This is a genomic window from Veillonella tobetsuensis (genome assembly GCF_001078375.1).
Lineage (GTDB): Bacteria > Bacillota > Negativicutes > Veillonellales > Veillonellaceae > Veillonella > Veillonella tobetsuensis.
Genome location: NZ_BBXI01000014.1, coordinates 1 through 57,671 on the forward strand (window position 1 = coordinate 1; position 57,671 = coordinate 57,671).

Below are 57,671 nucleotides of genomic sequence, written 5' to 3' on the forward strand. Positions count from 1 at the left end.
CTACTTTTGAGCAAAAAGAATGGCACCAACCATACATATGATTGGTGCCAAAGAAGGCTCGTAGGGTGAACACCCCAACATTTGACAGAGAGCCGACAATTGTATGACAAATTACATGATTACCATTTTTAGCATCTGCTATAATCTCATCAATTTGAGCTTCGTCTTCAATATATGGAATGCGAACAATTTCAATTTGTTCCTTATCGTACTGACTTGCTGTCGCTCTTGCAACAGCCTCTGCCGTTTCACCTAAAGAATCTGAAATCGCATAAATTATTTTTTCAGCCATTATTTATACCTCTTGAGTACTACATTCTAAAAAAGCTTTAGTTACGGTCGTCTTAGATACACGTCCAACCACCTTTAACCGTCGCTTTGGATTATCTTGCGATTCATCATCTTCTCTAACAACAACAGGAAGACAATCGACTTCGTAGTCAATCATCTTTTGCGCTGCTACAGCCAAGGAATCACTAGGTTCTACAACAATTAATTTACTAACGGGTGTCATAATCATAGATATAGGCATCGTATGTGGATCTGTTTGCCCCATAGAGGCACGCAACAAATCTTTGCGAGATACAACCCCTTGTAAATATGAATCTTCACAAACTAAAATTGTTCCCACATCCTCTGTGAACATGGTTACAATCGTATTATATAAATTAGTCTCAGGCGACACGATAACGGCTTGTGACAGTGCATCATGTACGCTATAAGATCTTAAAATCTCAGCAGTTTGATTCTTCGGCGACAATCCTACATAATAATAACCCACATTAGGTCGAGCCTCTAACACACCAATCATAGTGAGCACCGCTAAATCTGAACGCAATGCTGACCGTGTTACATCTAAATGCTCTGCTATAGCACTACCTGTAACTGGTCCATTTTCTCGTACAATATGAGCTATTGCTTCTTGTCGTTTTGAAAGTTTCACACCCGTCCCCCCTTTCACATATAAGTATTATATCCTATGTATCAATTTAGAAAAAGAGGAGGCTTATGCGCCTCCTCTTTTTGTTATTAAATAAAGTATGTCTTTATTACCATTCAAGGTCTTCTACTTCTTGGCGACCACGACCTGTAAGTGCATCGAGCATCATACGTTGTTCAATTTGAGCTACCATTTTCTTGGTATTCTTAACAGCATCTGGATTTACAGAAATGGAATCGATACCACTCTTAACTAAGAATTCACAAAGTTCAGGATATACACTAGGTGCTTGACCACAGATAGAAACAGTTTTACCGTCTTTATGAGCTACTTCAATTAAATGACGAATAGCACGACGTACTGCTAAATTACGTTCATCATAAATATGTTGAACCGTTTCATTATCACGATCACAACCAAGAACTAGCATAGTTAAATCGTTAGAACCAATGGAATAACCATCTACAAATTTATTGAATTGGTCAGCCAAAATAATATTGGATGGAATTTCAGCCATTAACCAAATTTTGAACTCTTTACTGCGTTCAAGACCCTCTTGTGCCATCAAATCAGTAACTAATTCAGCCTCTTCCACAGTGCGGCAGAACGGAATCATTACTTGTAAATTTTTGAAACCATATTCATTACGTACCTTTTTAATAGCTTCTAATTCTAATTTGAAAGCTGGTAAATATTTAGGATCGTAGTAACGAGACGCCCCACGCCAGCCAAGTAATGCACTGGATTCATGTGGTTCGTATTTGTCACCACCTTTAAGGTCACGGTATTCGCTGGATTTAAAGTCACTTAAGCGAACTACAACTTGACGAGGTGCCAATGCTTGACACACTTTACGCATGCCTTCAGCCAATGTATTTACAGCAAAATCACTACGACCTGTTTCAATGAGGTGTAATGGATGTTCATGAATGAATGTAGTCCAAATGAACTCTTCACGCATAAGGCCAATACCATCACAAGGTAATACACCATATTTTTCTGCCAAATCAGGATCACCTAAGTTCATGTAAACCTTAGTGCCTGTTACAGGAATATATTCGCTAGCAACAACAGCTTGTTCTTGAGGAGCTGCAGTTTTAACTACATCTTCAAGGACGCCATCATAAACAATGCCATTTGTAGCATCAACTGTAATCATTTGACCATCTTTAATAGAAGTAGTAGCTTCATGGCTACGACTCTTAGTACCAACGATACAAGGAATACCAAGTTCACGGCTAACGATAGACGCATGACAAGTCATGCCACCTGCATCTGTAACGATAGCTTTCGCTTTTTTCATAGCTGGAACCCAGTCAGGTGCTGTCATAGCTGTAACAAGGATTTCGCCTTCTTTAAATTCATCAATATCTTCAGGATTGATGATGACATGTGCCTTACCAGCAGCTTTACCAGGGGATGCTGGTAAACCTTTAACTACAATTTCACGATCTGTAGTAGTGGTAACCGCTGTATCCTCTACTTTTTCAGACTTATCCTTTCTAGACCATACTGTTTCTGGACGGGCTTGAAGAATCCAAATCTTATCATTTCTTTCATCTACGCCCCATTCCATATCCATGTAGCAACCATAATGTTTTTCAATAGCTTTAGCATATTCTGCTAATTCCAACACTTGTTCATCGGAAAGAACTTGTTGTTTCGCTTCATCAGCAGGAACGATTTCTTCTATGCAATCGCCATCAGCTTTACGTACAAGGCGAACGTTTTTATCGTTAATCATACGGTCAGTAATAACCATTTTTTGTTTATCTACACGGAAGTTATCTGGTGTTACAGTACCTTGTACTACATATTCACCAAGGCCCCAAGAACCTTCAATCAAAATATTGTTGTCATTACCTGTTACAAGGTCAACCGTAAACATAACACCAGCAGATTTAGAGAATACCATCATTTGAACAGCTGCACTTAATGCTACTGTCATGTGGTCGAAGCCTTGTTTTACACGGTAATATGTTGCACGATCAGTAAATGTGGATGCATAACATTCTTTTACTTTTTCAATGATTGTATCTGCACCACGCACGTTCAAATAGGTATCTTGTTGACCTGCGAAACTAGCATCTGGTAAATCTTCTGCAGTGGCACTAGAACGAACAGCAACGAAAGGATCTTTTTCGCCTACTTTTTCACCCAATTCTTCATAGGATTTGCGAATTGCTTCAGCCAATGCTACAGGCATTTCTTCTTGACAAATCATACGGCGGATTTTTGTACAAACTTCGCGAAGTAATGCAGAGTTTTCTACATCATCTAAACTATCTAACTCTTGACGAATACGATCTTCAAGACCAGTTTCTTTCATAAATTCACGATACCCATATGCAGTTGTTGCAAAACCATAAGGTACGGGTACATTTGTAGAGGAAGTTAATTCACCTAAGGATGAGGATTTACCACCTACTAAATTTACATCTTCACGTTTTAATTCATCAAACCATAATACATAAGCTGTTTCGCGATTCATGTGAGAACCTCCTATTTGCAATTAGTGCAACACATTAAACCTTTTATATCTAAATAGTATACCTTAATCGAAAATATGTCAATTTTTATAGGCATTAATATGCAAAATAAACTGAGAAAAACCAAAAAAGATGATTGTCTTATAGTAAACAACCATCTTTTCAATACATAGGTATTATTTAATTATTGTTTCTTCCAGGCTCTAATAAGAAAATATACATGCCTAGAAGCAGAAATTGGAAGATATCTTCATCAACAAGCCTACTTAAACTAGTAACAACAATAAATAGAGGATAGATCCAAAACGGCAATCCTATATCATAGGATCGTCTCATACCGGTCATAAAAAAGAAAGTAAAACCATATATACAAAAGGAATACCCGAGAATGATATACATAATACCCTCGGTAATGGTTTTAGAGTCCATTGCTGCTGGTCCATATTTTACTGAAAAAAATCCAATACCGAGTGCAAATGTATTCCCCACAAAGAACAATAAACGTCCTAATGGAACCTCAGGATCTAAATATTTAATATGTTTTATCTTCCCATAAATTAATAGAAATATAGATATAATAATACCTATAGGAATTGTATTAAACCCAAACCATTTTATTATTTCCATTTATTATACCCCAAATACCATTTTCATAATTATAATACACGCTAGAAAAAATATATCTATTATAAATTGTATATCTTTGCTTAAGTCAAAATATATCATAAAAAAGTGACCACCACAAATAATAATTGAACTTACAATCGCTAATATGATTTCATATTTTTTTAAATGCTTATTTTCTTTATAACGTTTGTATAGTACATAATTAACATAGATAATCCAGAAATAAGGAAAAAATTCAGGTTTCATATATTTACTCCGATGCTTTTAAATAATACTCTCTATCTTTTTCTCTATCTTCATCAGTTTTTTTATCAATGGTTTTTAATGGCTCAACAAGATAGTTATACACATTACTAGTAATATAATCACTTTTATTTCCCAGACCTGCATTAGCACTACTAGGAATAAAATCTTGTTTTTTTTCATCTCTCCGCATATTTTCACGATAATATGTATAAATATCAGGAATTCCCTTCATAACAACCATCTTATTAGAGTGATATGCATCAAAATCATCATAGATTACGATATTGTCATTAAATTTATTAATCATTTTATTAAAATACAACGCAACGTCAGCTGGTTTATAAACAAAATTCACAGTTTCTTTCACAGCCAAACCATATTGATTCGAAACAAACTCTTTAAATCCAGGGATTACATCAAGATTATTACGACTGAAGAAATTATTCATCCACTCTTTGCTTTGAGATTCTACATTATTTAACATATTCTCTTTATTTCTAGAGGTTAAATCATTATTAGAAAAGTATTTATATTTCTCAGGTGGCCCTGCATAAACACGTTTAATTCGCCCATCATCATCTTTTACTTCATAATATACTTCCTTCTTTGAATCATCATAGCCATCTAAATTTTTACCAGCATCTCTAAGATCTTCAGGATTATTTTTATTAAACTTTCTAAACTTAGGCAAATTTTCAATAGCCTTATTAAAACTATCATCTAAAGTTAAACTTGCGTTAGTACGATTCTCATAGGAGCTACTCGACATACTCAATGTTGCAAAAGGTTTATATTGTTCCCCTTCATTTTTAATAACACTACTAATCTTACTATCCAATAGCGTTTTAGGGCGTTCTTGATCAACTGGATATCCAATATAATCCACATAACCTTCTTTATCTGTCGGTTGATAATTAGGATTGTAAGGGAGCAAGTGATTAGGATTATTTAACTCATAATAAAATCTAAAATAGGTATGCCCGTTAGATATCCCTGTTGGTTTATAACCATTTGTTTCAAGCCAAAATCCATGATTATTACTACGTTCATTAGAAGGAATCCCATCTAGGGCTTGCACTTTAGGCCCCATATATGTTGTACCATTTACTATATAATATGTAGTACCATCTTCTGTAACTCCTGTAGGTTGTACACCTTGATTAGCTAATGTAAATCCATAATTATCACTGGTAGGTGAGGTGTCTACATTTCCATCTCTATTATAGGCATACTCCGCAGCTTCTTTATAATCTCCTGTATCATAATTACCAGATTTTTCTGCTGATACAAGAGCCTCTCCCATTTCTTCTGGAGATGATTCTCTTGGTTCTGGATTTAATGTTTTATTTATTTCCTCTTGCTCACCCGCTATACGAGCTTGTACCCAAGAATCAACCCCTTCAGATACTTTTTCTTTAATTTCTTCTAAACTTGGTAAGAAACCAAAGTTATGTTTAGCACCCATATGAGAAACATATGCTCCACTTTGTCCACTTTTTCCTGATATTTCATTAGTGGCATAGCCAAAAACAAAAGCGATTTGCTGTAAATGTTCTGGATCTACATACTCTTTTCCATCTGGACCTATGATTTTCCCAGCCCATTTTTTGAATTGTGGCATCATAGCTTCAGATAATCCTGCAGCATATACACCATCGCCAAACTGTCCACCGCCAAGTTTTGCAGTAGTACCACCAACCAAACTATGTAATGCTACTTTTCGAGGATCCCCATCATCCCAGCCTTTATGCATAGCAATTTGATGGATTGCTTCGTTAGCGTTAATACTAAAGAGATGCGCTAATTGTTGCTTTTCTTCAATAGATTTTTTATCAAATATAGATTGCAATTCATTAAGGGAATGTTCTATATCAGTATTGATAGTTTTCATATCTATCATTTGACCATTTTCTATAATTTTTCCATCACTAATTGCACTTTTAGTTATGGAGGCGGATTTTTTATGGGCGCCAACACCGCCTGTTGGAGTTAAACCAATATGCTTATAGATTTTATCAAACTCTTTTTTACTTTTTGTTTTACTACTACCAAAATTATTATATTGTACTCCATTATCTCTTACGGTGTACTCAGCTTCATTTTGGATATCATTTATATCTAAATGTCTTGTGGTCAATGAATTCTTATCTTTATTGGCTTTACTTGATATAATAGCACCTTTCAATGAAGTTGTATTACCAGTACTTATATTATATCCATTATCACCAGCAAAAATACCAGCTTGGTCAGTAACCGTTTTAAGTTTACTATCTATTCGACCTACACTTCCCCCTACACTTCCAACAGTTCCTTTAAATTTAGGTGATGTCGAAACTGAAAAACCTGCAGATTTACTATGTTCCTTAAAATTATCTATACTTTGTAAACTCTCAATATTAAGATTATTACCAGTATTTACGGTTACACCTCTTCCGCTAATTTTAGATCCTATAATCTCAGTATCACGTTTTGCTTTAATTTGTGCTAACTCTACAGCACGAATTGATGTTGGTTTATAAGTTACTTGATCAGTTACTCCATTCTGTTTAGCAAGGCTTCCACTTGCATCAAATCCTAACAAACTACCTGAAGTAAGGCTTAAACTAGCCCCTACACTCCAACCACTATATTTATAATTATCTTTAGCTTGAAGAGTATTTTTGCCTGCACTCAAGTTTATATCACTAGCAGAATTTATGTTTACTTCTTTTGCTAATATATCTTGACCAACTAAATTAACCCCTGATTTAGTTGCATTATTAGCTTCAATATTTACACTTCCATCACTAATAATTGTACCACCATTATATTCATGTACATCTATTGATTGATTTTGATGTTGAGAGGTACTACCAATTGATATTGATAAATTAACAGCATTATCAATATTTTTAGCACCACGTTTATCTTTTCCATCGACTTTTTCTACTTTACCAGTCTCGGAATTCCTAATTTTTTCGCCTTTTAGAGCTCCATCAACAGCATAGTAACCATCTTGGAATTGTTTACGTGCCTCATTTAGCTCGAATGCAGCCAACCGTTTATCATTACGAGAGCCAGCTTGTTTTATAGTGCGTGTTCCATTTGTAACTGCATTAATAGCCGCACCGCCAAGTGAAACCGTAAGGCCAGATTTTTTATAGCTTTCATTATGTGACGTTGATGTATTATCAATATTTCCATCTAAAATGACATTAGAGCCAGATAAGTTTACACTATTCTTACTCACAATATTACTACTAGTTAATTGTAAAGTATCATTAGATTGTATATTTATATTACCATTTGTACTTGCAATAGTACTACGAGCAGTAACTTCTTCGTGTCTACTATCATCAGAATTAATTCGCTCTTTGCCTATAGAGAATCCTATCCCTGCACCACCAAGTAATCCGGACTTTTTATGATGATAGCTACTATTGCTATCAAGTATATGTTTATCTGCTCCAATATTGACTTCTCCACCTGATTGTAGTTCAACATTATTTTCACCAAGGATAGTTACAGACTTACCATCTATAGAATTGGTTGCTTTAATATTAACTGTTTTGCCACCTATATTAGAGCCAGATACTGTTTCTATATGTGAATTATCTATTGCATCTATACTTTCACGTTTAGCAATACTTTTCTTTCGTTCTTGTAAGCTATGTTGTTCTGTTGCAACATCTTTAGCTGATTCAAACTTAACATTATCAGCATTAATATTTACATCATCTTTCGCCAGTATATCAGACCCTTTTGCCTTAACATCCTGGTTCGCATTAACTTTAACTGACTTACCTTCTATACTACTACCTACTGAATTAGTAAAATTACCTTCAACATGAGTTTCTGTAGTAATAGAGTGCCCACCACCAGATTTTCCCTTATGATAGTGATCCTCTTTTATATTCAAAGAAGCATCTTGTGTAGATAGTTCAATATTTCGGCCGGCATCAACATCAATATTTTCCTTACCTTGAACTATCCCTGCATTCATAACTACATCTCTATTAGATTTTATATTAATATTTCCTTGACCCTCAATAATACCTTGATCAATTGTTGTTACAACCTCTTTTCTTTTATTTCTATCATCCCAAACAATTTCATTATCACTTGAAATATATTTTTTACCATTATTAATAACATCTCTATCTGCAGAGATTGATAATTGGCCTGATGCACTATTTTGTTTAATGTGCCCACCTTCATTTATAAAATCTTGATTAGCATGAATTAAAACATTAGATTCACCAACAATAGTTCCTGTTGTATTAATTACATCAGTTGTAGCATCTATAATTGTATTATTACCCGAAATTAAACCACCATTATTATGAATATTATTACCGATAATATTGGTATTATTATCAGCTATAATACTACCACTATTATTTAGCTTATCAACATTTAAATTAATAGACTACCCTTGTACATTAGCTCCATCGGCCCTTTTTGTTTTAGGCGCCAAATATAATGTAGGCACTAAAACTGTTTCAGTTTTTCCATTTGGTAATACTACTGAATTACTAACTAATAATACAACATCCTCTTTAAGGTTATTTTGTTCAGCTACTGTTAATTCACGGCCTAATGCTATAGATTGTGATTTCGTAAGATTAATTCCTGCATCCATTAATTTACGATATTGTTCTTCAGCAGTTAAACCAGACTGCAATCTATTTTTTCCAGTTTGACGAAGAATTTCTTGCATTACTAATTGCTGTTCATAATAACCATCCCCTAAACGTTTTTGTACATTCATAGGATCTAATTTCAGTCTATTTAATACATAATCTGAGGATAAAAAGTTTCGTCTATTTGTGAAGTTAGGATCTGTTTCCATAATATAAGAAGTATTAGGATTTTGAGAAATCTTACTTATAGAATTTAATAAAGAACTATCCTGTCCTATATTTGTTTTGCTATTTAAATCATTTGATTTAAATACTGATAGGGGTAATTTAGTATTTAATTCTGTGACCTTATGATATGGTGCAGTATCAATGTTTGTAGAGTCCGCTCCATGATGATGATGTCTGCTATAAGATACCGCAGTTCCGTCTTCTATTATGTATTCTTTAGAAGATGGATTTGTCTGTTCAAATTTTTCTATTTTACCTGTTATTTCCCCTGCTGAACTAATTTGACTACTATCATTTTTGACATGATCTGCAGTAATTACTAGGTCACCACCAGAAATAATTCGGGCTGGTTTAGATGTATCAACTACATCCTTATGTTTTGTTCTAGTATAATTATAACGAACCCAATCATCTTTGTGATCTTTTTTTGCATAAAATTGTAAATTTTCGGCCTCAACAACCACTTGATCAATATCATCTGTTAATTCATTAAGATGATATATTTTAGGATCCTTAATCCTAAATTTTTCGCCAGGATAATCATTAACAGTAACTTCATCCTTAATGGTCTCGACTTCACCGACTTGAACTCGCTTTAAAGTAACTCCCCCATTTATATTATTAATTTCTTTTGCAATTATTTTTCCACCAGTTCCCGCCTCAATGGTCGCTCCAATATTTGTAATGTTATCTATTTTGCCTGATATAACACCATCATAAGATATATTACGACCTATTAGTAATTTGCCATCAGTTTTTATTACACTACCATTAGTATTAGAAATAGCTTGTCCTGCGATAGATAAACTATTCTGAGCTAGGATAATTGGGTTTTTATTTGTTGCTTGGTTACCGTTTTGAGATAAGGAATCTACCACAAAAGTTGCATTATCAGCATAAAATTTAGCTTCACCCGTTTGGTCAAAACTCTTAGATTTAATATATGCATCAGATGAGGTAATTGTTCCTGTATTTTCAACTCGACCGTTAGCATCTAGAGATAAAGTATCACTCGCTGAAACTATACCTTTATTATTAACACCTAAACCATCATTAGTTCCCACTAAATAAATGCTATTTGCATACATTCCTCCGATTTTAGCAACATCTAAACCTATTTTATTAGAGTCATTATTTTTAGTAACATTTATTACCTTACCATCACTATTTACATTTACGGTGTTTTGCCCAGAAACCATCTGAAGATTCTTGGCCCATAATTCACCATTTACTTTAACTGCTTCTGCTAAAATATCAGTTCTAGCAGTTTTAGATGTATTAAGACCTTGAGAATCAATTTGTATAGTACCTTGATTTATTTTATAGGCAGATATATTACCATTATCTATAATTGGTTTACCTGTAGTTAGGGTAGCAGCATTAGTATTAATAAATGTACCATTATTAATAGAAATTCCATTAGGGTTTGCAATTATAACATGAGCTTTATTTCCTGCAACTTCAAGAGCACCATTCATAGCTGTGGAGTTAGTTCCAGTTACTTCATTCAATATTGTTTTAGCAGTGGGACCAACTAAATTTGGATTTCCCATAATATAACCAGCTAACTCAGTAGATACTGGACGATTAGCATTATTTAAGATTAAGCCATTATTAATACTAAAAGAATCATATTGGTTATGAGATAAACCTTTATCATTAGGTGTATTAATATTAACTATAGATATACCATTACTAGCTACATCCATTTGAGGACCTAAACGGCTTGAATTTGGAACGACTGGATTTGCCATCGCTAATGGAATCCAAGGACTTGTATTTGTTATTAATAATGCTACTAATAATGATGATGCTGCATATTGTTTTGTATTCATCAATCTCTCCTACACTTATTATTCTTATATATGACTCTCAACTTATATACATTTTTATTTATAACTTTAATTTAGTCATATTTAATTAATAGAAATTTCTAAAACTGATATCCTACTCTAAAAGCCCAAACACGTGTATCGGTCGTAAAACCTGCTGGTTTTTTTAACGGTGTTCCTAATGAAATATCATAATTAAATCTATTCTTAACATTACCACGTAAGCCCAATACACCACCTATTAAGGTATTACCGATTTGAGTTTCTGTAGAAGGCCCCCATACATGACCGATATCTATGCCAATATATGGTACTATAGTCTGATTTTTAAACGGTAATGACCATTCATTTTGTATATAGTATCCAGAATCCCCACGTAATGTTTCTTCGCCACTAAATCCACGAACAGAATATCTACCTCCAATACTAAATTGATCAGTCCCAAATAAACGTTTATCTGTAAACTGACTTCTGAATCGCATAGTATATGAACCTTGTTTGTGACCTATATTGATTCTGCTTTGTATTTGCCCCTCAATACCTGCCATTTTATAAAGAGTTGTGGGATTACTAGCTACGCCTTCCCAGTTGTGAACTTTAGCCCCTATCCCCTTTATCCCTTGTCGATAGAATAAATAAATATCCGATACAGTATTTCCACTATATTGACGGTGAGATAGGCCTAATTCTACAGATGACGTATGTTGCTCTTGAACACCAATTTCTACATCTTCTAAATAACTATGACGAGATTTATGAGTAATTTTAGCTACTGCAGATGTTTTACTTCGACTGGTTCGATTCAACAAATGCTCCATAGATAGTTCAGTTCCTCTTGTTGTCCCAGATGATGTAAAGGCATTTGGCATAAAAACTAACTGCTCATATTTATATTTATACGTTGATAATCGATATGTTTGATTGCCATTTGGAATAGTATAACTAAACGCATATTGTTTAGAATCTTGTCCATTATTATTATCTAAGTTTTTTGTAAAGCTAGTTGTTAAGGTATCATTTAATCCTATAAGTTGACTAAATGATAAGTAGGTTGTACCTTGATATTTTCCAGTTAATTTATAACCTGAATTATCCAACATTAATGAACCATGTACAAAATCTTTTTGCTTAATTGTTAATTTAACAATAGAGTGTAAAGGTTTGTTCCCTGGTTCAATGTCCATCTTAATATCCTGGCCAGGTACACTTCGAATTTGATCGATTCCCTGTTCTAAATCCTGTCTACGAAGAATATTACCAGGACGAATTGGAAATGCACTTCTCCAATTAGATTTTGTTTTTGAATTAGTTAATACTATATCCTCAACATAGCCTGGTAAAATTTCAAGAATTAATGTACCAGACTGCAAATCTTGGTTTGGTATAATAACTTGACTCGTTATATATCCATCAGATAATATCTGCTCTTGTAAATGTCTTTGTAAAAAAGAAAGTCCTTCCTTTCCTACTTTTTGATGTTCATATGCAGATAACCTATTTTTATACTTCTTAAATCTTGGTTCTGATGAATTAACAATAATCTTATCAATTTTAAACGAAACAGCTTCTTTAGGTAACATTGTTATTGTAGAGTCATTCAATTTATCATATTCTGATTTTTGACGCGACAAAGCGGCTCCAGCCATTGGTGCTTCTGCGCGTTGACGCAATAAAGCATCGGCTCGAGCCGCTTCCTGTTGTTCATATGGTGACGAAATATTCGTAGCATAAATAGAGCTACTTAAAGAGCTAATAATTAAAGTACTAGCTAAAATCTGGTACACTTGCTTCATAATCCCTCTCCTTTCAAATATATAGAGAGATTATAAACCAAAAAAATATATTTTGTAAACGAATATTTAAAATTTTCACGAATTCTTTATCTTTCAAACTTACTTTTATTAGGTGCTTTATTTATAATTTTTGAACAAAAAACTGTGATGAGATTTCTATACCTCATCACAGCCTTATATTAGTTAAATTTAATTTTGATAAATTTACGTTTACCTACTTGAACAATCATACCATCTTCAAGAACTAGGTTTTCTTCGCCATATTTTTCGCCATTCACTTTGAATGCACCAGCTTTAATGGAGCGGCGAGCTTCACCATTAGAAGCAGTCAAACCAGCATCCGTACAGAATTGTGGTACGAAAATAGCTTCGCTAGGTTTATCAATAGCATATTCAGGAATATCTGTTGGCAATGCATGTTGTTGGAATACGCGTTTAAATTCATCTTCCGCTTCTTGCGCTGCTTGTTCACCATGATATAAACGAACGATAGTTTTTGCCAATTGCATTTTTGCATCACGTGGGTGCAATGTGCCATTTTCTAAACGTTCTTCCATGTCGTCTTGATCTTCGATAGTCATATCCGTAACGAGCATGAAGTAACGCATCATCAATTCATCAGGAATAGACATGGCCTTGCCATACATATCCTTAGGTGCTTCATCAATACCAATGTAGTTCCCCAATGATTTACTCATTTTTTGAACGCCATCAAGGCCTTCTAATAAAGGCATTGTGATAACAACTTGTGGTTCTTGTTCATTTAATTCTTGTAGATGACGACCCATGAGAAGATTGAAAGTTTGATCTGTACCACCGAATTCAACATCTGCATGTAATGCAACGGAATCATAGCCTTGCATTAATGGGTACATAAATTCATGAACGCCTATAGGACGACCTTCTTTATAGCGTTTATCAAAGTCATCGCGCTCCATCATACGTGCTACTGTATAAGAACTTGCCAAGCGAAGTACATCAGCGAAGTTCATGGATTCAAGCCATTCACTATTATCGCGTACAATTGTTTTTTCAGGGTCTAATACCTTAAAGATTTGTGTCTTATAGGTTTCCGCATTTTTTAATACTTCTTCCTTAGTAAGTGGTGGGCGTGTTACGCTTTTACCAGTAGGGTCACCAATACGCGCCGTAAAACCGCCGATTACAATAACCACTTGATGGCCAAACTCTTGGAACAAGCGAAGCTTACGAAGTGGTACGGTATGACCTAAATGAATGTCAGGAGCCGTAGGATCGAGGCCCAATTTTACGATCAATGGTTTATTCTCTTTAATGGAACGTTCTATTTTTTTGACTAAGTCTTCTTCATTAATTATTCCAGATACGCCATGTTTAATTTGGCGAACTTGTTCTTGTGCTGTAATCATGGAAATCCTCCTACATAAAATCTGTTCTCTATAGTATACCATTATAAGTAGGCTTTCACAATTATATATAGTGTTTGTTTTATGTCGTTTATGGTATAATGTTTATAACTGCGTAATATATTTTACGTTATATTTACTTTAAAAAAGAGGTGACTCTATGAGTAATAATAACTCAAATACGAGAACTCGTCGTAAAACTACTCCTGATTCGAGCAATCCAAAGACATCTACCAAGAAAACAATTTGGATGATAGTTTTATTATTAGTTCTTATTGTGACTGGTGGTGGCTGCGGATTTATTAGTGCTACCATGTCTAATCTTCCAGATGTATCTAATGTAAGGCCATCTGCATCTTCTCAGATTTATGATGTACACGGTAATTTAATTACCACTGTTCATTCTACCGAGAACCGTTTACCTGTTCCAATTAACGAGGTACCAAAGGAATTACAAGATGCTTTTGTGGCTACTGAAGACTCTCGTTTCTACAGCCATCATGGTATCGACCCTATCGGTATCTTACGGGCTATCTGGGTTAACATTGTGCATAGTGGCGTATCTGAGGGTGGTTCCACAATCACGCAACAATTAGCACGTAATGCATTCCTATCCCAAGATAGAACTTTTAAACGTAAAATCTCTGAAGCTATGTTAGCAATTAAAATTGAGCAACATTATACAAAACAAGAAATTCTTGAAATGTATATGAACCAAATTTATTTCGGCCAAGGTGCTTACGGGGTTCAATCTGCTGCTCATATTTACTTTGGCAAAGATGTGCGCGATTTAACATTAGCACAATGTGCTATGCTAGCAGGCTTACCGCAAAGCCCTAATTACTATTCCCCATTCAACAATCTAGAGGCTGGTAAAAAACGCCAAGCTGTTGTATTGGGACAAATGGTAAAGTATGGGTACCTTTCACAAGAAAAGGCTGATGAAGCTCGCGAAGCTGATTTAGGCTTGATTGCAAAACAAGAACAAACTCATGAAAACAACAATGCGTCCTATTTCATCAACTATGTAATTGCTCAAGTTTCTGAGAAATATGGTGATGATGCTATTTATAAAGATGGTTTAAAAATCTATACCACTTTAGATATGGATGCTCAAAATGCTGCTGTAGCAGCAATGCAAAACTTGCCTAACTACTACACAGATAAAAATGGTCTACATCAACCGCAAGGTGCTATTATTGCAATGAATCCACATAATGGTTACATCGTTGCTATGGTTGGTGGACGTGGCGATGACTCCTTTAACCGAGCCACACAAGCGGAACGTCAACCTGGCTCTGCAATGAAACCTTTTGTTTACTTAGCTGCTATTCAATCTGGTAAAACGCCTGGTTCCATCATTGATGACAGCCCTGTTGACTTTAATGGTTGGCGACCTCAAAACTATGAAAGAAACTTTGAAGGAAATATTACTTACCGCTATGCGTTGCAACATTCCCGTAACGTACCAGCTGTAAAAATTGCGGACGAAGTTGGCATGAGCCGAATTATCGACTTAGCTAAGAAAATGGGGATCACCACCCTTACAGATGACGACAACAACTTGTCTACTGCACTAGGTGGTTTAACTCATGGTGTATCACCGTTAGAAATGGCACAAGCTTATGGTGTACTTGCTAATGGTGGTATTAAGGTACAACCAACAGCTATCGTTAAAATCGTAGATCGTAATGGTCAAGTTGTTGAAGAAAACTCCATCCAAGAAAAACGTGTTGTAGAAGAAAAAGATGCAGCTATCATTACCAATATGCTAGAGTCTGTTATTAACGGCGGTACTGGCGGTAATGCTGCTATCGGTCGTCCTGCAGCTGGTAAAACAGGTACAACAGATGATTCCAAAGACGCTTGGTTTGTTGGTTATACTCCTGACCTAGTTGCTGCAGTTTGGATTGGCGATGACTACGGTTCTGAAACATTGCACGGTATTACTGGTGGTAGTACACCTGCTGTAATGTGGGGACAATTCATGTCTGCTGCATTAGCTAATACACCGGCTACAGACTTTAATGTACCTGCTAGTGCACAAGCTGCAGTTAGCGAGGGCTATTTCAATCCTGTCAAACAAGTACAGAAAAAAGATGACAAGGATAAAAAAGATGACAAAGATAAAAAGGATGACAAGGATAAAAAAGAAGAAATCTCTAAAGATGATGATTCCTCATCCAATGTAGAATCTACTGATTCTAAACCTAGTCAGTCTAAATCTAAAAAAGAGAAAAAGAAAGATCGCTAGTCTTAGTAGGTTAACATACAAAGAGGCAAAACCAAATGGTTTTGCCTCTTTTCTCATACAAAAAAGTAGCAGATTCCAAGAATCTGCTACTTTAGTATCTCTACTCAAGATGTGGATATACTATTTAAGAACTACATTGGTAGCACCGGCACCACCTTCATCGTAGCCGGCCGTTTCAAAGTGAGCCACCTGAGGCAAGGTACGAAGATACTGATGCACACCTTCACGTAAGGCACCGGTTCCCTTACCATGAATGATACGCACTTGATTTATACCACCCAATATGGCTTGATCGATAAATCGACCAACAGAAACTACTGCTTCATCCACGGTTTGACCTAAAATATTTATTTCTGTACGCACCTCTTTTTGACGTTGAACAGCAGAACCACCTGCACGTTTACGAGTTTTAAGCTGCGGTTTGAGATTATCTCGTTGAATCTTATTAGATTCTTCCCTCGTAGTAGATTGTAATTCACTTACTTTCACAGTTGCAGATAGACCATTAATATCTACAGTAACGCGATTTCCCTTAATGGATAAAACGGTACCTAGGGAACGCAAGGATGTTACGTATACAACTTGTCCAGTAGCAACAGCATCGATGGTCAATGTATTACGTTCATCATCTACAGGTGCATCTGGTACGTGAACATTAGAAATACCTTTGCGAGCCTCATTAATAGCAGATTGACGCTTATCCTTATTCGTTTCAGAGAACTGTGATTTCAACTGTTTAATGATGGATTCCCCTTCTACACGGAGACTGCGTTTCATCGACTCCGCATCAGCTTGTGCCTTCGCTAGAATCTGTTTACGTTTTTCATTAAATTGTTTCTTTTCTTTCTCTAATTGACCGCGCATGCGACGTGTTTCATCTAATTCTTTTTTAAGTGCTCGTTCCCGTTCCGATGATTTACGAAGTTGTTCATTCAAATCAGATAAAACGGTTTCCATTTCACTACTACCAAACTTAGACTTATAATCCCGTGCACGATTCACAATATCCTTCGGCAACCCTAATCGAGCTGCAATACTTAATGCATGACTACTACCTGCTACGCCAATATGTAATCGATAGGTCGGCTTTAATGTACGCTCATCAAATTCAACATGACCATTCTCGATACAGTCTGTATGGTACGCATAGTTCTTTAATTCATTATAGTGAGTGCTGACCATCATGAGCGTCCCTTTTTGACGGAAGAATTCTAGAATGGATACCGCCAAAGCACTCCCCTCTTCTGGATCAGTACCAGAACCAAGTTCATCAAGTAGTACCAGGTCATTAGGACCACAATGTTTAATAATAGAAATTACTTGCGTCATGTGTGCAGAGAATGTACTTAAACTCGCTTCAATACTTTGTTCATCCCCTATATCGGCAAAGATGTTGTGGAAAATCGGCAATATCGAACCGTGGTCTGCAGGAATAAATAAACCACTTTGATTCATAATAGATAATAGACCTAATGTTTTTAAAGAAACTGTCTTACCACCCGTATTAGAACCAGTAATCAATAAGATACGATAATCCGTACCTAATCGAATATCCGTAGGGACAACCGTATTAGCAGGAATTAATGGATGACGAGCACGCATCAAAAGCACATCACGACCTTCACTCAATGTGGCTTGTACTGCCTTTTGAGCTATAGCGAGTTTTGCTTTACCATAGACAAATTCAATATGGGATACCTTTTCACAAGCATCCATCAAATCATTACTATGTTGTTTGATAAGGACTGAAAGTTCCTTATAAATGCGTAGGACCTCTTGTTCCTCCCCAATCAAAGCCTCTTGTAAATCATTGTTGAGTTCCACTAATCGCATTGGCTCAATATACAGTGTTTGGCCTGTTGCAGAACGATCGTGAATCAAACCATTAAAATATTGACGATATTCCTGTTTAACAGGAATTACATACCGATTGTTACGTTGTGTAATAATGGTTTCTTGGAAATATTTTTGATTGTCCTTATCATGTAATATAGATTGAATATCGTGTTTAATACGATCTCGCGTCTTACTAATCGTATTCCGTAGGCTCGCCAATTTAGGTGATGCTGTATCAAGCAATTCCCCTTTATCATCGAATACGCGTTTCAAACGTTGTTCAACGCGATCCATATTTGGCATATCTTGCATCCACAAAGATAACAATGGATATTCCATATATTTTGTTCTAAAGAACTTAGTCATACGCTTATAGGCACCTATAGTAATATATACATCCCATATAGCCTCTCTTGTAAGAACAAAATCCTTGCGGCTCTTTTTACAAGATTCACGTATATCCCTTGTACCTCCTAGAGGCTGTTCAATTTCAGTCTGCCATGAACGCAACGCCTCTGAAGTTTCATCTAAAGCCTCTTGAATCTGCTTTCGATCCGTCATCGGTGCTAATGCTAATGCCATTTCTTTAGCAATAGTAGAACCACAATGATGGGCTAATTCTTCTTTTATTTTTATAAAATCTAATACATCTTCATTAAACAATGTACTACCTCGTTCTATAAAATACCTCTAAAATAATGTCCTCGCGTAATAGATTCGCCTTGTGAATCAACCTTCTTAGGCGGTGCATCCATAGTACCATTAGCTATAGCTACGTATTGAGATACAATATCTTGCACGTAATTTGGTTTCATATGACGTCCATCAATGCGTAATATGGATATGCCTTTTTGTAAAAGCATAGGCACATAGGCACGCATATCCATTTCATGACTATTCATAATATGCATTCGGCAATATGGATCTGTACGAAGTGGGAATATTTCCCCTTTTCTATCCTTTAAGGAATAAGATTCTGTAACACACGGCATAGGACAATTTACCTTGCTACCAGTTCCCACAAAACTAGCAATGGCACAGTATTCGGAAATCATCATTTCTGTATAGCCATGAACCATCGTCTCAATAGGGACGTGACTATGTTTAGCTAGTTCCGTAATTTGTTTTAAGGTCAACTCTTGCGATGGATTTACACAACTTATGTGTAACTGTTCCCAGAAATGCAATGTAGGTGTATTGAAAATATTAAGGCCTGTATCAGCCTCAATGGCATCTGTATATCCTAATTCACGGAGCCATAATAAGGCTTGTGGCACGTGAATAGAAATACTATCTGGATGAGCCTGTACGATTGCCTCTAATGTATGTTTATATGCTTCTACTTCATCATCTTTCACAACTCGTGGTGTAGCAAAGGTGCAAATTACATCAGATTGAGCACATAAACGGGCCACCTCATCATATATAGATAATGCATATGGTGTACGACTCAGTCTATCACCACCAAAAACGATTTTCTGTGCTCCCCCAGCAATTGCTGCTTTCACACCTTCTATTTCATCGACACGAGCTGAAATCATAGGACAAGTATCATAGGATAACTCGTGTTGCGCCTTGAAATCATAATCTACATCGCCTGTTACTTGCAATGCTTGCCATGATTCTACATGATGTGTAATTAACGCTGTTTCTAATGCAGTTACGGCATCACGACGTAGTGCATTAAGAACGCTAGCAGGCCACATATAAGGGCCATCAGGAATATCTACATAAGAAAGCCTAAATAACGTATTACCCAACCGACCTAACTGTTCTGTTACCTTCTCTAACGATGTGGGCACTTTATTAGCAATAGCTGGCACATACTCATTTGTAACAGTCACACTAAGACCAGAGTCTAGGATAACAGTTAATTCAGTATAATTTGTTTCACCATTAGAACCAACACTGAGATATACAGACATATCATATTTACGGGTAAATTCTTGTAAGCCTCGTGACTTTGTATTTTTTGGTGTAGATGCTAAATATAATTGACCTACTGCTAAGCCCTCTGCAGGTCGCCCTTTATACAGCGTATCGGATACACATGTCCATTCGTCATCTACCGTATAATAGGTAACACTGCCATTAGATTGTAATATTTTAACTAATGAACCTTGTTCAATAGGTTCTGTTAAAGATAAATAAACTTCCCCTTTTTTCGTATACGATTCGCCGATTGGCTTACCCTGATGATTTGGCGCCACTACGGTCATCATTTGTCGACCTACCGTATCTTCTAAATAGGCTGTGGAAAATCCACGATTAAATCCAGATGCTAGTGCTTTACGTTGATTTTCGTGAATTGATGCCTCATCCAATATCTCTCTATAAGTACCTATCACTTGACGAACATAGGATACCTTTTTCATACGACCTTCTACCTTAAAGGATGTAACACCAGCCGCTACGAGTTCGTTCATATGCTCACTATAATTGAGGTCCTTTGGACTTAGCAAATAAGCTTCATGTTTAGGTAACACACTTTCACCCTTAGAATCCAATAATTCATAAGGTAAGCGACAAGGTTGTGCACAAGCACCTCGGTTGCCACTGCGGCCACCGATGAAAGAACTCATCAAACATTGACCTGAGTAGCATACACATAATGCACCATGTACAAATACTTCAATTTCTGCCTTACAATGTTTGCATATATGTTGAATTTCCTTAAGACTTAATTCACGAGCCAAAACAACGCGAGTAAAGCCTAAACTTTCATAAAACCGAACCGCATCTAGTGTAGCAGCCGTCATTTGCGTACTACCGTGAAGATGAATATTCGGTGCCACTCGTTTAGCAATCGCTGCAACTGCTAAGTCTTGTACGATGATGGCATCTACACCAATAGAGTCTAAATCCTTAAGATAATTTTCAAGCTCCCCTAGTTCAGTGTCTCCAATTAAAATATTAACGGTTACATATACAGACACATCTAGAATATGTGCCAATCGCACAGCTTCACGCAGCTCATCAATGCCAAAGTTGGCCGCATGAGCCCGTGCGTTAAAGACCTTGCCCCCTAAATATATTGCATCCGCCCCAGATTCCAAGGCAGCCATAAAATTTTCCATCGTACCCGCTGGTGCTAATAATTCCATAATAAATCCTTTCTGACTCATTACCTATTCCTACTATTATACAACAGGGGATAGATAGACATAAAAGGGTTTACCATAAGGTAAACCCTTTCACGATGATTTATCGTAATTTACAATTTTTAGTTGCTAATGCATCAATAATCGCTTGGATAGCACCATCAATGTCTTCATCATTTAATGTGCCTTCCATGGATCTAAATTGTAAGTTGTAAGCTAAGCTGCGATAGCCTGCTTCAATATGTTCCCCTTCGTAAACGTCGAAAATGGATACGGATTCTAAATAGTCCCCACCATTTTCTTTGATAAGAGCAATAATTTCACCACTAGCAACAGATACTGGCGCTACAATAGCAAGATCACGACTTGTACCAGGGAATTTACTAAAAGATTTATATCTAAATGCTGGTACTGTAATAGATAATATAGCCTCTAAGTCGATTTCAAACATGTATACCTTGCCTGGTAAATCAAAGTTTTTAATCGCTTGTGGATGTAGCTCACCATAGTTAGCAATCGTTACACCATTAATTGTGTAATGCGCACTAACACCTGGATGATAGTAACTTTCAGTAGAAGGTTGAATGTCAAATTCAGTTAAACCTAATTTCGCTAGTAAACCGTCTACCACGCCTTTTACATCATAGAAATCAGTATCTCGTTGTGCTTGATTCCATGCGGCCTCTGTTACCTTGCCCATCATAAGACCACATGCCATAGGACGTTCATGCGGTACTTCAGTTAATGGCAAGGCCTTTGGTTCATACACATTAGCCGTTTCAAATAACCACAAATCCTTATTTTGTTGAGCAATATTGCGTTTAGCAGCTTCAATAACAGCTGGCACCAACGTAGTTCTCATATATGGGAACTCTTCGGAAATAGGATTTAGGATTGGAATAGCAGTATAACGACTATCACCTTCTGGCAACATCATATTAGCCAAACCATCTTTGTGCATGAAACTAAATGTAATAATTTGGCTCAAACCAGCATGTGCTAAGTAATGAGTTACCTCTTTAGTCAATGCTTTTTTAGGTGTCATACCGCCAGAGGATAATACAGCCACTGGAATTGTTGGAGCAATATTATCATAGCTTACAATACGCGCTACTTCTTCTGCAATATCAGGCATACCTGTTACATCATCGCGCCATGTTGGTACAAGGGCCTCGATAGTATCACCAGATTCAGTAATACCGAATTCGAGTTTCGTTAAAATATCTACCATTCTATCTTTTTCAATAGATGTGCCAAGATATTCATTGATTTGTTCTGCTGTGAAAGTTACAGTGCGTTGTTCTACTGGTTCTGGATATACATCAATAACGCCAACACTCACCTTACAAGAAGGACAGATTTGTTGTATCAATTGTGCAGCACGATCGATAGCATATGCTGTATATTTATGGTTTACACCACGTTCAAAACGACCAGATGCTTCGGAACGCATACCCAAAGCTTTAGATGTACGACGAATGGATGGACCATTAAATACAGCAGCTTCAAACAATACATTAGTAGTTTTATCTGTTACTTCACTTGTAAGGCCACCCATCACACCAGCTACGCCGATTGGGCCTTTTGTATCTGCAATGATAAGCATGGACTCATTGAGTTCACGTTCATTACCGTCTAGTGTAGTAAGTGTTTCACCAGCTTTTGCACGACGTGCAATAAGTGTATGGTCCGCTACACAATCATAATCATAAGCATGCATTGGTTGACCTAATTCAAGCATAACGTAGTTTGTTACGTCCACTACATTGTTGATAGGGCGAATGCCGCTGTTACGCAAACGATTTTGCATCCACAATGGAGATGGTTCGATGGTAACATTCGTAACAAGACGAGACGTAAATCGTGTGCAAAGGTCATTGGCTTCGATGATTACAGATGCCTTGCCTTCGATGGAAGCACCAGTTTCATTCACCATAATAACTGGGAATAAAGCCTTTTGATTGGTCATGATACCGAATTCACGAGATAAGCCTACCATGGAGAAGCAATCTGCACGGTTAGCAGTCAATTCAAATTCGTAAACAGTATCATCAAGCATAAGTGCTTCTTTAATATCTAAACCAATTGGTGTACCTTCAGGGAAAATATAAATGCCTTGTGCTTCCTCTGGTCTTACCAAATCACTGGAAATACCAAATTCAGCGACGGAGCAGAACATCCCTTCTGACGTAACACCACGTAATTTCCCTTTTTTAATTTCTGTACCATCTGCTAAACGAGATTTATGATAAGCCACCGGTACGATTTGACCTACAGCCACATTAGTAGCAGCTGTAACGATTTGTTTTGTAATTTCTTCCCCTTCTTCAGATAAACATTGTACTTGGCATACTTGCAATTTATCTGCATCTGGGTGTTTTGTAATTTCTACGATTTTACCAGTATAGATTTTTTTCAAACCTGGATCCATAGAAAGTACTTCTTCTACAGGAATACCTGCTTGTGTTAATTCATCCGCTAATTCTTGGGCAGGACGATTTAGATCAAGAGGTACATATTCATTCATCCATTGTAAGCTTGCTTTCATTTCTACCTCCTAAAACTGTTCCAAGAAACGGATATCATCTTCAAAGAATAGACGCAAGTCACCAATGCCGTATAACAACATAGCAATACGTTCTACGCCCATACCAAAGGCAAAGCCTTTCACCTTATTAGGATCATAGCCATTGAGCTCAAGCACACGAGGATGTACCATACCACAACCAAGAATTTCTAACCAACCTGTATGAGAGCATACGCGGCAGCCTTCGCCACCACACATTACACAAGAAATATCTACCTCTGCAGAAGGTTCTGTAAATGGGAAGAAGCTTGTACGGAAACGTACCTTAGTTTCATCGCCAAACATATGGCGTAGGAATGTTTCAATGGTTCCTTTCAAATCAGCGAACGTAATGTGTTCATCAATAATCAAACCTTCTACTTGATGGAACACAGGAGAATGCGTAGCATCATAGTCCCAACGATATACTTTACCAGGTGCAATCATGCGAATTGGACTATTAGGTTCATGACGCTGCATGGTACGTGCTTGTACAGGAGATGTATGAGTTCTAAGCAAGAAATTTTCTGTAATATAGAAAGAGTCTTGCATGTCGCGTGCAGGATGGTCTTTTGGTAGATTAAGACATTCGAAATTGTAATAGTCTTGTTCCACTTCAGGACCTTCTTCTACGGTGTAGCCCATTTTCATAAAGAAATCTTCAATCATTTCATTAACAGTAGTCAAAGGATGAATATGACCTGTTTTTGGAGCTCTACCAGGTAGCGTGATATCGATTTTTTCCTCTTCTAAACGAGCGTTCATAGCTGCTGTTTCTATAGAGGACTTGATTTTATCGAGTTCTGCTTCTAATGCTTCTCGTACAGCATTCACAAGAGCACCCATCTTAGGGCGTTCCTCTGGGGATAGTTTACCCAAGCCTTTTAATAAAGCTGTTACTTCACCTTTTTTACCTAAATATTTTACGCGTACATCTTGCAACGCTTGTTGATTAGTGGCAGCTTTGATAGCTGTTAACGCTACCTCTTTTATGCGTTGTAATTCTTGTTCCATACAACAGTCCTCCTAAATTTCAAAGTTCATCCCCCATTATATCAAATTTGGGTCGTCTTCTTCAATGAATCGCCAAGGTAAATCAGGCAAAGGACGCTCTTCTAATACAAAAAAGGTTCCTCTTGCAAGATGAACAAGTTCACCTAGTTCATTGTAAATACGTGCCGTAGCCACCATAGTAGTTCGCCCATTATGTTCTACATTTGCTACACCACGCAACATAGTTCCACCTTTAACAGCTTTCACATAATTACCACTAATATCGATGGTATTTACCGATTTTCCTAAGGTAAAGCATGCAGAACCCATCACACTATCAGCAAAGCCGATACAAACGGCACCATGTAAATGACCTCTAAAATTACAATATTCTGTTTCATTGGTTTGCAAGGTCATTTCTGCATGACCAGGTTCTACTACGGTAACCTCTGAATCTTTCACCCAAGAGAATGGATTTTGATCACGTAATTCATTAAAATATTCTAACAGTGTTGTAGCCATTTGTTTCTCCATTCACAATACATAGTAATGCAAACATAAATACACATTAAATAACCATAAAAAATGGTGCGTCACATCATACTTATTGTATCATGCAACACACCATATGCGAATAGTTCTACTCTATTCTATTATTCGTAATGTAATGCATCAATTGGGTTTAATTTAGCAGCCTTACGAGCTGGATAAATACCGAATACCAAACCAATAGCCATCGAGAAAGCAAAGGATAACACAATGGTTGGTACCGATATAACCGTGCTCATACCAGAGGCTAAGCTTATGAGTTTTGAAGCCCCTATACCAAGTGCAATACCGATGAGCCCCCCCATGAGACTGATTACAACAGCTTCAATTAAGAACTGTGTAACGATAACGAAGTAAGTAGCACCTAAGGCCTTACGAATACCAATTTCACGAGTCCGTTCCGTAACGGATACGAGCATAATATTCATAATCCCTATACCACCTACTACGAGGGAGATGGCTGCAACAGCACCTAAGAATAAGGTTAATGTGCCTGTTGTCTCTTCCATTGTTTCCATGATAGAGTTCATATTTTGAATGTTAAAATCATCAAGGTTTGTATCCTTAATGCCATGTCGCACACGCAAAAGATTTTCTATATCAGACTGCAGACGATCAATACCGTTTTCATCCTTAGCTACTACGTATAACATACGTAAATAATCGATTCCATCCACGCGTTCCATCGCAGTTGTATAAGGAATGATTACCATATCATCTTGGTCATTCCCCATAGCACCACTCCCCTTGCTATTGAGTACCCCAATAACACGGAATGGAATATTTTTAACGCGAATCTCAGCACCTACTGGGTCTTCATCACCAAATAGATTTTTTGCAACAGTCTTACCAATTACAGCAACGCGTTCACGATTCTGTATATTTTTATTAGATAAAAAACGTCCAGATTTCATCGTCCAATTATTAACATCCAAATAATTAGCATTAACACCAGACACAGAGGTAGTCCAGTTTTTATTTTGATAAATCACTACATAAGTACCGTTAGTCATCGGACTCACGGCCTTAACACCATCAAGTTTAGCAATAGCTTCGTAGTCGGCTACCTTTAACGACTTCATAGAACCTGCTGTTGGTCGCACCCCCGGCGTACGAGGTGCACCAGGCATAACCATCAATAAGTTTGAGCCTAGACTAGAAATAGAATTTTGAATGTCCTGTTTTACACCATTACCAATCGACACAAGGGCAATAACGGCAGCAACGCCGATAATAATGCCTAGCATGGTCAAGATAGATCGCATTTTATTAGCAACCAAGGATGCCCAGGCCATTAAGAAACTTTCTTTATACATGTGTCACCTCCTGTACAGGAGTCATATTGAGATTTTGCTTATCTTCTACTATATAGCCATCACGGAGCACAACATTGCGACTAGCATAAGTTGCAATATCAGGCTCATGAGTTACAAGAATAATAGTGCGCCCTTCATCATACAGGCCTCGAACGATATTCATTACATCAATAGTAGATTTTGAGTCCAAATTCCCCGTCGGTTCATCGGCCATAATAATGGCAGGATCATTAGCTAAAGCACGTGCAATGGCCACACGTTGACGTTGACCACCAGATAACTCTGCTGGTAAATGGTCCATGCGGTCTCCTAAACCTACAGAGCTAAGCAAAGCCTCTGCACGAGCAGTCCGCGTTTTTTTATCAACACCTGCATATACCATTGGCAACGCTACATTTTCAAGAGCAGTTAGTTTTGTTAATAGATTAAAACTTTGGAATACAAAGCCAATTTCTTTATTTCGCACGTATGCCAACTCATCATCACTTAGGTTAGCTACTTCGTTTCCATTCAAGCGATATGATCCTGATGTTGGTCTATCAAGGCACCCTAAAATGTTCATAAAGGTAGATTTCCCAGAGCCAGAAGGCCCCATAATAGATACAAAATCCCCCTTTTGTACCTGTAAGTCAATACCATGTAGAACGGGAACCTTTAATTTACCATTAACATAGGTCTTCGTAATACCTTGAATATCAATTACTGAATTATTCATAGTTCACCTACGCTTAAAATGGTCCACGAGAATTGTTTTTAGGACTTGTTACATCACCGCTGATAATAATTTCATCCCCTTCGGATACCCCTTTTAGGATTTGAACATTAGTATCACCCGTTACACCTGTAGAAACAGCTGTTCGGACAGGCTGTCCATCCTTGATAACATAGACATACTCACCTTGTTTATCAGTACGCACTGCAGTAAGAGGTACTACCAATGTATTTTTAATATCTTCACCAAAAATAGTTGCACGAGCGGTCATAGATGGTAAGAAATTGTCGGAAATATTTTCAGGGATCTGAACCTTAACAGTATAGTAAACTACACTCGTACTAGTTGTACCCATATTCCCTTTATTTCCTTTTGCTACTTCTGACACGTACCCTGTGAAAGTTTCTCCCGGCTTAGAATCTACAGTAAACTCTACTTTAGCACCTTGTTTAATATTACCAATATCCGTTTCATCAACAGTTAAGTATATTTCTAGATTCTTTAAATCCGCAATCGTAGCAATAATCATTTGTGTAGAAATACCAGTACTAATTGTTTGACCCGCCTTGAGTGGTGTACCTACAACGGTACCAGTCATAGGTGCTGTAATCGTAGCATCACTTAAATCCGCAGCCACTCTATCATAAGTGGATAAAGCTTGTTCATAAGCAGTTACAGCATTGTCATAGGTTTGTTGTGATACCGCATTTTGATCAATCAGTGCTTTATATCTGCTCATATCAAGAGCTGCTTTATCAAGAGCTGCTTTTGCATTATCAACTTGTGCTTGCAATTGACGAGTATCTATATAGGCAATTACTTGCCCTTGTGTAACCTGTTCATTCTCTTTAATTAATACTTTTTCTAATTTACCAGCTACATTAGTAGATACGTCTACATAATTGACAGGATTAATAGTACCTGTAGCACTAATACTAGTTTTTACATCGCCTTTTTCAACTCTACCGGTTGTGTATTTTTGGTGAGTTTGTGCACTATCATTCGTATGAACATAATAATAGCCACCACCGCCTAATAAGCAAATGGCAATAGCACCACCTATAATACGTTTACGGTGTTTTTGAAATAATTCTTTCATTATTTACTCCTTAACATTTGAGTATTGCACTATCATGCATTACATTGTACTAGAATTTTAACGATTATACAATATAATTTTACAATATTCTATTAATGACTCAAAATAGAGATTAATTCATACTGTTGTTTATCAATACCAAAACGCATATGTTTAGCTTTTTCATACGGTATCGCACGAATCTGTCCATCAATATACCCTGTAATACAGTTATCTATATTCTGCACTAAGCAATCGATAGCTAATTCACTCATACGAGCAGCCAAAATAGCATCCAATGCAGATGGTGCGCCGCCACGTTGTAAATATCCTAGAACAGTCAAACTAGGATCAAAGTAGGTGTGATTCTTAATATACTCTTTTACCTCACCACTTTCATAAGCACCTTCAGCAACAAGAATAATACTATACTCTTTTCCTAATTGGTGAGTCTTGTTTATATGTTCACACACTTCATCTAAAGGCATAGGATATTCCGGTACTAGTACTAGTTCTGCACCACTAGCTAAACCAGATTGTAATGCAATATGCCCTGCATGACGTCCCATCACTTCAATTATAGCAACCCGCTCATGAGAATTCGACGTATCTCGAATACGACCTACCGCATCAACAACAGTATTGATAGCAGTATCAAATCCAATCGTATATTGTGTGCCATTCATATCATTATCAATTGTACAAGGAATTGTTATGGTTGACTGGCCTAATCGCATCAAAGATTCTGCACCAGCTTGTGAACCATCTCCACCAATAACGATTAAATGATCTATACCAAAGTCTTGTAGTATTTGGTAAGCTCGTTTTTGTACATCTAAATTCTTAAACTCCGGATAGCGTGCAGTTCTAAGTATAGTACCACCAGTAGTAATGATTCCGCCTACATCACGAGCATGCAAAGGTCTTATCTCATTATTAATAATACCTTCAAAGCCACGCTCTATACCATATACACTAAAACCTTCATGTATTGCTTTTCTTGTGATGGCCCGAATGGCTGCGTTCATTCCTGGTGCGTCTCCACCGCTTGTTAGTAGTGCTATTTTTTTCATGTCTACGTCCCTTCTGCTGCTTTGTACCAGCTCGCATTTCTTTAGACACTGTAGTTCTTTGTGTTGATGACTTTGTTTTTTTGGACAATCTTGTTTGTTTAACTAATTTTATTTGTTTAACAGATTGCCGTTCATTATCTTGTTCTGTTCTAACCAATTTGTGTTGGTCTACAGTTTCAGTCGATTTGGGTTGTCGTCGCGTCTTAAATTGAACCTCAAGAGCTTCAAATTGTTGCTCAATGGCCTTCATAAAATCATAGGTTCGTCCATTAGTCGTATCCAACACATAGTCACATTGTTTATATACTGGTTTCCACGATTGAATCATATTATGTACAAAAGCTGAAACATTTGTGTAATCCATTGTTGGTCGTTTGCCAACACGTCGATTAACGCGGCTCACAATTCGATATTGTGCAGCGCGTATACCTATGATAAAAGAAAATTTCTTTAAGGATCTAAGAGTTCTCTGTTCTATCGGAAAGTTTCCACCTACACTGATAACGGCCTCATGGTATAATGAAACCTTCTTGAGTACATCTAATTCAGCACGTCGAAATGCTTTTTCACCTATTTTTTTAAAAATTTCTGCAATGGGCAGCCCAAAACGACCTTCTAATACTCGATCGGTATCCACAAATTGCCACCCTTTTAAATCTGCTAGATTGCGGCCGAAATGGCTTTTACCACTACCCATGGATCCGATAAGAATAATATTTCGTTTTACTATCATGTTACTATTGCCCCTTATTTATACGTTAAAATTTATTTTACTATAAAATAGCCATAAAAACAAAAATGAACATATAATAATGAGAATAATTCCGCATTATTATATGTTCATTTAACTTATGATTCCCGTGGAGCTATCTTACATCGAAACGATATGCTATTTCCCTGTGTATCTATAGAGCATATTTGAACTGTACAAAAAGCCAATGTATGTTGAATGGTATTTAACCATTTTAAAAAGGACTGACTAGAACCGACCAAAGTTATATCTAATATATTGCCTTTCTTAGAGCTACTCGTTACTACCAATGGTTCGCTTCCGATACTCTGATATACTGCATCCTCCCAATATTCACGGTTTGATAACGATTGCACTAGAGCATAAGTATCAGACTCTACAAACTGGTGCTGTGTTTTAGTTTCTATTTGATAGAACATAATAGTATCTTCTATAGCTTTACATTGTTCTATATAGTATCCATGAATTCCTATTGAGACCATCGCTACAACCAGACTTATACTACAAGCTAGGGTGATTTTCTTTAGAATTGGTGTCATGCTGCTTTGTATGTCCATCCAAATGGAATGTACACTGTCCACTCTCTTTTTCCACTTGTTGTTTACCATCACATGTTACCTTTCTCATATGTGCTTGTACATATTGTCTATAATTATGGTATACATCCTCATTAATAGCAGTTCCATCAACAGAAAAACCACTATCCGTAAATTCAATATGTTGTAATGTAATACCTCCATTCATAGCCATTGCAGCATCTAATATAGTTACAAAAAGAAATTGACTATCCCATGTATTCTGTTGTTGTAATAACGTTGAAAGCCTCTCTTGCGCATTATGATACTGTTCACGTATTAATTTAGATTCTGAATTCATCTGTACACTTTCATATAATGTTTGCTGCTCTAAATATGCTCTATAGGAGTGAATAGCCCACCCAATACAAAAAGCACTAACCATTATAATCAATCCCGCCGAAATATATATGTACAGCCTATTCCTATGTAGAAAAATATACCACCGCAATGAACGGGGCATAAAGTTTAGTAAAGTGTCATTACCAACCTTGTCCAATCCAACGTAACCCCCGTGTAGCCATACCAATTGCCATATCCCAGTCCAACTCACCTAGCTTACAACGTGTACGCCCTCTACCAAGAAACATCATCGGTAGGTATTCAGTATTTCCATATACCTCTTGTAATGCATTAATATCGATACGTTGCTCTTCATTTAAATCATCAATATTATAAAAATGAACACCTTTAATTTCTTCTACACCAAATTGTTGCAACGCTTCTTCTAAATCGATGAGTGCCGAACTTATATCTGCACCATTCACCTTGACGATACATTCCTTTACACATATATCTTTCCACCACGCCCACAAATGCATGCCTTCTGGTTCAACAATCCCCGAAACCGTACCAGTTCTATGCAATAAACCATATGTAACGGGTAATGGCCAGCAATCAATCGTATCCACTGGTGCACATGTTTCTCTAATACCTTGGCGAAGCAATTCTAATTCATGCCGATCTACAGCAGCTAAGAATAAATAATAATGATGCCGAGGATATTCTCTGCGACACGCATCTAATTCAAATTCATGGTCTCCAAAATTAAAGGTATCTTCAATATTCCATTTAATAAATTCTTTTACGTCAAAATCGTGAGGATCATAGGTGGCTAAGGTCATTTCTGTTTGTATACAAGCTACCACACTATAGGTCCCTTCTAGTAAATTATATGTAGTAATAAATTCAGCAATATCCTCATCAATCGTACTAGACCGCTTCATCTCCATCGCATCGGTAATAATCATCGTCTTATTCTCAATATGTGCAGTTGTCCCTACAATTCGATCCTTTGTAATACAAAGGCCTGTATGTTTTTGCTTATGTTCCTTCACTGCGTTTCCTCCTTAATATGGTTTTATACTAACGATTTCTAAACTATGATTTTCTGTCTCTCTAACATATATATGAACGCGACTTGTTACACCTTTAGAAATAGCATAACTCATCACATGTTTAGGTTCTGTAGCTCTTGGATCGGATTTAATATATATATGATTATCATCATAAACACCTATATCGAGATTTTCTCTATAATCCCATTTGTTATTACTTTCACAATAAGTGTTAAACCACCGTGCACCATTCTGTGCAGCATATTGTGATTTAATAAGACGCATTTCATCTCTTGTATTGCTTAATGACAATGTTGTTAAGCGATTTATACCTAAGATTAAAGCCAATACTATAAACATTACATATATAGCGACATAGGTAACCATCCCAGAAGAATGGCTAGTGGGTTTTCTTATACCAATCAAAATGTGTTGAAACACCTGTGGCCACCTCATAGTTTGCTATGCCTCCATATCCTTTTGCATATTCTGTTTCAGTATTAAATAGATTATTAACAGACCACTGTAGACTGACAACACCATTGGAATTCATTGAAAATGGTGTATCTGCATCGAGTCTGCGCTTATCATTAGTGCCAATAATACGACTGCCACTTAAAGGTTGTAAACTACCATCACTTAATTTCCTATATAATGCGCGCCTTGTTACTGTAAATGCAGTGCGTCTAGTATCATTAATAGATAATATATGTCCCTTATCATCAACGGATGTCTTTGAATCATTCCAAATAATATGAGCTACAATGGCGCGTCGTGTATAACGTCCATCTTCTAACATCGCCAAACTATCATCAATTCGTTCTGTCCATATAAAACAAGTCATACATATAGTCATCACCATGATTATCACAAAGGAACTTATTAAGATACTAATGACAATGGATGGCAAAATAAAGCCTCCAATCTTTTCCAAAGTATTATTTTTAATGATGAGGTGGACCAAGAAATGTGGATATTTCATACACAACATCTCCATTATCAATAGCTTGTACGCGATATCTCAAAATAGAGATACCATTAATTTCTTCTTCTACAAGACTCTTTTTAAATACTATATGAGGTAAATTATGGTTTCCAGATACTGGGGTAGCCGTTATATGCGGCGTACCACCTGAATCATACAAAGCCTTACCTTCCTCTATATAAGACACCGTATCTTGCAATATATAATCATCAATATATGCAGTTTTTACCATTGTCAAGGTATCACTCAATACATAGAGTATTGTAGGTAACAATAGCAACACTAGGGTTACAGCCATTAGTGCATCACCATATAAAAAACCGCTTTGTTTAGATAATGTTACATTATTCTTTCCAGTCATATGGCACTTAGCATACATCTCTAAATCATAATATTTCCCAGCGCACACGCCCTGTTTGAACAGAAATCCATATGCGATTTGTTGCGCCTGTTTGAGTATCTTGTAAAATAAATTCGGTTCCATCATACGGTAATCCATAAGCAGAAAAATAAACCCGTTTCATAGTATGTGCACTTTCAATATGCTGTGGTAATTCCATTTCTACATGGTGCAACATGAGTCCCTCTTGTATAGAATAAGAATGTTTTTTCAATATAAACTCACCTTGTGCCATCCGATCATCTCGATGACCTAACATAGACCATAGTTGGGCTTTCTTAATAGCTAATACGACCTCTTCTGTACTTCTATTTAATTCATGACGCGAAGGCATTGTAACCATACTACTGATTCCCATAGCAACCAAAGAAATCACTATGGAGATAGCAATAATCCATTCTACTAATATAGAGCCATTACAGTGATTTGTATGTGTTGTATCAAATACCAATATAACGCCTCCCATAGATTATAAAAATGCAAGCTACTCCATGCACCAATACATAGGAAGGGGCCAAAAGGAATATATCTGCTACGAGTGTTACGAGTAATATATAGGCCAGCGAGATAGAGGATACTAGTCAAAAAAGATACATATACCATAACGAGAATTTGAATACTTGTTAGCCATATGGATATGGCACTTATCCATTTAATATCACCCCAACCAAGGCCACCTTTACTTAGCATCCGTAATGCTACACTTATACAGGCAACGATGGAAACATGTACACAGGTGTCGATGACTGCATACTGTTCACTAATGCTATAAACGATACCTATAATAGTCAGCGCAAGGGCCCCTTCATCGGGTAATATATAATATAGCTTATCAATGGTAGCACCTATTACGAGAAATAGTGAAAAGAAGCTATAACATATAATTTCAAACATAGTGTAATCTCTAAAAAATAAAGGGATTACTATTGCCAGTATCGATATGGCTAGACAGATATAAACCTTTTTCCCTTCCATATGACAAGTCCTTATGTTTCAGGGGCTGTAACAACTACAGACTTCCCAGAATTACCTGTAACTTGTTCATAAGAAATAACATATTCTTTTCCTTTTGTAGTCTTAACATGTTCAGTTAAATAACCTTCTTGATACAACTTTTCTACAGTTGGAGGCGTATCTATGCTTTTATCAATCATATAAAGTTGTGTCGCATTGCGAATGATTTGAATATCTGCCACTTGTTTTGCATTCTTTGCCTTATCTGCAGCAGACATAAATTGAGGCATTGCAATGGCTGCTAAAATTGCAATAACAGCTACGACAACCATGAGTTCTACTAGTGTAAAACCGCCCTGTTTAGATTGTTGTAATCTCCGAATACTTATATATTTCACAAACTGATTTTCTAGCTTAGTTAAACATTCTCTACAATAAGTAAGCATTTATAAGTCTCCTTTCATTGACCACTTAATGAAGATATAGATGTAAATAAAGGATACATAACAGATATAACGAGAATAGCAATACCCATACCCATGATAGTAAGGAGTATTGGTTCCATGAGACGCTCCATCCTCGCAATATATTGAGTTAATAAGGATTCATAATAATGACTGCAGTGATTAAGCATGGCAACCAACTCACCGCTTTCTTCTCCAACTGCTACCATTTGCCAAATAAAGGGATTGCCTATAGATGCGGATTTTAAACTTTCACAAAAGGAGTGCCCTTTACAAAGCATGGCATATACATGATTACTACAAGTTTCACCATACAAATTTCTCCATATATGTTTTGTAATATCTATGGTATTAATAATAGAAATCCCAGAATCTAACAATAAGGCCCAAATATGTAAAATATTTGTATAATACAGAGATGTTAAGAACGTGTTATGTTGAGCCAACTGCCATAATCGTCTATCAAATCTATATCGTATTGCAGATTGTTTGAAAGCATATATCAATAATCCGATAACAACGGCATGTATCCCCACATATATCAATGGATGTTCTCGAAGGGAAGTTCCTAATACAAATAAGCCTTTTGTCATCCATGGCAATTCTATATGCATAGTTGCAAATACACGGGTAAACGATGGGATGATAAACAATATAGTTACCAAAAAGAATACATTCATAAGAACAAGTAAAAATAAAGGATATGAAATCGCACTTAGAATCTTTTGACGATATTTACGTTCTCGTTCGTAATAGGATGCTATATATTGTAAAGATTCCCCTACATTCCCTGACATTTCACCACTTTCAAGCAGCGCTAATGCTATAGGAGGAAACCCCTTTTGTCGAAGTACCTCTGATAAAGATTGACCTCGTTGTATACCCTCGTATAATGAGCGATACAGCATCGTTTTAGAACCTTCCGTCAATAATTCTAATGAACGCCGAAGTGAAATACCAGATTGTAGCAATAAACCAAGTTGATATGCTGTGGTACTCACCTCTTTATGACTCCAACTCACCGATTTAGTAGATGATTGGGAGATACTACAAATGACATATCCCTCTAATTTTAGTTTAGTTCTTACCTCTTCTTTGGAATCGGCCCATAGCGATCCTTGTATTCTTTTCTTATCCGTTGTTATTACTGTATAGTCATAGGCATTCATGTAATCCCTCTATGATAGTTGTTGTTCCAATAAAGCATGTAATTGTTGGGCTGATCCATATTGTGTTTTTGCGTCACGCACAGCCATCTCCAAAGTTTTCATAGGCGACTGTGTCTCCTGAATCGATACAATTTGTGGTTCCTTACGATTCCTAATTAAATTTGCTACTGCATTAGTATTTAGTAAAATATCCCGTATTGTGATAAACGATGTTTCCCACCGTAACAAACGCTGACATATAACGGCGCGCAATACTTGCGAAACTTGACTGCGCACTTCATCTTGTTGCTCACCGGGAAATAGAGATATCATACGATGTACCGCCATTACAGCCCTCTGCGTATGCATCGTAGCTAATACAAGATGCCCAGTTTCAGCTGCATGTAAAGCAGCTTCTAAGGTGTCTCTATCCCTCAGTTCTCCAACCATGATTACATCGGGATCTTCGCGTAATGCATCACATATCCCTTGTGACATAGAATCTACATCGATACCTAATTGACGTTGATGGATGATTGAATGGGCTGGTATAAACTCGTATTCAACAGGGTCCTCTAGTGTTACTATGTGTTTATTCATAGTTTGATTAATATATTCTATGCAACAAGCCAAGGTATACGACTTTCCACTGCCAGTAGGACCTGTGACAAGAACTAATCCATCATGATACTCACAAATCATCTTTAATACATCACTGTCTTTGGAGGAATCAAGAGAAAGATTAGCGTGACACAATAATCTCAATGTTCCACAAATACTATGATTTGCCCTATAAATATGGGCCCGAATACGAATGCCATTACTGGTAAAAGCATCATCTACAGAATGCCAGGAATCATGTGTAATACCACAACGACACAAAATATCTGCAATCATATCATTACTACATATACTCGAAATAGACTCTAATCCTTTTGAAGCCCGTATATAAATGGGTCTATCTAGTTCAAGGTGGATATCCGTAGCATCTTTTTCTAATGCAAAAGAAATTACATCTTCTAAAGATATAATGGAATGCGTTGTAGCAAAATTATTACTTTCACAGTAAGATTCCTGCACGGTGTACCTCCTCTAAGGTTGTAATACCAGAATTAATAGCTAGATGAGCAGAATCTTGGAGCGATGTGAACATATACTGTTCTACATGATTCCAATCAATATCACTAAAGGGTATTTCCAGATATTCAAATAAGCCTAATCGTCCTTGATAGGAATGTGTTGTACTATCGATTCGTCTCACAAGGCGCTGCGATAGTGATCCAATGAGTGTAGCATGTAAAAGATACGGCTCTACCCCCATATCCACAAGACGACCTATGACGCCTAATGCCGTGTTTGTATGAACTGTGGTAATCACACGATGTCCTGTTAACGCAGCTTTAACAGCCAATTGTGCAGTCTCATTATCGCGAATTTCACCAATCATAATTGAATCTGGATCCTGCCGTAATACGGTTCGAAGACCTTTAGAAAAGGTAAAGCCAATCTTTTCATTAATACCTATTTGAATAGCTCCTTCAATGGTTGCCTCTACAGGGTCCTCTAAGCATATCAATTTAGTTTCTTTTAAATTTAACATGCGAAGCATGGCATATAAGGTAGCAGTTTTACCACTGCCTGTAGGACCACAAATTGTAATGAGTCCATAGGGCCGTTTTAATAACGCTGCGATTTTTTCTTGTAGCTCCACATCCATCCCCAGTTCTAATAGATTTTTGTGTACCCCTTCGTTGCCCATCAATCGGCATACAATCGCTTCGCCATATAAACTGGGCAAACTAGATACACGCATAGTGACAGCGTAGGATTTCACTGACCATTCCCATCGCCCATCCTGCGGTAATCTCTTTTCGCTAATATCCATGCCACTGAATACCTTGATGCGGTTCACAAGCATATCTGCATCTGTAGCATCAACTAGCATATACTCGGTCAATAATCCATCAATTCTTAGTCTTACTTGTATGCCATTTAATATAGGGTCAAAGTGAATATCACTAGCACCAACTGTAATGGCATAAGTTATGATTGAATCTAATGCAACATCTACATACAAGGTCACCCCCTCCTTTATACCTTGCGGTGTGTTTATACATCACCTTTGCTTATTGCACTAGGTAATTCTCCATAGTAAGAAAAAGTCCTGTTTATTTTCTAAAATTCCACAAAACGTGTACCGAGTAGCTAAAAAACATCAAAAAAAAGAGACTCCCCTGAGTTTTTACTACTCAAAGGAGTCTCCTTTATAGTTTTTCTATCCTAAAAAAGAATAGAATATTTTATTTCTTCAAATTGTAGAATACGGCATCACCTTTATATTGTGCTGTTTCATATAACATTTCTTCAATGCGAAGTAATTGGTTATATTTAGCAACACGTTCAGAACGAGCTGGTGCACCAGTTTTAATTTGGCCCGCATTAACAGCTACTGCGATATCTGCAATAAATGTATCCTCTGTTTCACCAGAACGGTGAGATACTACGCATGTATATCCAGCACGTTTAGCTGTTTTCATAGCATCAAAGGCTTCTGTTAATGTACCAATTTGATTTACTTTTACAAGAATAGAATTAGCTACGCCAAGGTCGATACCCTTTTCAAGGCGTTTTGTATTAGTAACGAATAAATCATCACCTACGAGTTGAACACGCTTACCAAGGCGTTCGGTTAATACTTTCCATCCATCCCAATCTTCTTCTGCAAGACCATCTTCGATGGATACGATAGGATATTTATCGACTAAGTATTCATAAAAGTCAACCATTTCACTTGCGCTCAATACTTTACCTTCGCCTTCTAGATGATATTTACCATCTTTATAAATTTCACTAGAAGCTACGTCGAGAGCTAATTTAAAATCTGTACCAAGTTCATAACCAGCGCGTTTAATTGCTTCACAAATTACTTCTAGCGCTTCTTCGTTAGAAGCCAAGTTTGGTGCAAAACCACCTTCATCACCTACAGCAGTGCTAAGACCTTTATCATGAAGTACCGATTTTAATGTATGATATACCTCTGCACAGCTACGCAATGCATCGCTAAATGTTTTTGCCCCCACTGGCATAATCATAAACTCTTGAAGGTCCACATTATTATCAGCATGAGCACCACCATTTAAGATGTTCATCATAGGCACTGGTAATTCTTTAGCATTAAAGCCACCTAAATATAAGAATAATGGCAAGTCTAAAGATTCAGCAGCCGCTCTTGCTACTGCCATGGATACACCTAAAATTGCATTAGCACCTAAATTAGCTTTGTTGTCAGTGCCATCAAGTTTAAGCATCAAATTATCGATTGCTACTTGTTCAGTTGCATCATAGCCAATAATAGCAGGTCCAATCTTAGCGTTTACATTGTCTACAGCTTGTAAAACACCTTTACCTAAATAACGGGATTTATCGCCATCGCGTAATTCTACAGCTTCGAACATACCTGTAGATGCACCAGATGGAACTGCAGCAGTTGCAATTGTACCATCTTCTAAACATACCTCAACTTCTACTGTAGGATTACCGCGAGAATCCAAAATTTCACGAGCTACGACTTGTTCAATTACTGCCATAATAATACCTCTTATTTATATACTAAATTAATCTATCAATAAACTTTCACCAGTCATATCATGTGGTTTGTCAATATGTGCCAACGCCAACATGGTCGGTGCAATATCACATAATTTACCAGATGCAAGCTGGTTATGCTTATGCTGTTCACTTACTAAAATCAATGGAACTACATTTGTAGTATGCGCAGTATGAGGTTTTCCCGTTTCAGGATTAACCATTTGTTCTGCATTTCCATGGTCAGCGGTAACCAATAATTGTCCGCCAACGGCTAATATGGCCTTTGCAATACGTTCTAATCCAGCATCTACGGTTTGAATTGCTTTAACCGCAGCCTCGAAATTACCTGTATGCCCCACCATATCTGGGTTTGCATAGTTCAAGATAATCATGTCGTATGCTTTACTATGAATAGCATCTACCACCTTATCGGTCACTTCTGGAGCACTCATTTCCGGTTGTAAATCATAGGTTGCAACCGCTGGAGAAGGCACAAGAATGCGGTCTTCACCTTCAAAGGGAACCTCATTACCACCATTAAAGAAATATGTTACATGTGCGTATTTCTCTGTTTCAGCAATACGTAATTGACGATAACCATCATTCGAAAGAACAGCACCTAATGTATTATTTAATGTATCCTTTTCATAAACAATATGCACAGGCAATCCATCTTCATACTTTGTCATCGTCGCCATATAAATGGATATAGGCTCGCGCTTAAAGCCATCAAAATCTGGTACAGTTAAAGCTTTTGTCAATTCACGGGCTCTATCAGGTCTAAAGTTACAGAAAATAACTGCATCACCTTCAGAAATAGTTCCCTTTGAATCAATAACGGTAGGTACTACAAATTCGTCATTCACACCAGCAGCATAGGATTGTATGATGGCTTCGAAAGCAGAGTTAGCCATATTGCCAACGCCATTGACGATAGCGTTATAAGCTAGTTCTTCACGATCCCATCGATTATCACGATCCATGCCGTAGTATCGACCACTAAGAGTAGCAATTTTACCACAATCTATGTCAGCCATAAAAGATTCTAGCTCCTTAATATATGTAGTTGACGATTGTGGTGGCACATCACGTCCATCAAGAAGTGCATGCACATATACTTCTTTGATGCCTTCATGTTTAGCACCAGCAATTACGGCCTTAATATGCTCTAAAGAACAATGTACATTGCCATCAGATACAAGGCCAATAATTTGTAATTTACCATGTTTAGCATGCTTGTATAACTCTTGTATTACAGGCTTTTGAAAAAACTCGCCACTCTCTACGTCCTTTGTAATACGCGTTAAGTCTTGATATACAATACGGCCTGAACCAAGATTGAGATGCCCAACTTCTGAATTACCCATTTGCCCTTCTGGCAAACCGACTGCAAGACCTGAAGCTTGTAATGTTGTATGAGGATACGTATCCCACAAATAATTAAAATAACTTGGTTTTGCTTGTACTACGGCATTCGTCGTATCTGTTTGGTCCCCCATACCAAAGCCATCTAGGATGACTAGCATTACGGGCGCCTGTAATTTTGCCATATTTATACCTCTAGTATATTAGTTACTTAATTCTTGAGCCGCCATGATTATTTTTGTAAATTCATCAACAATCAGTGAAGCGCCGCCAACAAGGGCGCCATCAATATTAGGCTCACTTAAAATTTCACGCGCATTATTAGCTTTTACGCTACCACCATATTGAATGCGAACCAAGTCCGCCACATTTGGTGTATATAATTCAGCAATATATTCACGAATGGATTTACATACTTTCTCTGCTTGATCTGCAGTTGCCGTTTTACCCGTTCCAATAGCCCAAATCGGTTCATAAGCAATAATCAGTTTTTCTACTTGATCCGCTGGAATATCTTGCAATGCACGTTTTAATTGTCCATGAATGAAAGATATTGTTTCATTAGCTTCTCTCTGTTCAAGGCTTTCACCAACACATACGATGGGTTGTAAGTTATGGAAAAAAGCACTCTTAATTTTTTCATTCACCATCGCATCAGTTTCACCATAATATTCACGTCGTTCAGAGTGTCCAATGATTACATAAGACACGCCAACCTCCATCAACATTAAAGGAGATACTTCACCAGTAAATGCACCAGCATCATGATAATCCATATTTTGAGCCCCTACGCTGACTTGCGTATTTTTTGTTAAACATACAGCTCTCTCAAGCGCAGTAAAAGGAGGGCATACAACAATCTCACAGTCCAAGTCTTTATCACCTAAGAAACTAGTAAATGCTTCTATCAGGATTGATCCGGATGCAATGGTTCCATTCATTTTCCAGTTTCCTGCAATAACTTGTTTTCTCATATTATGCCTCAGTTAAGGCAGCAATACCTGGTAAAACCTTACCTTCCAATAATTCAAGGGAGGCACCGCCACCTGTCGAAATATGACTAATTTTATCTGCTAAACCACTTTTTTCAATAGCAGCTACGGAATCACCACCACCAACGATGGTCATCGCATCAGATTCGGCTACAGCTTTTGCCACTGCATTAGTACCAGCAGCGAATTTTTCCATTTCAAATACGCCCATAGGACCATTCCAAATGATTGTTTTCATATTAGCCAATGCTTCTGTATAGAGTTCACGTGTTTTAGGACCGATATCTAAAATCATCCAGCCATCTTCGATTTGATCAACATCAACGATTTTAGTATTTGCATCGTTGCTAAAAGCATCAGCTACTACAGCATCTACAGGTGTCAATAATCTAGCACCTGCAACGCGTGCTTCCATAACTAAATCTGTAGCGATAGCATCTTGACCATCTTCATATAAGGAACTACCGATGTTACAGCCTTGAGCCTTAATGAAAGCATTCGCCATACCGCCGCCGATAATCATAACATCTACCTTAGGTAATAGATTGGAAATAACAGAAATCTTATCTGTTACCTTAGCACCACCGATAATGGCAGCCATAGGTGTTTTTGGATGTACTACAGCTGCACTTAGTGCATCAATTTCTTTTTTAAGTAAGAAACCTGCACCCATAGGGATGTAATCAGCAATGCCAACTACAGATGCTGCATTACGATGAGATACACCAAATGCATCATTGATAGCTACATCAGCAAGAGAGGCTAATTGTTTAGCAAACTCAGGATCATTTTTAGTTTCTTCGTTATGGTAACGCAAGTTTTCAAGCATCAATACATCGCCAGGTTGTAAAGCTTGAACCGCTTCCTCTACCTTAGGACCTACACAATCATCTACGAAGGCAACTGGTTTATTGATAAGTTCAGACAAGCGCTTAGCACAAGGAGCCAATGTCATATCTGGTTTGCGTTCTCCCTTTGGACGGCCAAAATGAGATGCCAAAATAACCTTAGCATTATGATCAATTAAGTAATTAATTGTTTCCAAAGCACCGCGAATGCGGGTGTCATCAGTGATGACACCATCCTTCATAGGCACATTAAAATCAACACGTACAAATACGCGTTTATTATCTACATTCATATCTAAAATGGTTAGTTTCATCCTAGAAATTCCTCCAATTATAGACCTTTGCTAGCTACGAAAGCTGCCATATCGATAAGGCGTTCAGAATAACCCCATTCGTTATCGTACCAAGAAACTACTTTCACCATGTTGCCATCCATAACCATTGTCAAATCAGCATCAACAATAGAGCTACGAGGGTCGGAGCTAAAATCACAAGATACCAATGGCACATCAGATACGCCTAGGATACCTTTTAATTCACCAGCTGCCGCCTTGCGGAAAGCTTCGTTGATTTCTTCTTTAGTAGCTGGTTTTTCAAGTTCACATACAAGATCTGTAGCAGATACATCTGGTGTAGGAACGCGTAATGCAAAACCATCTAATTTACCTTTTAATTGAGGCAATACTTTAGCAACAGCCTTTGCGGCACCAGTAGTTGTAGGAATGATAGACATAGCTGCTGCACGAGCACGACGAGGATCTTTATGACGTGCATCAAGAATTTTTTGATCATTTGTATAGGAATGAATAGTAGTCATCATACCACGTTTGATGCCAAATTCATCGCATAATACCTTAGCAAATGGAGCCAAGCAGTTTGTTGTGCAAGATGCATTGGAGATAATATGATGTTTTGCAGGATCGTACATATCTTGGTTAACACCCATAACCATAGTTAAATCTTCATTTTTACCAGGTGCAGAAATCAACACTTTTTTTACTGTAGGTTGTTCTAAATGAACTTTCGCTTCTTCTGCATCACGGTATTTACCAGTACATTCCATAACGATTTCAACGCCTTCTTCAGACCAAGGCAATTTAGAAGCATCACGATCATGGAATACGCGGATTTTTTTGCCATCTACATAAATATTTTCATCGTCAAATGTTACTTCATTAGGGATTGTGCCATGTACGGAATCGTATTTTAACAATAATGCAGTACCCTCATTATCACCAGTCGCATTAATAGCTACTACTTCAACATCTGGATTATTAATTGCCGCACGTACTACACATTTACCAATACGACCGAAACCATTAATACCAACTTTAACTGCCATTGTTTTGTCCTCCTCAAAAGAACTATATAATACTAAAAAAATAAACTAAATTATAACGCAGGAATATTTAGTAATTGGCGCATACCTTCTGCTGCTTGGTCATCTATTATGAGGATTCCCTTTTTACAAGACCTCATAACACTGATAATAGCACCAGCTTTATCAAAGCCACCTGCTACAGCTACGGCATGCGGTATATTTACTATATCCCTTAATGAAAGCCCTATGTTGTTCGTCGCATATACAATGGAACCATCCATAGAGCAATATTGGCCTAATGCTTCACCTACAGCATTGCCGTCCACTAATTGTTGACGTACACCGTCTGGTATATGTCGCACATCAGCCATATGAAGCGCCTGACCAATACCAAAAACCAATATATCAGTCCTATGAATCACTTCGCTAATTTCCTTAATCTGTGGTTCCAATGTTACAAGCATGTCCAATGAATCCTTTGACAACCCATCAGGTAAGTGCAGCATTTTATACGAACCGTGCCATCGTTCTGCTAATACAGAGGCGATTACATTCGCTTGATATTCGACTACTTCACCAACACCACCACGGGCCGGTACAACAATAGGGTGTAATACACTACTAGGCATTTCATCAGCCATTGCCGCCATAGTACTACCACCACTAACGGCTACGACAGAACCATCTGTAACCATCCGTTGCACTACCTTAGCAGCTGTAAATCCTAATCGCTTGAGCATTAATGAACCTTCACTAGGTGTAATAATGACATCATCGATATGTAGTGCATGTTTCAATTGTTGTTCTAATTCACCAACACGCTCATATTCATGTAGGATGCCCCTCAATTTAGGAACTAAGTCTCTGCCTTCAGCACTCAAGTAAATCCCCGGCTTAGAAATCTCTACTAATCCATTGCCACGCAAGGCGTCAACATGAGACCGCACAGCACGTTCAGAAATATCTGTCGCCGCTGCCAGACTTCTACGACCAAGAGGCTCTTCATAGGCTAAGTGACTCAATAACTTGTAGCGATCCTTTAAGACTGTCATCAATTCTGGTGCTATACGCTCGCATACCATTAACAACTCATTCATAGGGTTCCTCCTTTACCCTTTGACAAGAGTAACGATATTCGTCCCATATAAACGAAATCAGTCCCACCATAAATAAAAAAATACTTCTATATAATTATTTTATACCTTATTACAACTTTATTCAAGTAAAAAACGCCCTTTCGGGCGTCTTTTATTTATAAACAGGATATTATTTCAATACAAGCTATTAAATTATTTTGTACCGAAGATACGGTCTCCTGCATCACCTAAACCAGGTAAAATATAACCATGGTCATTCAATTTTTCATCAAGAGCTGCTACATAAATAGGTACATCTGGATGTTCTTTATTAACAACCTCTACACCTTCAGGAGCTGCAACAAGGCACATCAATTTAATGCTCTTAGCACCTTTTTCTTTCAACAACGTAATCGCTGCAGCCGCACTACCACCAGTAGCAAGCATTGGATCTGTAACGATAAAGTCACGTTCTCCCACATCAGTAGGTAATTTGCAATAATACTCAACAGGTTTTAATGTTTCTGGATCACGATATAAACCTACATGACCAACCTTAGCTGTTGGAATCAAGCTAAGCATACCATTCACCATACCAAGACCAGCGCGCAAAATTGGGATGATTCCTAGTTTTTTACCCGCAATGCGTTTACCCGTCATTTTTGTTAATGGTGTTTGCACCTCTACATCTTCCAACGGTAAATTACGAGTGATTTCATACCCCATCAACAATGTAATTTCATCTAATAACTCGCGGAAATCTTTTGAACCTGTTTGTACATCACGCATCAACGTAACCTTGTGTTGAATCAATGGATGTGTCATAACATTAACGTTCATGATTGTGCCCCCTATTATATAATCCGACCCTGAGCTTCTCTATCTCAGTCTTTATCTATTCATACATACTCTATCACATATTTACAAATCTTGCCATATAAATATATCCAATATATGCACAAAAAAGGTGAGCGAGAATAGCTCTCGCTCACCTTTAATTCAGTTAAACAATATCCATCCTAGAAATTATAAGTTAGGATACAATGGGTATTTTTCACATAATGCTGCTACGCGTTTTGCTGCATCTTGATGTTTAGCTGTATCTTCTGGATTTTGCAATACAACTGCAATAATGTCAGCAATTTCTTTCATATCATCTTCCTTAAGACCACGTGTAGTCAATGCAGGCGTACCTAAACGAACACCACTTGTTACAAATGGGCTTGCTGGATCAAATGGAATTGTATTTTTATTAGCAGTAATGCCAATTTCATCTAACAGATGTTCTGCTTCTTTACCAGTTAAACCAGTGTTACGCACGTCTACAAGCATAACATGTGTATCAGTACCACCAGAAACGATAGTTAAACCTTTAGCCATTAATTCAGCAGCCAATACTTTTGCATTTTTGATAACTTGTTCTGCATATTCTTTGAATTCTGGTTGTAATGCTTCACCAAAAGCAACTGCTTTAGCAGCGATTACATGCATCAAAGGACCACCTTGGATGCCAGGGAATACAGATTTATCAATAGCTTTTGCATATTCTTCTTTGCACAAAATCATACCACCACGTGGGCCACGCAATGTTTTATGTGTTGTAGTTGTTACAATATCAGCGTATTCTACAGGGTTTGGATGTAAACCAGCAGCCACAAGACCAGCAAAGTGAGCCATGTCAACCATAAAGATTGCGCCAACTTCATGAGCTACGTCAGCCATTTTTTTGAAATCGATTTGACGGCTATACGCACTACCACCAGCGATAATCAATTTAGGTTTTGATTCTAACACGATTTTGCGGAATTCATCATAATCAATTTGTTGTGTTTCAGCATTTACACCGTAAGGAACAACATTGAAATATGTACCAGACACGTTTACAGGAGAGCCATGTGTTAAGTGACCACCATGGGACAAATTCATACCCACAATAGTATCACCAGGTTTTAACATAGCAAAATATACAGCAAAGTTAGCTTGAGACCCAGAATGTGGTTGTACATTCGCATGTTCTGCACCGAATAAGCGTTTAGCGCGTTCAATAGCCAATGTTTCTACAACGTCCACATGTTCGCAACCACCATAATAACGTTTACCAGGGTAACCTTCAGCGTATTTGTTAGTTAATACACTACCTTGAGCTTCCATAACGGCTTGGGATACGATATTTTCAGAAGCGATCATTTCTAATTTATCGCGTTGACGCATTAATTCTTGATCGATAACTGCTTTAATATTAGGGTCTTGTTTTGCTAAGAAACTCATAGGAATCCTCCTTAAAACATATGTAAATATATTGTAATAACTAGTTAAGTAATGATGTATTATTTTTCAAGAGCAGAAATTTTTTCAATACGACGTGCATGACGCCCACCTTCAAATTCGGTATTTAACCAAATCGTAACAATATCCTTGGCAAGGCCTGGTCCAATAACCCGTTCCCCCATAGTGAGAATATTTGCATTATTGTGTTCACGACTGGCATGAGCGGAAAAAGTATCGTGGCATAAAGCAGCACGAACACCAGCAATCTTATTGGCAGCAATGCCAATACCAATGCCTGTTCCACAAATTAAAATACCTCGATCTGCGGTACCATCTACAACAGCATGAGCTACGGGTTCAGCGATATCAGGATAATCGCAAGACTCTGTACTATGTGTACCAAAGTCTTCCACTTCATGCCCTAATGTAGATAATAATTCCTTAATTTCTTGTTTTAAATGTAATCCACCATGATCACAACCAACAGCAATTTTCATAGCCCTATCTCCTATTCTTTAGATGACGCTAACCCGGCTTTTACAAGATTATAAATCTGCTCAGCACATTGATTATACATTACTTGATCTGAACCAAATGGGTCTACCACGTCCCCAGCACCATGCCCCCAATCAGCAAGCGTTTTAATTTTATATTCCTCAAAGGGAAATTGACGAAGCAACACGGATTTATGATCCTGTGTCATGCCAATAATTAAATCCGCTTTATTTACAAGATCCATGGTAAGAGGTCTTGATTCGTGACCAGAAATATCAGCGATAGATTGAATCGCAATCACAGCTTGTTCTGTAGGCTTAGCACCATAGGCAGCAAATAATCCAGCGGAAAACACATTCACATCTAGACCTTGCTCATTTGCTAAAGCCCGCGTAATACCTTCTGCCATAGGACTTCGGCAGGTATTACCAGTACATACATATAAAATATTCATAATGACATCCTTACTACCACAATATTTGTGGCTATTTATACATTATAGCAAATACATCCAATATGTAAAGACATTTTTCTATTATGAATGGACATAATAAATTCTACATAATTACTTATAAATAGATAATCTGTCCACCACAAGCTTTGTCCATTCGATTCATTACGGCTACACCAAGGCCTGAATTTTCAACGCCTTCTGCCAAAATATAGTCTACACCACATTCATTAAAATAATGTAATGATTTATAAAAATTATGGGCTAATCTAACTGCATCACCATGATGTCCGTATACGTGAAATTCGCCCTTCACATTGCCCTTTAGTAGGTCATATGTTTCTTCACTAACAAGGAATGCACCTCGATTATTTTCTCGTTCCCGAATAACCTTTGTAAAAGCATCTGCTACATCATCTGGAGTCCCTATAAAGGCACGCATAGGAGCATCAGGAGCATAATGTTTATATTTCATACCTGGCGCCTTTGGTGCTTCAGTTTGAGATGATAAAAAGGGATCATATACCACGTTCTCTACTACAGTCTCTAGCATTTCTTTAGTGATACCACCAGGTCTTAATATGGTTACACCATCTTCTCGAACCTCCACAACTGTAGATTCGACACCAATTGTACAGATTCCTGCATCTACAATATAAGGAATGCGACCGTTCATATCATCATATACAGCCTGTGCCGTAGTCGGACTTGGGCGACCTGAAATATTAGCACTAGGGGCTGCAATTGGAACACCCGCTAAAGATAATACTTCACGACAAATATCATGATCAGGACACCGTAGTGCAACTCGATCTAATCCTCCAGTAGCACGATCAGGTACTAGGTCAGATTTTGGTAAGGTAATCGTCAACGGCCCCGGCCAAAAGGCATCAATTAATTTATATGCCGTATCGGGGATCTCTTTTACAAGAGGCTTAATACTGTCAGCATTTGGTACATGTAATATTAATGGATTATCTGAGGGACGTCCTTTAGCGGCATAAATCTTATCCATAGACGCCTCGTCAAGCCCATTAGCACCGAGACCATATACGGTTTCCGTAGGAATAGCAACAACCTCACCACGACGCAAAGATTCTGCAACTAAGTGTAAATTTTCTGTTGTAAGTTCACTAATAATCTTAGTTTCCACAATCTCATCCTTTCACACGTGCCGTTACAACACGATTGATACCAGATAAATCGGCTACAAAGGCTGTTTCTCTATATAAACCAGTTGCGTCTAATAAACATTTTACCTCATCGGCCTGATCATACCCTACCTCAAAGGCCACTAAACCATGAGGTTTAAGATAATGCTGACATTGATTAGCTAGTTGTCGATAGAAATCAAGACCATCTTCACCACCAAATAATGCAATATGAGGTTCATTAAGAACATCAGGAGACAAGATTTTTTTATCCTCTAAACGAATATATGGAGGATTAGACACAATTACATCAAAAAGTTCACCATGATTTTCTAAATAAGAAAACATGTCTGACTCATAAAATTCACTGCGATTTTCTAATTTAAAAGACTCTTGGTTCTGATTCGCCACTATGAGTGCATCTTTGGAAATATCTAAACCTACACCTGTTGCAGCAGGCAGGTAATGTAAAAGACTCAATAAAATTGTTCCAGGGCCGGTACACATATCAAGAATTCGAATAGAATCTTGCTGATGATAAGCACCTAATACGTACTCCACTAAGGTTTCCGTATCAGGACGTGGAATTAAGACCTTATCATTAACGGCAAAGGTAAGTCCCATAAAGTCCTTTTTCCCTGTCAAGGATGCCACACTATAACCTTTGGCACGCTCAATAACTAATGGTCGAAATCGATCAAGTTCTTCTTGCTCTAGGGGTTGATCATAATTCGTATATAAATAAATACGATTTTTGCCTAAAACGTGAGAAAGCAGTACTTCCCCATCAAGTCGAGGTGTATCCATCTCCTTGCTTTGAAAGTACTGCTCTGTCCACTGGAGAATACGACCGATTGTCCAAATCTCCTTATGCATTTGTGTTAGCCTCCTGCATTTTAGCTGCTTGATCTGCAGCATTTAAGGCTTGAATTACTTCATCAAGATCGCCATTTAACACAGCATCTAATTTATAGAGTGTTAAGTTAATACGATGATCTGTTACACGGCCTTGTGGATAGTTATACGTACGAATACGTTCACTTCGATCACCAGTGCCGACTTGGCTCTTACGATCTGCAGCCATGCTAGCTTGAGCCTCTTGTTCAGCTTGGTCTTGTAATTTAGCACGCAATACACGCATAGCTTTATCCTTATTTTTAAGCTGAGACCGTTCATCTTGGCACGCTACAACAATACCAGATGGTAAGTGTGTAATACGCACAGCAGATTCTGTTCTATTAACGTGCTGACCACCAGCGCCACTAGCACAATATGTATCAATTTTAAGATCTTTATCATTAATTTCGATATCTACATCTTCCATTTCTGGCAATACCGCTACGGTTACGGTAGATGTATGTACGCGACCTTGTGTTTCTGTTGTTGGTACACGTTGTACACGATGTACACCGGACTCGAATTTCATCTTAGAGTATACACTTTCCCCATCTACAGAGAAAACAACCTCTTTAAATCCACCGAGTTCTGGTACATTAGAATCGATGATTTCACAGCGCCAGCCTTGGCTTTCTGCATATTTTGTGTACATGCGGAATAAATCACCTGCAAACAAAGCTGCTTCATCACCGCCAGCACCACCACGAATCTCAATGATAATATTTTTATCATCATTAGGATCTTTTGGTAGCAAGAGAATTTGTAACTTTTCTTCCAATTCCTCTTTTTGTGGCTTTAATTCTTTTAATTCTTCTTGAGCCATTTCACGGAACTCTTCATCCATCGATTTATCTTCGATAACTTCCATAGCCTCTTCAAGGCCTTGAAGAACCTTTTTATATTCTCTAAAAGTTTCTACAGTTTCAGATAGTTGCGAATGTTGACGTGTCAATTTACGCCATTCATCTTGACGTGCAATAACTTCAGGATCACTGATGCGCTGCTCAAGATCCATAAATTTATCTTCGATGACTTGTAATTTATCTACTAACATATGTAACCTCAATCTTAATGTATATCATCTTCATAAGCATCTTCTTCTGGAGGACGTACCTCCTCTAATGCGCGAATTGCTACCTCTATTTGATCTGCTTCTGGTTCTCTAGTCGTCATATATTGCAATGCTAAACCAGGTTTAACAAGAGATTTCACAAAAGAGCTTTCACTACGTCCTGCAAAACGAATAAATTCATAGGCAATACCTGCTACAACAGGCATCAACAACACGCGTGATACGATGCGTTCTAGTAAATTAGGCCAGCCTAAAAAAGCAAATACAAATATACTAACTACCATTACAATGAGTAGAAAATTCGTGCCACATCGCGGATGTAATCGAGATTGGGTACGCACATTTTCTACGGTCAATGGTAGATTATTTTCATAAGCATGAATGGTCTTATGCTCTGCGCCATGGTATTGGAATACGCGTTGTATATCCTTTGTTAAACCAATACCCCAAATATAGAGTAAAAACAGAGCCAATCGTATAGCACCTTCCACAAGATTCAAAATAAAGTGATTATCTTGAATACCAGGAATAAATTTAACTACAAATGTAGGAAGGGCTACAAACAAAGCAATCGCAAATAGAGTTGAAAAAATCATGGTTATGACAATTTCACTATTAGACATTTCTTCCTCTTCATCACCAGCTGCTTTTGCAGAGAAGGATAATGCCTTCATACCGATAACGAGAGATTCATATAAGGCAACACAGCCTCGTAAAAATGGTTTCTTTAATATAGGATATCGATCTTGAATGGACGTGGTTGCTTCCTTTTGCACCACAATAGAACCAGAAGGTTCACGTACAGCTGTTGCCGTATATCCTGGCCCACGCATCATGACGCCTTCAATAACGGCCTGTCCACCAACGAACTTCTTAATACGTTCTTTTTCCAACGGATTTCCTTTCATAAACAAATAGAGGCAGAGCCCAAAGCCCTGCCAATAATTGTTTCGCTACATAAACTATTATTTACCGTAACGTTTGTTAAATTGTTCGATACGACCACGAGCTTGAGCCGCACGTTGTTGACCAGTGAAGAACGGATGGCATTTGGAGCAAACGTCTACACGAAGGTCTTCTTTTACAGAGCCAGTTTTGAATGTGTTACCACAACCGCAAGTAACTGTAGCTTCTTTATAGTCTGGATGAATACCTTGTTTCATTCTATACACCTCTTTCCAGCAATCAATATTATTCTTATAGATTATAGCACGATAGGACGCACAAATCAAGAAACTACTCTTTAGAAGCCTGTTTTTCTTCAATCGCTTCCGCCAAAATAGTTTCTAAATCACTTTCATTTAAAAGATTGCGCAATGCAATCAATTCTTCTAAGGAAAGAGTAATCCCTTTTTTCATGCTTGTATATTCGCTATCCCAAGCACGAAGGTCAAATTTAGGATTATATTTTCCCCAGCTTGTACATGTAAGTTGTTTTTTCCAGCCATCTTTATCTTCAGATAATGTACCGATAACTTTGAAAATCTCGAAATTAATAACAGCCATTCTTGCCTCCCTCCTCACCTAATTACAGTGTACACTATGTGTCAAGTTTATTTTCTTAGTTCTAAAACAGATACGATATATTGTAAACTAAATTACCTATATTGACAATTATTTTTTATAGTCACTGTAATCTTCAATGTCAATAGAAACTGTTGGAGGCATAACATCAGCGCCTAAGGAGTTTATATTCTCTTGCCAAGATGCACGTGCAGCATTAATAGCTTCATTATATGCTGTATCAATAGATTGAACTGCATTAACTAACAATGCTTCGTCCTTCACATCGAGTACACGACGACGCACGCTGCTCAGCATGTATCCAAAGGATTCTTCTGTTTGAACGAGCATAGAGATTTCTTGTATCAAGGTTTGTCCAATAGTGCTAGAGAAGTATGTGTACCACATGTAAGCTAACTCTGCATCTGGGAACATCCAATATACACCAGATTTAGGTATATCTGTACCTAATGCCACATCTACATGGTCACTATGACGAGTAAATGCTAAATAGTAGGCACCATTCTCGCGAAGAGCTGCTCTTCCTAATTCAGATACACGACCATCAAGACAATAAATACCATCCTGACCCAAGGCAACATCAGTTTGACCGCCAGGTAATAAGATAGAGCGTAAGGATAAGCCATAATTTAATACAGTAAATACTGGTAATTGAGCAAATACACCATGAGGCAATGGAATATAATTAATAGATTTCCATTCATCACCTACTCGTTCTTGAAGGCCTACACGCATCTTTTTAACATCATACTTACCATAAGTAATTTCATAAGCCCCCAAAGGAACCCATTCACGAATAGACTCCACACGCTTTTGATTCAAAAAGAATTGTAAAGCCATATTATTTAAGCCTAATTGATTTTGAGCCATCGTAGCAGGTAAGAATAATTGAGCGGTACCTTCCGGTACTAAATTATGCAAACCATTAGCTACCTCTTCTACGATATCTTCAGAAGATTGGAACATACCAACCGTACCTGTAAAGATATGATCAAAATAGCTGCGATGAGGCCATTGATTAATAATTTGAGCCATTGGATACAATCGAGAGATAATGCTATAACATACGGGAGATGCTGTATAGAGGACAACCTTTTTATCCTCATAAGATTGTAAAATTTCATCTATCATGCCAGCGTATTCTTCTACATACGCATATAAGACGAGCTCTCCTGTTTTACTATGACTTTCTATACTTTCACGAACAGGTGTTTCCCATATAGTTCCTACATCAAGACCATCTAGAATTCCAGTATCACTAATAAAATCAAAGAGTTCTACCGTAAATGAAGGGCCGTACAATGCACGAAAAGTATTTACATCATATGGAATAGGTCCAAAGGATTCCACCGTAGATTTCTCAGCTAATCCATATAAGTCCTCTGGTGTAACACCCCATTCACGAGAATTCGCATTGCTAGAAAGCAATTGATCTAATACTTTAAAACGCATTAATTCGTTGACGATATCAATACCTTCTATGCCATATTGAGCACAAAGGGCAATTAGTTCTTCATTATTCTTTTTCATATTAAACCTTTCCTGCTGACGGACAAAGATGATGTAAAAAACAAGTTTCACATAGAGGCTTACGAGCTTTACAAACACGTCGTCCATGATAAATCAGCCAATGATGAGCTGCAGACCACTTCTCTTTTGGTATAGCCTTTTGCAATTTTTGTTCCATTTCTTCTGGCGTCTTTGCAATACCTAATTTCAATCGGTTTGCTACACGGAATACATGTGTATCCACCGCAATAGCTGGTGTTCCGAATAATACGGATACCACAACGTTTGCCGTTTTTCGACCTACACCGGGTAATTCAACGAGCTGATCAAATTCACGTGGCACTTCTCCATGATATTGTTCTACCAATATATGACAAGTGGCAATCAAATTCTTCGCCTTTGATTTATACAAACCACAATCCTTGATAAGAGCTTCTAGTTTTGTAACACCAACCTCTAGCATCTTAGCCGGATGATTTAATGCAGGGAACAATCGTTTTGTAACAATGTTAACCCTCTCATCTGTGCACTGTGCAGATAACACAACAGCGACTAATAATTCAAATTCATTTGTGTATTCAAGAGCAGGTTTAGCATCAAAATAATGCTCTTCTAATAATGCTAATTGTTCTGCCTTAATTGCTTTCGTAACACGCACGATAAACTCCTTTCTCACCTGTGAAAGTACGAACTCGTACAATTTATATCTTACCATACGTATTCATTAAGTTCTATGTTATAATAAATTATGTTATTCTAATATAGAATACAGGAGGCAATTATGACCAATATTAACGATACATTAAAACGTATAAATGAACTAGCAGCTAAGAAAAAATCAGGTCAAGAACTAACACCTGAAGAATTAGCCGAAAAGAAAGAGCTATATAACATCTATTTAGGCTTTATTAAAGGACAAATCACAGATACCTTAGATCGCGTTGAATTTGTTGATCCTAAAACAGGTGAACGAACAGCACCTAAGCGCGCACTAGAAAGTTTAGCTAAAGAAGCAGATCAAGATATTAAAGAACATAAAGATATTCACTAACACTAAAAGGCACTTCAAAATACTGAAGTGCCTTTTTGCATTTTATATCTTTATAGTTTTCCTAATCGCTTCATAGCATCATAGATTTTCCCTGCTAACCCCTTCATTTGGAATTTAGGGATACCACAGGCGGCAACACGAATACCATTGCCTAAAGCAATAACATAAATATGTTCTTTCTTTAACTCTTCGCAAATTGCTGTTCCGGAATCTGTTGGGATCGTGATAAAGAAACCACCACGATATGGCAACATAGGCAATCCTACTTCTGCCGCCTCTTGTTTAAAGATATCAGCTCGATCACGAATTAATTGATAATATGAATTGCGTTCTTCTTCATAGGCTTTAAATTTATCAGGATCAGATACAATATTAGCCATAGCACGCATAGCAGGGCGGCAAATATTGGACCATGTAGCACGGCTAGTGGATTTATTCACTTCTAAGAATTCATCTGCAATCTCTTCATCAGAAGAAATACCAATCATAGCACCTACACGTTGACCATACATTGTGAAGCCTTTAGATAAGCTATAGCATACACAAACAAGGATTTCCTTAGGCAAGTGGCCCATTTTTTTGAAGAATGCACGCACATCCTCCTTTTCACCGGAATAATCTAAATAAGCTACATCGATACCAATGATAACATTATTCCGTCCTATAGCCACTAATTCTTTCAAGAAGTTAAGAATGGAGTCCCAATCCTTATCCTCTACAGAGTAACCAGTCGGATTATTCCCTGGTGTATTAAATAGAATTACAACATTCGTTTGTTTAGCAGCTAATTCCTTAACACGATGTTGGAAAGCATCATGATTAAAGTTATTATGTTCATCAAATAAAGAATATGTTACAAGCGTACGTCCATTATCACTACAAATGATACGGTACGCCCCCCAATACCAATCTGCTGTTAACACTTCATCGCCAGGTTCTGTATAGTTATGTACTAAATGATGAATACCACCGGTACCACCAGAAGTAGCAATACTACGGATAAAACCATCTGGACGAGAATCGCCAAAACATTCCTTTTCCGCACCTTCTAAATATTCTGGAATACCAGCAATAGGAGCATAACCAATATGTTCAGTATCAGATAAGTTTAAATATTCTTCCTTAACAGTTTTTAAGAACACTAATTTGCCTTCTTCATCATAAATAGCACCTAATGTACCATTTACAACAAGTTCACGACCATTTAACTTTGTATCCTCTGCTGCTTGTCCAGCCGTTACAAAGATTACATCTTTTAATTTTTTACCTTTTGCGTGTTTCGCTGCTACACTTGTCATCGCATACACCATCCTAACTAAAAAGAACAATTACAACATTATCATACCTAAACTTATACATTTATACAATGAGTATACATGAAAAATATTGTATACATAAATACAAAGTATAGAAAATGCATCTTTTATGCAAAAAACCACCCATCCAAGATGAGTGGTTTTACTTATTTACTTATGATTAGAATGTATAACCTACGCCAGCATGTAAGCCTTTTGTAGTTTTATCATTATTATCTACGCTATATTTATCAATACCATAGTATACGTTCAAATCAATATTAGGTTTCAATTCGTATTGAGCACCTACTTGATAGCTGTGTTTAATATCATTACCCCAACCAGCTTTTGCAAAGCCATTGATTTTATCAGTTAAAGGCATATGACCGATTACACCAGCTTGAATACCTAATTCAGTGTCATGTGTACGGATAGCTGTACCAGCACCATATACATTCACATTAGGATGCACTTTGTAAACATAAGCCAATTGGTGATCTTTTACATCGCCATT

The 57,671-nt window shown here is 37.3% G+C and carries 52 protein-coding genes (1 of these 52 running past the window's edge); 2 read left to right on the forward strand and 50 right to left on the reverse strand.

The genetic code is table 11. The features are described 5' to 3' along the window. The 9 genes from VEI_RS05405 to tyrS form a co-directional block, all read right to left on the reverse strand. Positions 1 to 292, reverse strand: a 292-nt coding sequence (locus tag VEI_RS05405) for a kinase/pyrophosphorylase (RefSeq protein ID WP_223209329.1), incomplete at its 3' end; no start/stop codon positions are given. Between the two features lie 3 nt (positions 293 to 295). Then, positions 296 to 943 carry a helix-turn-helix transcriptional regulator gene (locus tag VEI_RS05410; protein ID WP_059362936.1) on the reverse strand — a complete coding sequence of 216 codons (648 nt, stop codon included), beginning with the start codon at positions 941 to 943 and terminating at the stop codon, positions 296 to 298. 106 nt (positions 944 to 1,049) lie between these two features. Beyond that, complete coding sequence (ppsA, locus tag VEI_RS05415) at positions 1,050 to 3,431, reverse strand: phosphoenolpyruvate synthase (RefSeq protein WP_059362939.1); 2,382 nt, start codon at positions 3,429 to 3,431, stop codon at positions 1,050 to 1,052. A gap of 178 nt (positions 3,432 to 3,609) precedes the next feature. Next, positions 3,610 to 4,056, reverse strand: a complete 447-nt coding sequence (locus VEI_RS05420; RefSeq protein ID WP_059362944.1) for a hypothetical protein — start codon at positions 4,054 to 4,056, stop codon at positions 3,610 to 3,612. Positions 4,057 to 4,059: 3 nt separating this feature from the next. Further along, positions 4,060 to 4,302 (reverse strand): hypothetical protein, encoded by a 243-nt coding sequence (locus VEI_RS05425; protein ID WP_059362952.1) that lies wholly within the window; start codon positions 4,300 to 4,302, stop codon positions 4,060 to 4,062. Positions 4,303 to 4,306: 4 nt separating this feature from the next. Beyond that, positions 4,307 to 8,284, reverse strand: coding sequence for a hemagglutinin repeat-containing protein (locus VEI_RS05430; RefSeq protein ID WP_059362956.1), 3,978 nt, complete (start codon positions 8,282 to 8,284; stop codon positions 4,307 to 4,309). 426 nt (positions 8,285 to 8,710) lie between these two features. Continuing rightward, on the reverse strand, positions 8,711 to 10,987 hold the full coding sequence (locus VEI_RS05435) for a filamentous hemagglutinin N-terminal domain-containing protein (RefSeq protein ID WP_059362959.1): 2,277 nt from the start codon (positions 10,985 to 10,987) through the stop codon (positions 8,711 to 8,713). Between the two features lie 98 nt (positions 10,988 to 11,085). Next, the gene (locus VEI_RS05440) at positions 11,086 to 12,777 is read right to left on the reverse strand and encodes a ShlB/FhaC/HecB family hemolysin secretion/activation protein (protein WP_059362961.1); all 1,692 of its coding nucleotides are present in this window, start codon (positions 12,775 to 12,777) and stop codon (positions 11,086 to 11,088) included. Between the two features lie 179 nt (positions 12,778 to 12,956). Further along, positions 12,957 to 14,165 carry a tyrosine--tRNA ligase gene (gene tyrS / locus VEI_RS05445; RefSeq protein WP_059362966.1) on the reverse strand — a complete coding sequence of 403 codons (1,209 nt, stop codon included), beginning with the start codon at positions 14,163 to 14,165 and terminating at the stop codon, positions 12,957 to 12,959. 157 nt (positions 14,166 to 14,322) lie between these two features. Here tyrS and VEI_RS05450 point away from each other — a divergent pair, with 157 nt between their 5' ends. Next, positions 14,323 to 16,416, forward strand: a complete 2,094-nt coding sequence (locus VEI_RS05450; RefSeq protein ID WP_059362970.1) for a transglycosylase domain-containing protein — start codon at positions 14,323 to 14,325, stop codon at positions 16,414 to 16,416. Positions 16,417 to 16,536: 120 nt separating this feature from the next. Here VEI_RS05450 and VEI_RS05455 read toward each other — a convergent pair whose 3' ends face one another. The 39 genes from VEI_RS05455 to nth form a co-directional block, all read right to left on the reverse strand. Continuing rightward, positions 16,537 to 18,915 carry an endonuclease MutS2 gene (locus VEI_RS05455; protein ID WP_059362979.1) on the reverse strand — a complete coding sequence of 793 codons (2,379 nt, stop codon included), beginning with the start codon at positions 18,913 to 18,915 and terminating at the stop codon, positions 16,537 to 16,539. A gap of 14 nt (positions 18,916 to 18,929) precedes the next feature. Beyond that, entirely contained in the window at positions 18,930 to 21,377 is a 2,448-nt protein-coding gene (locus VEI_RS05460; RefSeq protein ID WP_059362983.1) for a DUF3656 domain-containing U32 family peptidase, read from the reverse strand. A gap of 79 nt (positions 21,378 to 21,456) precedes the next feature. Beyond that, positions 21,457 to 23,901, reverse strand: a complete 2,445-nt coding sequence (pheT, locus tag VEI_RS05465; protein WP_059362985.1) for a phenylalanine--tRNA ligase subunit beta — start codon at positions 23,899 to 23,901, stop codon at positions 21,457 to 21,459. Between the two features lie 9 nt (positions 23,902 to 23,910). Beyond that, complete coding sequence (gene pheS, locus VEI_RS05470; protein WP_059362990.1) at positions 23,911 to 24,933, reverse strand: phenylalanine--tRNA ligase subunit alpha; 1,023 nt, start codon at positions 24,931 to 24,933, stop codon at positions 23,911 to 23,913. A 36-nt stretch (positions 24,934 to 24,969) separates the two neighbouring features. Beyond that, positions 24,970 to 25,434 (reverse strand): PaaI family thioesterase, encoded by a 465-nt coding sequence (locus VEI_RS05475; RefSeq protein WP_059362996.1) that lies wholly within the window; start codon positions 25,432 to 25,434, stop codon positions 24,970 to 24,972. 131 nt (positions 25,435 to 25,565) lie between these two features. After that, positions 25,566 to 26,777, reverse strand: a complete 1,212-nt coding sequence (locus tag VEI_RS05480; RefSeq protein ID WP_059363004.1) for an ABC transporter permease — start codon at positions 26,775 to 26,777, stop codon at positions 25,566 to 25,568. Further along, positions 26,770 to 27,492 (reverse strand): ABC transporter ATP-binding protein, encoded by a 723-nt coding sequence (locus VEI_RS05485; protein WP_059363006.1) that lies wholly within the window; start codon positions 27,490 to 27,492, stop codon positions 26,770 to 26,772. The genes VEI_RS05480 and VEI_RS05485 overlap by 8 nt, the downstream gene beginning before the upstream one ends. A 13-nt stretch (positions 27,493 to 27,505) precedes the next feature. Then, the gene (locus tag VEI_RS05490) at positions 27,506 to 28,588 is read right to left on the reverse strand and encodes an efflux RND transporter periplasmic adaptor subunit (protein ID WP_059363008.1); all 1,083 of its coding nucleotides are present in this window, start codon (positions 28,586 to 28,588) and stop codon (positions 27,506 to 27,508) included. 92 nt (positions 28,589 to 28,680) lie between these two features. Next, on the reverse strand, positions 28,681 to 29,595 hold the full coding sequence (locus VEI_RS05495; protein ID WP_059363009.1) for an ATP-dependent 6-phosphofructokinase: 915 nt from the start codon (positions 29,593 to 29,595) through the stop codon (positions 28,681 to 28,683). Then, positions 29,552 to 30,373, reverse strand: coding sequence for a shikimate kinase (locus VEI_RS05500; protein WP_059363013.1), 822 nt, complete (start codon positions 30,371 to 30,373; stop codon positions 29,552 to 29,554). The genes VEI_RS05495 and VEI_RS05500 overlap by 44 nt, the downstream gene beginning before the upstream one ends. 519 nt (positions 30,374 to 30,892) lie before the next feature. Continuing rightward, positions 30,893 to 31,267 carry a hypothetical protein gene (locus VEI_RS05510; RefSeq protein ID WP_059363455.1) on the reverse strand — a complete coding sequence of 125 codons (375 nt, stop codon included), beginning with the start codon at positions 31,265 to 31,267 and terminating at the stop codon, positions 30,893 to 30,895. 181 nt (positions 31,268 to 31,448) lie between these two features. Then, positions 31,449 to 32,303 (reverse strand): hypothetical protein, encoded by an 855-nt coding sequence (locus VEI_RS05515; protein WP_059363019.1) that lies wholly within the window; start codon positions 32,301 to 32,303, stop codon positions 31,449 to 31,451. Between the two features lie 12 nt (positions 32,304 to 32,315). Then, positions 32,316 to 32,744 carry a hypothetical protein gene (locus VEI_RS10485; RefSeq protein ID WP_223209330.1) on the reverse strand — a complete coding sequence of 143 codons (429 nt, stop codon included), beginning with the start codon at positions 32,742 to 32,744 and terminating at the stop codon, positions 32,316 to 32,318. Then, on the reverse strand, positions 32,704 to 33,285 hold the full coding sequence (locus tag VEI_RS05525) for a hypothetical protein (protein ID WP_059363025.1): 582 nt from the start codon (positions 33,283 to 33,285) through the stop codon (positions 32,704 to 32,706). Before VEI_RS05525 ends, VEI_RS10485 begins: the two co-directional genes overlap by 41 nt. Further along, positions 33,248 to 33,649 (reverse strand): hypothetical protein, encoded by a 402-nt coding sequence (locus VEI_RS05530; RefSeq protein WP_223209331.1) that lies wholly within the window; start codon positions 33,647 to 33,649, stop codon positions 33,248 to 33,250. Before VEI_RS05530 ends, VEI_RS05525 begins: the two co-directional genes overlap by 38 nt. Positions 33,650 to 33,674: 25 nt before the next feature. Continuing rightward, a complete protein-coding gene (locus tag VEI_RS05535; RefSeq protein WP_059363028.1) occupies positions 33,675 to 34,139 on the reverse strand; it encodes a pilus assembly FimT family protein in 465 nt (154 codons plus the stop codon). Beyond that, the gene (locus tag VEI_RS05540; RefSeq protein ID WP_059363031.1) at positions 34,091 to 34,663 is read right to left on the reverse strand and encodes a prepilin peptidase; all 573 of its coding nucleotides are present in this window, start codon (positions 34,661 to 34,663) and stop codon (positions 34,091 to 34,093) included. Before VEI_RS05540 ends, VEI_RS05535 begins: the two co-directional genes overlap by 49 nt. Before the next feature lie 11 nt (positions 34,664 to 34,674). Beyond that, positions 34,675 to 35,088, reverse strand: a complete 414-nt coding sequence (locus VEI_RS05545) for a competence type IV pilus major pilin ComGC (RefSeq protein ID WP_059363034.1) — start codon at positions 35,086 to 35,088, stop codon at positions 34,675 to 34,677. A gap of 14 nt (positions 35,089 to 35,102) precedes the next feature. Beyond that, positions 35,103 to 36,275: a type II secretion system F family protein gene (locus VEI_RS05550; RefSeq protein WP_059363036.1), complete on the reverse strand. Its 1,173-nt coding sequence runs from the start codon at positions 36,273 to 36,275 to the stop codon at positions 35,103 to 35,105. 9 nt (positions 36,276 to 36,284) lie between these two features. Next, complete coding sequence (locus tag VEI_RS05555; protein WP_223209333.1) at positions 36,285 to 37,334, reverse strand: type IV pilus twitching motility protein PilT; 1,050 nt, start codon at positions 37,332 to 37,334, stop codon at positions 36,285 to 36,287. Next, on the reverse strand, positions 37,315 to 38,331 hold the full coding sequence (locus VEI_RS05560; RefSeq protein WP_059363038.1) for a GspE/PulE family protein: 1,017 nt from the start codon (positions 38,329 to 38,331) through the stop codon (positions 37,315 to 37,317). Before VEI_RS05560 ends, VEI_RS05555 begins: the two co-directional genes overlap by 20 nt. Positions 38,332 to 38,554: 223 nt before the next feature. After that, a complete protein-coding gene (eno, locus tag VEI_RS05565) occupies positions 38,555 to 39,841 on the reverse strand; it encodes a phosphopyruvate hydratase (RefSeq protein ID WP_059363040.1) in 1,287 nt (428 codons plus the stop codon). Positions 39,842 to 39,868: 27 nt separating this feature from the next. Beyond that, positions 39,869 to 41,392, reverse strand: coding sequence for a 2,3-bisphosphoglycerate-independent phosphoglycerate mutase (gpmI, locus tag VEI_RS05570; RefSeq protein ID WP_059363044.1), 1,524 nt, complete (start codon positions 41,390 to 41,392; stop codon positions 39,869 to 39,871). Positions 41,393 to 41,410: 18 nt separating this feature from the next. After that, a complete protein-coding gene (tpiA, locus tag VEI_RS05575; protein ID WP_059363054.1) occupies positions 41,411 to 42,181 on the reverse strand; it encodes a triose-phosphate isomerase in 771 nt (256 codons plus the stop codon). Position 42,182: 1 nt separating this feature from the next. Beyond that, a complete protein-coding gene (locus VEI_RS05580) occupies positions 42,183 to 43,361 on the reverse strand; it encodes a phosphoglycerate kinase (RefSeq protein ID WP_059363059.1) in 1,179 nt (392 codons plus the stop codon). 17 nt (positions 43,362 to 43,378) lie between these two features. Next, the gene (gene gap / locus VEI_RS05585; protein WP_059363061.1) at positions 43,379 to 44,389 is read right to left on the reverse strand and encodes a type I glyceraldehyde-3-phosphate dehydrogenase; all 1,011 of its coding nucleotides are present in this window, start codon (positions 44,387 to 44,389) and stop codon (positions 43,379 to 43,381) included. Positions 44,390 to 44,439: 50 nt separating this feature from the next. Beyond that, the gene (locus VEI_RS05590; RefSeq protein WP_059363063.1) at positions 44,440 to 45,465 is read right to left on the reverse strand and encodes a sugar-binding transcriptional regulator; all 1,026 of its coding nucleotides are present in this window, start codon (positions 45,463 to 45,465) and stop codon (positions 44,440 to 44,442) included. A 192-nt stretch (positions 45,466 to 45,657) separates the two neighbouring features. Beyond that, positions 45,658 to 46,284: a uracil phosphoribosyltransferase gene (gene upp / locus VEI_RS05595; protein ID WP_059363065.1), complete on the reverse strand. Its 627-nt coding sequence runs from the start codon at positions 46,282 to 46,284 to the stop codon at positions 45,658 to 45,660. A gap of 186 nt (positions 46,285 to 46,470) precedes the next feature. Then, entirely contained in the window at positions 46,471 to 47,712 is a 1,242-nt protein-coding gene (locus tag VEI_RS05600; RefSeq protein WP_059363068.1) for a serine hydroxymethyltransferase, read from the reverse strand. Positions 47,713 to 47,771: 59 nt separating this feature from the next. Further along, on the reverse strand, positions 47,772 to 48,209 hold the full coding sequence (gene rpiB / locus VEI_RS05605) for a ribose 5-phosphate isomerase B (protein WP_059363070.1): 438 nt from the start codon (positions 48,207 to 48,209) through the stop codon (positions 47,772 to 47,774). Between the two features lie 11 nt (positions 48,210 to 48,220). After that, positions 48,221 to 48,661, reverse strand: a complete 441-nt coding sequence (locus tag VEI_RS05610) for a low molecular weight protein arginine phosphatase (RefSeq protein ID WP_059363074.1) — start codon at positions 48,659 to 48,661, stop codon at positions 48,221 to 48,223. A 115-nt stretch (positions 48,662 to 48,776) separates the two neighbouring features. Beyond that, positions 48,777 to 49,811 (reverse strand): L-threonylcarbamoyladenylate synthase, encoded by a 1,035-nt coding sequence (locus tag VEI_RS05615; RefSeq protein ID WP_059363076.1) that lies wholly within the window; start codon positions 49,809 to 49,811, stop codon positions 48,777 to 48,779. Positions 49,812 to 49,815: 4 nt separating this feature from the next. Continuing rightward, entirely contained in the window at positions 49,816 to 50,685 is an 870-nt protein-coding gene (prmC, locus tag VEI_RS05620; RefSeq protein WP_059363079.1) for a peptide chain release factor N(5)-glutamine methyltransferase, read from the reverse strand. After that, entirely contained in the window at positions 50,678 to 51,760 is a 1,083-nt protein-coding gene (gene prfA / locus VEI_RS05625) for a peptide chain release factor 1 (RefSeq protein WP_059363086.1), read from the reverse strand. The genes prmC and prfA overlap by 8 nt, the downstream gene beginning before the upstream one ends. A 14-nt stretch (positions 51,761 to 51,774) precedes the next feature. After that, positions 51,775 to 52,686, reverse strand: a complete 912-nt coding sequence (locus VEI_RS05630; protein WP_059363092.1) for a DUF1385 domain-containing protein — start codon at positions 52,684 to 52,686, stop codon at positions 51,775 to 51,777. A gap of 57 nt (positions 52,687 to 52,743) precedes the next feature. Further along, positions 52,744 to 52,941, reverse strand: coding sequence for a 50S ribosomal protein L31 (gene rpmE, locus VEI_RS05635; protein ID WP_004696185.1), 198 nt, complete (start codon positions 52,939 to 52,941; stop codon positions 52,744 to 52,746). Between the two features lie 73 nt (positions 52,942 to 53,014). Further along, positions 53,015 to 53,284 carry a YdbC family protein gene (locus VEI_RS05640; RefSeq protein WP_059363097.1) on the reverse strand — a complete coding sequence of 90 codons (270 nt, stop codon included), beginning with the start codon at positions 53,282 to 53,284 and terminating at the stop codon, positions 53,015 to 53,017. 108 nt (positions 53,285 to 53,392) lie between these two features. Further along, entirely contained in the window at positions 53,393 to 54,832 is a 1,440-nt protein-coding gene (locus VEI_RS05645; RefSeq protein WP_059363102.1) for a hypothetical protein, read from the reverse strand. Position 54,833: 1 nt separating this feature from the next. Further along, positions 54,834 to 55,469, reverse strand: a complete 636-nt coding sequence (nth, locus tag VEI_RS05650; RefSeq protein ID WP_009661077.1) for an endonuclease III — start codon at positions 55,467 to 55,469, stop codon at positions 54,834 to 54,836. A 123-nt stretch (positions 55,470 to 55,592) separates the two neighbouring features. Here nth and VEI_RS05655 point away from each other — a divergent pair, with 123 nt between their 5' ends. After that, positions 55,593 to 55,862: a DUF896 domain-containing protein gene (locus VEI_RS05655; RefSeq protein ID WP_059363109.1), complete on the forward strand. Its 270-nt coding sequence runs from the start codon at positions 55,593 to 55,595 to the stop codon at positions 55,860 to 55,862. Positions 55,863 to 55,912: 50 nt separating this feature from the next. On the opposite strand, the gene VEI_RS05660 is transcribed toward VEI_RS05655, so the two are convergent. Together VEI_RS05660 and VEI_RS05665 are read right to left on the reverse strand one after the other, a co-directional pair. Further along, a complete protein-coding gene (locus tag VEI_RS05660; protein WP_059363114.1) occupies positions 55,913 to 57,160 on the reverse strand; it encodes an aminotransferase class I/II-fold pyridoxal phosphate-dependent enzyme in 1,248 nt (415 codons plus the stop codon). 178 nt (positions 57,161 to 57,338) lie between these two features. Then, a protein-coding gene (locus VEI_RS05665) for a porin family protein (RefSeq protein WP_059363117.1) crosses the window boundary here: on the reverse strand, positions 57,339 to 57,671 show its 3' portion. It continues 240 nt past the right edge of the window; 333 of the gene's 573 nt are visible here — the last part of the coding sequence; its start codon lies off the right edge, out of view — the gene reads right to left on this strand; its stop codon occupies positions 57,339 to 57,341.

Coding starts and splice junctions, on each gene's coding strand:
- gap (WP_059363061.1), bottom strand. CDS start 44,389: ATGGCAGTTAAAGTTGGTATTAATGGTTTCGGTCGTATTGGTAAATGT.
- VEI_RS05640 (WP_059363097.1), bottom strand. CDS start 53,284: ATGGCTGTTATTAATTTCGAGATTTTCAAAGTTATCGGTACATTATCT.
- VEI_RS05440 (WP_059362961.1), bottom strand. CDS start 12,777: ATGAAGCAAGTGTACCAGATTTTAGCTAGTACTTTAATTATTAGCTCT.
- VEI_RS05510 (WP_059363455.1), bottom strand. CDS start 31,267: ATGAATTCAGAATCTAAATTAATACGTGAACAGTATCATAATGCGCAA.
- pheT (WP_059362985.1), bottom strand. CDS start 23,901: ATGAAAGCAAGCTTACAATGGATGAATGAATATGTACCTCTTGATCTA.
- VEI_RS05480 (WP_059363004.1), bottom strand. CDS start 26,777: ATGTATAAAGAAAGTTTCTTAATGGCCTGGGCATCCTTGGTTGCTAAT.
- VEI_RS05530 (WP_223209331.1), bottom strand. CDS start 33,649: ATGACTGGAAAGAATAATGTAACATTATCTAAACAAAGCGGTTTTTTA.
- VEI_RS05545 (WP_059363034.1), bottom strand. CDS start 35,088: ATGCTTACTTATTGTAGAGAATGTTTAACTAAGCTAGAAAATCAGTTT.
- VEI_RS05590 (WP_059363063.1), bottom strand. CDS start 45,465: ATGAATGAGTTGTTAATGGTATGCGAGCGTATAGCACCAGAATTGATG.
- VEI_RS05610 (WP_059363074.1), bottom strand. CDS start 48,661: ATGAATATTTTATATGTATGTACTGGTAATACCTGCCGAAGTCCTATG.
- VEI_RS05475 (WP_059362996.1), bottom strand. CDS start 25,434: ATGGCTACAACACTGTTAGAATATTTTAATGAATTACGTGATCAAAAT.
- VEI_RS05490 (WP_059363008.1), bottom strand. CDS start 28,588: ATGAAAGAATTATTTCAAAAACACCGTAAACGTATTATAGGTGGTGCT.
- VEI_RS05435 (WP_059362959.1), bottom strand. CDS start 10,987: ATGAATACAAAACAATATGCAGCATCATCATTATTAGTAGCATTATTA.
- VEI_RS05655 (WP_059363109.1), top strand. CDS start 55,593: ATGACCAATATTAACGATACATTAAAACGTATAAATGAACTAGCAGCT.
- VEI_RS05550 (WP_059363036.1), bottom strand. CDS start 36,275: ATGAATGCCTATGACTATACAGTAATAACAACGGATAAGAAAAGAATA.
- VEI_RS05540 (WP_059363031.1), bottom strand. CDS start 34,663: ATGGAAGGGAAAAAGGTTTATATCTGTCTAGCCATATCGATACTGGCA.
- rpiB (WP_059363070.1), bottom strand. CDS start 48,209: ATGAAAATTGCTGTTGGTTGTGATCATGGTGGATTACATTTAAAACAA.
- upp (WP_059363065.1), bottom strand. CDS start 46,284: ATGAACGTTAATGTTATGACACATCCATTGATTCAACACAAGGTTACG.
- VEI_RS05485 (WP_059363006.1), bottom strand. CDS start 27,492: ATGAATAATTCAGTAATTGATATTCAAGGTATTACGAAGACCTATGTT.
- VEI_RS05580 (WP_059363059.1), bottom strand. CDS start 43,361: ATGAAACTAACCATTTTAGATATGAATGTAGATAATAAACGCGTATTT.
- VEI_RS05495 (WP_059363009.1), bottom strand. CDS start 29,595: ATGAACGCAGCCATTCGGGCCATCACAAGAAAAGCAATACATGAAGGT.
- gpmI (WP_059363044.1), bottom strand. CDS start 41,392: ATGGCAAAATTACAGGCGCCCGTAATGCTAGTCATCCTAGATGGCTTT.
- pheS (WP_059362990.1), bottom strand. CDS start 24,933: ATGGAACAAGAATTACAACGCATAAAAGAGGTAGCGTTAACAGCTATC.
- VEI_RS05660 (WP_059363114.1), bottom strand. CDS start 57,160: ATGACAAGTGTAGCAGCGAAACACGCAAAAGGTAAAAAATTAAAAGAT.
- prfA (WP_059363086.1), bottom strand. CDS start 51,760: ATGTTAGTAGATAAATTACAAGTCATCGAAGATAAATTTATGGATCTT.
- VEI_RS05460 (WP_059362983.1), bottom strand. CDS start 21,377: ATGAGTCAGAAAGGATTTATTATGGAATTATTAGCACCAGCGGGTACG.
- VEI_RS05645 (WP_059363102.1), bottom strand. CDS start 54,832: ATGAAAAAGAATAATGAAGAACTAATTGCCCTTTGTGCTCAATATGGC.
- rpmE (WP_004696185.1), bottom strand. CDS start 52,941: ATGAAACAAGGTATTCATCCAGACTATAAAGAAGCTACAGTTACTTGC.
- VEI_RS05450 (WP_059362970.1), top strand. CDS start 14,323: ATGAGTAATAATAACTCAAATACGAGAACTCGTCGTAAAACTACTCCT.
- VEI_RS05430 (WP_059362956.1), bottom strand. CDS start 8,284: ATGAATGCAGGGATAGTTCAAGGTAAGGAAAATATTGATGTTGATGCC.
- prmC (WP_059363079.1), bottom strand. CDS start 50,685: ATGCATAAGGAGATTTGGACAATCGGTCGTATTCTCCAGTGGACAGAG.
- tpiA (WP_059363054.1), bottom strand. CDS start 42,181: ATGAGAAAACAAGTTATTGCAGGAAACTGGAAAATGAATGGAACCATT.
- VEI_RS05420 (WP_059362944.1), bottom strand. CDS start 4,056: ATGGAAATAATAAAATGGTTTGGGTTTAATACAATTCCTATAGGTATT.
- tyrS (WP_059362966.1), bottom strand. CDS start 14,165: ATGATTACAGCACAAGAACAAGTTCGCCAAATTAAACATGGCGTATCT.
- VEI_RS05425 (WP_059362952.1), bottom strand. CDS start 4,302: ATGAAACCTGAATTTTTTCCTTATTTCTGGATTATCTATGTTAATTAT.
- ppsA (WP_059362939.1), bottom strand. CDS start 3,431: ATGAATCGCGAAACAGCTTATGTATTATGGTTTGATGAATTAAAACGT.
- VEI_RS05600 (WP_059363068.1), bottom strand. CDS start 47,712: ATGAGTTTCTTAGCAAAACAAGACCCTAATATTAAAGCAGTTATCGAT.
- VEI_RS05630 (WP_059363092.1), bottom strand. CDS start 52,686: ATGAAAGGAAATCCGTTGGAAAAAGAACGTATTAAGAAGTTCGTTGGT.
- VEI_RS05525 (WP_059363025.1), bottom strand. CDS start 33,285: ATGAAATATCCACATTTCTTGGTCCACCTCATCATTAAAAATAATACT.
- VEI_RS05500 (WP_059363013.1), bottom strand. CDS start 30,373: ATGATAGTAAAACGAAATATTATTCTTATCGGATCCATGGGTAGTGGT.
- eno (WP_059363040.1), bottom strand. CDS start 39,841: ATGGCAGTAATTGAACAAGTCGTAGCTCGTGAAATTTTGGATTCTCGC.